This is a genomic window from Nostoc sp. (assembly GCF_036919895.1).
Taxonomy (GTDB): Bacteria; Cyanobacteriota; Cyanobacteriia; order Cyanobacteriales; family Nostocaceae; genus Nostoc.
Window position 1 is genome coordinate 1 of the sequence record NZ_JBALBW010000135.1, and the last position, 46,562, is coordinate 46,562.

The 46,562-nt window shown below is 42.1% G+C and carries 49 protein-coding genes and 1 pseudogene; 28 read left to right on the forward strand and 22 right to left on the reverse strand.

The genetic code is table 11. The features are described from left to right. Window positions 1–198 precede the first annotated feature (198 nt). Window positions 199–615, forward strand: coding sequence for a pentapeptide repeat-containing protein (locus tag V7K55_RS26335; RefSeq protein WP_334836131.1), 417 nt, complete (start codon window positions 199–201; stop codon window positions 613–615). Continuing rightward, window positions 578–1,162 (forward strand): type IV pilin-like G/H family protein, encoded by a 585-nt coding sequence (locus V7K55_RS26340; protein ID WP_334836133.1) that lies wholly within the window; start codon window positions 578–580, stop codon window positions 1,160–1,162. The genes V7K55_RS26335 and V7K55_RS26340 overlap by 38 nt, the downstream gene beginning before the upstream one ends. A 53-nt stretch (window positions 1,163–1,215) precedes the next feature. Here the strand turns inward: V7K55_RS26340 and V7K55_RS26345 are convergent, their stop codons facing one another. The 5 genes from V7K55_RS26345 to V7K55_RS26365 all read right to left on the reverse strand — a co-directional run bounded on the left by V7K55_RS26345 (window position 1,216) and on the right by V7K55_RS26365 (window position 5,498). Further along, window positions 1,216–1,458 (reverse strand): hypothetical protein, encoded by a 243-nt coding sequence (locus V7K55_RS26345; protein WP_334836135.1) that lies wholly within the window; start codon window positions 1,456–1,458, stop codon window positions 1,216–1,218. Beyond that, window positions 1,455–1,655, reverse strand: a complete 201-nt coding sequence (locus tag V7K55_RS26350; RefSeq protein ID WP_334836136.1) for a hypothetical protein — start codon at window positions 1,653–1,655, stop codon at window positions 1,455–1,457. Before V7K55_RS26350 ends, V7K55_RS26345 begins: the two co-directional genes overlap by 4 nt. Before the next feature lie 97 nt (window positions 1,656–1,752). Beyond that, window positions 1,753–2,397, reverse strand: coding sequence for a pentapeptide repeat-containing protein (locus V7K55_RS26355; protein WP_334836138.1), 645 nt, complete (start codon window positions 2,395–2,397; stop codon window positions 1,753–1,755). Next, window positions 2,394–3,791: a DICT sensory domain-containing protein gene (locus V7K55_RS26360; RefSeq protein WP_334836218.1), complete on the reverse strand. Its 1,398-nt coding sequence runs from the start codon at window positions 3,789–3,791 to the stop codon at window positions 2,394–2,396. Before V7K55_RS26360 ends, V7K55_RS26355 begins: the two co-directional genes overlap by 4 nt. A gap of 114 nt (window positions 3,792–3,905) precedes the next feature. Continuing rightward, a complete protein-coding gene (locus V7K55_RS26365) occupies window positions 3,906–5,498 on the reverse strand; it encodes a photosystem II high light acclimation radical SAM protein (protein ID WP_334836140.1) in 1,593 nt (530 codons plus the stop codon). A 574-nt stretch (window positions 5,499–6,072) separates the two neighbouring features. Here V7K55_RS26365 and V7K55_RS26370 point away from each other — a divergent pair. The 4 genes from V7K55_RS26370 (at window position 6,073) to V7K55_RS26385 (ending at window position 8,505) form a co-directional block, all read left to right on the forward strand. Beyond that, window positions 6,073–6,453: a DUF1830 domain-containing protein gene (locus V7K55_RS26370; protein ID WP_334836142.1), complete on the forward strand. Its 381-nt coding sequence runs from the start codon at window positions 6,073–6,075 to the stop codon at window positions 6,451–6,453. A gap of 141 nt (window positions 6,454–6,594) precedes the next feature. Beyond that, window positions 6,595–7,056: a DUF4079 domain-containing protein gene (locus tag V7K55_RS26375; protein ID WP_334836144.1), complete on the forward strand. Its 462-nt coding sequence runs from the start codon at window positions 6,595–6,597 to the stop codon at window positions 7,054–7,056. Between the two features lie 73 nt (window positions 7,057–7,129). Then, entirely contained in the window at window positions 7,130–7,696 is a 567-nt protein-coding gene (locus V7K55_RS26380; protein ID WP_334836146.1) for a hypothetical protein, read from the forward strand. Between the two features lie 41 nt (window positions 7,697–7,737). Continuing rightward, window positions 7,738–8,505: an ABC transporter ATP-binding protein gene (locus V7K55_RS26385; protein WP_442949119.1), complete on the forward strand. Its 768-nt coding sequence runs from the start codon at window positions 7,738–7,740 to the stop codon at window positions 8,503–8,505. A 60-nt stretch (window positions 8,506–8,565) separates the two neighbouring features. Here V7K55_RS26385 and V7K55_RS26390 read toward each other — a convergent pair whose 3' ends face one another. Continuing rightward, a complete protein-coding gene (locus V7K55_RS26390; protein ID WP_094346140.1) occupies window positions 8,566–9,339 on the reverse strand; it encodes a response regulator transcription factor in 774 nt (257 codons plus the stop codon). Window positions 9,340–9,918: 579 nt separating this feature from the next. Between V7K55_RS26390 and V7K55_RS26395 the strand changes: the two genes are divergently transcribed. Continuing rightward, a complete protein-coding gene (locus tag V7K55_RS26395) occupies window positions 9,919–10,167 on the forward strand; it encodes a DUF6761 family protein (protein ID WP_094332830.1) in 249 nt (82 codons plus the stop codon). 311 nt (window positions 10,168–10,478) lie between these two features. On the opposite strand, the gene grxD is transcribed toward V7K55_RS26395, so the two are convergent. From grxD to grxC, 6 genes are all read right to left on the reverse strand, one after another. After that, window positions 10,479–10,802, reverse strand: coding sequence for a Grx4 family monothiol glutaredoxin (grxD, locus tag V7K55_RS26400; RefSeq protein WP_334836148.1), 324 nt, complete (start codon window positions 10,800–10,802; stop codon window positions 10,479–10,481). 82 nt (window positions 10,803–10,884) lie between these two features. After that, entirely contained in the window at window positions 10,885–11,142 is a 258-nt protein-coding gene (locus tag V7K55_RS26405) for a BolA family protein (protein WP_094332828.1), read from the reverse strand. Window positions 11,143–11,380: 238 nt separating this feature from the next. Further along, window positions 11,381–11,989, reverse strand: a complete 609-nt coding sequence (locus V7K55_RS26410; protein WP_334836151.1) for a hypothetical protein — start codon at window positions 11,987–11,989, stop codon at window positions 11,381–11,383. A 551-nt stretch (window positions 11,990–12,540) separates the two neighbouring features. After that, on the reverse strand, window positions 12,541–13,299 hold the full coding sequence (locus V7K55_RS26415) for a lysophospholipid acyltransferase family protein (protein WP_334836153.1): 759 nt from the start codon (window positions 13,297–13,299) through the stop codon (window positions 12,541–12,543). Window positions 13,300–13,411: 112 nt separating this feature from the next. Beyond that, the gene (tadA, locus tag V7K55_RS26420) at window positions 13,412–13,897 is read right to left on the reverse strand and encodes a tRNA adenosine(34) deaminase TadA (RefSeq protein ID WP_334836155.1); all 486 of its coding nucleotides are present in this window, start codon (window positions 13,895–13,897) and stop codon (window positions 13,412–13,414) included. Window positions 13,898–14,092: 195 nt separating this feature from the next. Then, window positions 14,093–14,407 (reverse strand): glutaredoxin 3, encoded by a 315-nt coding sequence (gene grxC, locus V7K55_RS26425; protein WP_334836157.1) that lies wholly within the window; start codon window positions 14,405–14,407, stop codon window positions 14,093–14,095. A gap of 412 nt (window positions 14,408–14,819) precedes the next feature. Here grxC and glpX point away from each other — a divergent pair, with 412 nt between their 5' ends. The 3 genes from glpX to V7K55_RS26440 all read left to right on the forward strand — a co-directional run bounded on the left by glpX (window position 14,820) and on the right by V7K55_RS26440 (window position 18,059). Next, a complete protein-coding gene (gene glpX, locus V7K55_RS26430; protein ID WP_334836159.1) occupies window positions 14,820–15,857 on the forward strand; it encodes a class II fructose-bisphosphatase in 1,038 nt (345 codons plus the stop codon). Window positions 15,858–16,100: 243 nt separating this feature from the next. Continuing rightward, entirely contained in the window at window positions 16,101–17,387 is a 1,287-nt protein-coding gene (locus V7K55_RS26435; protein WP_334836161.1) for a glutamyl-tRNA reductase, read from the forward strand. 105 nt (window positions 17,388–17,492) lie between these two features. Next, complete coding sequence (locus V7K55_RS26440) at window positions 17,493–18,059, forward strand: DUF2087 domain-containing protein (RefSeq protein ID WP_334836163.1); 567 nt, start codon at window positions 17,493–17,495, stop codon at window positions 18,057–18,059. A gap of 182 nt (window positions 18,060–18,241) precedes the next feature. Here the strand turns inward: V7K55_RS26440 and V7K55_RS26445 are convergent, their stop codons facing one another. Together V7K55_RS26445 and V7K55_RS26450 are read right to left on the reverse strand one after the other, a co-directional pair. Further along, window positions 18,242–19,024, reverse strand: a complete 783-nt coding sequence (locus V7K55_RS26445; protein WP_334836165.1) for an ABC transporter ATP-binding protein — start codon at window positions 19,022–19,024, stop codon at window positions 18,242–18,244. Beyond that, window positions 19,014–20,147, reverse strand: coding sequence for a branched-chain amino acid ABC transporter permease (locus V7K55_RS26450; RefSeq protein ID WP_334836167.1), 1,134 nt, complete (start codon window positions 20,145–20,147; stop codon window positions 19,014–19,016). Before V7K55_RS26450 ends, V7K55_RS26445 begins: the two co-directional genes overlap by 11 nt. Before the next feature lie 312 nt (window positions 20,148–20,459). Here V7K55_RS26450 and V7K55_RS26455 point away from each other — a divergent pair, with 312 nt between their 5' ends. The 3 genes from V7K55_RS26455 (at window position 20,460) to V7K55_RS26465 (ending at window position 22,676) form a co-directional block, all read left to right on the forward strand. Continuing rightward, window positions 20,460–20,657, forward strand: a complete 198-nt coding sequence (locus tag V7K55_RS26455) for a hypothetical protein (protein ID WP_094332765.1) — start codon at window positions 20,460–20,462, stop codon at window positions 20,655–20,657. Between the two features lie 62 nt (window positions 20,658–20,719). Beyond that, complete coding sequence (locus V7K55_RS26460; protein WP_334836170.1) at window positions 20,720–20,977, forward strand: cytotoxic translational repressor of toxin-antitoxin stability system; 258 nt, start codon at window positions 20,720–20,722, stop codon at window positions 20,975–20,977. 112 nt (window positions 20,978–21,089) lie between these two features. Further along, window positions 21,090–22,676, forward strand: a complete 1,587-nt coding sequence (locus V7K55_RS26465; protein WP_334836173.1) for a glucose-6-phosphate isomerase — start codon at window positions 21,090–21,092, stop codon at window positions 22,674–22,676. A 406-nt stretch (window positions 22,677–23,082) separates the two neighbouring features. Here the strand turns inward: V7K55_RS26465 and V7K55_RS26470 are convergent, their stop codons facing one another. Further along, a complete protein-coding gene (locus V7K55_RS26470) occupies window positions 23,083–24,522 on the reverse strand; it encodes an RtcB family protein (RefSeq protein ID WP_334836175.1) in 1,440 nt (479 codons plus the stop codon). 356 nt (window positions 24,523–24,878) lie between these two features. Between V7K55_RS26470 and V7K55_RS26475 the strand changes: the two genes are divergently transcribed. From V7K55_RS26475 to V7K55_RS26485, 3 genes are all read left to right on the forward strand, one after another. Further along, on the forward strand, window positions 24,879–25,073 hold the full coding sequence (locus V7K55_RS26475) for a heavy-metal-associated domain-containing protein (protein WP_334836177.1): 195 nt from the start codon (window positions 24,879–24,881) through the stop codon (window positions 25,071–25,073). 130 nt (window positions 25,074–25,203) lie between these two features. After that, window positions 25,204–27,543, forward strand: coding sequence for a heavy metal translocating P-type ATPase (locus tag V7K55_RS26480; RefSeq protein WP_334836179.1), 2,340 nt, complete (start codon window positions 25,204–25,206; stop codon window positions 27,541–27,543). A gap of 19 nt (window positions 27,544–27,562) precedes the next feature. Further along, on the forward strand, window positions 27,563–27,790 hold the full coding sequence (locus tag V7K55_RS26485) for a hypothetical protein (protein ID WP_334836181.1): 228 nt from the start codon (window positions 27,563–27,565) through the stop codon (window positions 27,788–27,790). Between the two features lie 48 nt (window positions 27,791–27,838). On the opposite strand, the gene V7K55_RS26490 is transcribed toward V7K55_RS26485, so the two are convergent. Beyond that, window positions 27,839–28,267, reverse strand: a complete 429-nt coding sequence (locus tag V7K55_RS26490; RefSeq protein WP_334836183.1) for a heavy metal-responsive transcriptional regulator — start codon at window positions 28,265–28,267, stop codon at window positions 27,839–27,841. Between the two features lie 496 nt (window positions 28,268–28,763). Here V7K55_RS26490 and V7K55_RS26495 point away from each other — a divergent pair, with 496 nt between their 5' ends. The 4 genes from V7K55_RS26495 to V7K55_RS26510 all read left to right on the forward strand — a co-directional run bounded on the left by V7K55_RS26495 (window position 28,764) and on the right by V7K55_RS26510 (window position 33,298). After that, entirely contained in the window at window positions 28,764–29,852 is a 1,089-nt protein-coding gene (locus tag V7K55_RS26495) for an aromatic ring-hydroxylating dioxygenase subunit alpha (RefSeq protein ID WP_334836186.1), read from the forward strand. 614 nt (window positions 29,853–30,466) lie between these two features. Then, window positions 30,467–30,808 carry a photosystem II reaction center protein Psb28 gene (gene psb28, locus V7K55_RS26500; RefSeq protein WP_334836188.1) on the forward strand — a complete coding sequence of 114 codons (342 nt, stop codon included), beginning with the start codon at window positions 30,467–30,469 and terminating at the stop codon, window positions 30,806–30,808. A gap of 100 nt (window positions 30,809–30,908) precedes the next feature. Beyond that, complete coding sequence (locus V7K55_RS26505) at window positions 30,909–31,421, forward strand: MogA/MoaB family molybdenum cofactor biosynthesis protein (RefSeq protein WP_334836190.1); 513 nt, start codon at window positions 30,909–30,911, stop codon at window positions 31,419–31,421. A 125-nt stretch (window positions 31,422–31,546) separates the two neighbouring features. Continuing rightward, a complete protein-coding gene (locus V7K55_RS26510; RefSeq protein ID WP_334836192.1) occupies window positions 31,547–33,298 on the forward strand; it encodes a diguanylate cyclase in 1,752 nt (583 codons plus the stop codon). A 242-nt stretch (window positions 33,299–33,540) separates the two neighbouring features. On the opposite strand, the gene mraY is transcribed toward V7K55_RS26510, so the two are convergent. Then, entirely contained in the window at window positions 33,541–34,632 is a 1,092-nt protein-coding gene (gene mraY, locus V7K55_RS26515; RefSeq protein ID WP_334836194.1) for a phospho-N-acetylmuramoyl-pentapeptide-transferase, read from the reverse strand. Between the two features lie 79 nt (window positions 34,633–34,711). After that, the gene (locus V7K55_RS26520; protein WP_334836196.1) at window positions 34,712–34,951 is read right to left on the reverse strand and encodes a DUF3134 domain-containing protein; all 240 of its coding nucleotides are present in this window, start codon (window positions 34,949–34,951) and stop codon (window positions 34,712–34,714) included. 232 nt (window positions 34,952–35,183) lie between these two features. Between V7K55_RS26520 and V7K55_RS26525 the strand changes: the two genes are divergently transcribed. From V7K55_RS26525 to V7K55_RS26540, 4 genes are all read left to right on the forward strand, one after another. Next, entirely contained in the window at window positions 35,184–35,768 is a 585-nt protein-coding gene (locus tag V7K55_RS26525; RefSeq protein ID WP_334714518.1) for a PAP/fibrillin family protein, read from the forward strand. Between the two features lie 271 nt (window positions 35,769–36,039). After that, window positions 36,040–36,255, forward strand: a complete 216-nt coding sequence (locus tag V7K55_RS26530) for a photosystem I reaction center subunit IV (protein ID WP_012410286.1) — start codon at window positions 36,040–36,042, stop codon at window positions 36,253–36,255. 250 nt (window positions 36,256–36,505) lie between these two features. Then, window positions 36,506–37,372, forward strand: coding sequence for a DNA-formamidopyrimidine glycosylase (locus tag V7K55_RS26535; RefSeq protein WP_334836200.1), 867 nt, complete (start codon window positions 36,506–36,508; stop codon window positions 37,370–37,372). A gap of 124 nt (window positions 37,373–37,496) precedes the next feature. Further along, on the forward strand, window positions 37,497–37,712 hold the full coding sequence (locus tag V7K55_RS26540; protein WP_334836202.1) for an NAD(P)H-quinone oxidoreductase subunit O: 216 nt from the start codon (window positions 37,497–37,499) through the stop codon (window positions 37,710–37,712). Between the two features lie 591 nt (window positions 37,713–38,303). Here V7K55_RS26540 and V7K55_RS26545 read toward each other — a convergent pair. Further along, complete coding sequence (locus V7K55_RS26545) at window positions 38,304–38,636, reverse strand: translation initiation factor (RefSeq protein ID WP_334836204.1); 333 nt, start codon at window positions 38,634–38,636, stop codon at window positions 38,304–38,306. 95 nt (window positions 38,637–38,731) lie between these two features. Further along, on the reverse strand, window positions 38,732–39,223 hold the full coding sequence (locus V7K55_RS26550) for a hypothetical protein (RefSeq protein ID WP_334836206.1): 492 nt from the start codon (window positions 39,221–39,223) through the stop codon (window positions 38,732–38,734). A 340-nt stretch (window positions 39,224–39,563) separates the two neighbouring features. Here V7K55_RS26550 and V7K55_RS26555 point away from each other — a divergent pair, with 340 nt between their 5' ends. From V7K55_RS26555 to V7K55_RS26570, 4 genes are all read left to right on the forward strand, one after another. Beyond that, entirely contained in the window at window positions 39,564–40,241 is a 678-nt protein-coding gene (locus V7K55_RS26555) for a hypothetical protein (RefSeq protein ID WP_334836208.1), read from the forward strand. A 38-nt stretch (window positions 40,242–40,279) separates the two neighbouring features. Then, window positions 40,280–42,145 carry a hypothetical protein gene (locus V7K55_RS26560; RefSeq protein WP_334836210.1) on the forward strand — a complete coding sequence of 622 codons (1,866 nt, stop codon included), beginning with the start codon at window positions 40,280–40,282 and terminating at the stop codon, window positions 42,143–42,145. Between the two features lie 10 nt (window positions 42,146–42,155). Further along, window positions 42,156–43,553 (forward strand): DUF1802 family protein, encoded by a 1,398-nt coding sequence (locus V7K55_RS26565; protein ID WP_334836212.1) that lies wholly within the window; start codon window positions 42,156–42,158, stop codon window positions 43,551–43,553. 510 nt (window positions 43,554–44,063) lie between these two features. Then, window positions 44,064–44,408: an RNA recognition motif domain-containing protein gene (locus tag V7K55_RS26570; protein ID WP_334836214.1), complete on the forward strand. Its 345-nt coding sequence runs from the start codon at window positions 44,064–44,066 to the stop codon at window positions 44,406–44,408. Window positions 44,409–44,552: 144 nt separating this feature from the next. Here V7K55_RS26570 and V7K55_RS26575 read toward each other — a convergent pair whose 3' ends face one another. Beyond that, window positions 44,553–46,265, reverse strand: a complete 1,713-nt coding sequence (locus V7K55_RS26575; protein ID WP_334836216.1) for a diflavin flavoprotein — start codon at window positions 46,263–46,265, stop codon at window positions 44,553–44,555. Between the two features lie 4 nt (window positions 46,266–46,269). Continuing rightward, window positions 46,270–46,562 (reverse strand): annotated as a pseudogene (locus tag V7K55_RS26580) (hypothetical protein); the annotation flags it as partial.

Below are 46,562 nucleotides of genomic sequence, written 5' to 3' on the forward strand. Positions count from 1 at the left end.
TGCTAGCGATCGCCAAAATATGATTGAAAAACCTAGCCAGAAGCGTTGAAAACTATACCTGTTATTTTCGCTTTTCTGTCAATGCGTAAGTCCTAGAAAATCAAAATATTAATCGTATCAGCTTTATTACTTACTTTTCTTTCTGGTTGTAAAGATTGTCAGGCTAAAAAAACTTCAAATCCCGCTCATGTGAAGCAGTTGCTCACAACTAAAAAATGTCCCAAGTGTGATTTAGGTGGTGCAGATTTAACAAATGCTGATTTAGCTGGAGCAGATTTAAGAGAAGCTGAACTGACTAATGCGAAATTAGACGGAGCCAATCTAGAAGGGGCTGATTTAACTAAAGCGGAACTAAGATGGCGAGATGATGTTGGCGACAAAGGGAAAATGGGTATATCAGAAATTGGTGATGATTACTGTAATGTTACCTATGAGGCTTCATTCAAAGGAGCTAACTTGAGTAGTGCTTCTCTAGGAAGTCTTAATTTACAGAAGGTTATTTACAATTCTCATACTATTTGGCGTGGAGCTTCTTATAACGAGTTTACACAGTTTCTTAATGGATTTAATTCTCTAAATGAGCAAATGGAATTTAAAAGGCTTTCTCCTTTTTAAGAATTTATTATTTTCTAATATTATATTAATTAACTTGCTTGTCGCTGGATGTGCTGAGATATATTCACCAGGTGATGAACCACAATATGAAAAAATTGCAGAAGATAATATTATATCTATGATTCAGACTCAAAAAAACTACTTTTCAACCCATAAAACTTTCCTGAAACCACTTGATAAACCATTAAAATCAAATTCATCTTTTTTCAGAACTGAAAAATGTTATGGTTACTACAGTAAAACTATTCCTGAAATTAATGGTACATCAACTGTAAACGGTATTTATATTTATGCAAGACAGGAAGCATGTGATGGAAATTGGGGCATAGATTTGAGTTCTTATGTTGGTGGTGTTTTTGCCGTTCCTATTATTGATACTAAAGAAATAAAAGTGGTAAGTATCGTATGTAAAAGTACTGGGCCAGGATATGCACCCTTAAATTATCGACCATACTATACAAATGGTTTAGTAGATTGCCCTCCTGAAGCCAAAAAAGTATATTTAGAAACTGAATTATTTAAGAATAAAAATGATGACGCAATCTAACACCATTAAACAGCAGCGATCGCAAAGAATATTAGAACTATTTGCGATCGCACCTACGCCACATTTTTGACTGATATAATTCCCTCACCACACCACTGAATCAGTAGCCATCTGTCAGAATCTTTATCCAGTGCTGGCTTGATACGGAAATTAAAAACCTCTTGCCATATCTCTACTCCATACTGGGATACAAAATCTGCCTCCAGTTCTTTGAAATGTTCCCATTGCCGATTTCCGATAGCGGTCAAGATGGGAATGATTGTGGTGATTGAAACTTGTTCAGCGACGGTTGTCATTCTGGGTAGTCCTCAAAAATACAAATAATCGGCATAGGTGGTTTTTTGGTGTTGATGATTTTAACCAACCGTTTCCCCTTCCTTCTCGCAAGCGCAAAACAGGCTAACTCTGTTTCTGCTGCTGACCAATCCCTTGGATCTGTTACCGGGTCAAACTCCTCTTCATCTGGGTTATTTGATTGGCTTTCGTCGCTCACAAATTTCTACCTGCTTCATCTGCGAAAATTTTAACAATAGCTAAGGATATTAGCCTTTTTGGTACAATCGGAGCGATCGCTTCATATATACGACGAGCTAACTTGATTTGTGCGCCTCCACAACTGTACCCACCAAACACGCTTTATTCAAATTAACGCCGCTCAAATTTGCACCTTCTAACTCTGCACAGAGTAAATTCGCTCCCGTCAAATTCGCCCCTGCCAAATTCGCCCCTCGCAAGTCAGCTTCTTCAAGGTTTGCTTCACTCAATAATGCCCCTTGCAAATCGGCGCGACTCAAATCTGCACCTTTGAGATTTGCCCCTGTCAGGTTTGCACCGCGCAAGTCAGCACCGCGCAAATCAACGCCTTGTAAGTTCACATTCATCAAATTGGCACCACTTAAAAAAGCACCCACCAATGACACATCACTGAGTCTTGCTCCCATCAAGTTAGCACCACGCAAATTGCTACCCCGCAAGTCAGCACCCGTTAAATCTGCCTGCATCAGATTTGCTCCCATCAAGTTCGCACGCAAGTCAGTTTCTTGGAGGTTCGCACCCATCAAATTCGCTCCCTCCAAATGTCCACCTTCGAGTTTAGAACCAGTGAAATTAGTGCCAACAAGGGTAGCGCCAGCAAGATTAATTCGGCTTAAATCGAGTCGGGAGAGTTCCTCGTCTTCTAAATTTGCCCCTGGAAGTTGTTTGAGTTTTCCTAATTTAATGGCTTCAATATTCATGTAAAGTAACTACCAATCTCTTCACTGATCTTGCTGTGGCTATCCCATTGGGAATCAAGTATCCAGATGCCGGCGCTGAATTTGGGTGTCATCAAAGGTAAGTCGAGTCCCTGTTGTAAACCCATAACTAATAAAGCTAGGGTATCTACAAGTTTAGGGTCAAAGCGGGTAGATTGTTGCTGTTTGCACTCATCTAAAGCTTGAGTAAATATCTGCTCCCGGCTTTGATTTGACGATTTTCGCTCATTGAGTCGCCACTGAAAATCTGCCAATAATGCCAAAATTCTCGACTCTAGGGGAATTTCATCACCAGCTAAACCTGCTGGTTCCCCTGTGCCATTCCACCACTCGCTTTGGTGAGTAATAATTTGGGCAACTGCTCGTAGTCGTGGCATGGTTCGCAATACTTGCGCCCCTGGTACTAAGGGACAAGTTAAGGGAGAACTGGGGGCATCTTCTTGGTAGCGTGTGGATATACCACCAGTGAGAACGCTTTCAGCTTTTTGTAATGGATCTATGCGATGTAACAAAGCCGCCAAGCGCAATCTTTTAATCTGCCATGCGGGAAGATCCAAAAGCTGGCCGATCGCTTCCGCAAGTACTACCACCTCCGCAGCCGCCATTGGATTGTTGACATCTGCCATATCCATCAGTTGCGCCATTCGCAAAAAGGCTTGGATTTCGTTGGAAACCAAGTTGCGATCTAGGGTTTGTTGGTGAGACGCTGTGGGGATGGATAAATTATCTTGCCCAGTCTGGAGGTAATCTACTACACGTGAGACAACTGCACCTAAATTTTCCGATCTGGTCATTGACGGTACAATTTGCTCTTTATCGGCTGTGAGTTTTTTTGCCAGTTCTGGGTTGTATTTTTTGATGTGAGCGATCGCTATTTCTGCTGTGTCTTGCACTAACTCTGGCTCAAATGTCCATAAGCCATAGAATTTCCGCTCTAAGTCTGATGTCGGCACTCCAGCGCTACCATAATCAGCTTCCGATAATTCTTGACAAATTACCATTGCTGTGTAGTTGGGCGATAAAATAATTAAGTGCCACTCCTGCGCCACTGGATCGCCTGAATCTAATCCTACTAAGTCTACATTGGGTAGCTGGCTGGTAGGATGTTCAGCAAAGCCCGACTCAGAGGCGGCCATGATGGCAATTTGGCAGCTGCGCTGGGCGATGTCTGCATATCGTTCAGCTTCTTGTAGATACCATTTCCCCTGTTGAAAGGCTGTGATAACGAGGGGTGTACCGTCATCGGCTAAGATATGGTCTTCTAGAGCGTGGCACAGGGCAACTAGGGTATTTTTGTAGTAAACACCGAATCGAATTGGCCTGGTGGTATGGCGATGGGCTGTTTCTAGCTGTTGTAAGATTGAACCTTCTAACATGGGATTTGGTAAAAATAACCGCAGAGGCACAGAAAAGCCAGTGTGTTGGGCGGGTTTCCCGACTTAAAGCAACTGGCGCGACACAGAGAAAGAGAGGGAGAGAAATTCAGTTTTTTAGGATATACCCGCTAACTGTTTTTCTTTCGTCTCTATTGGTGCGGAAAGTGCTGCTTCTAAGTCGGCACAACCCAGCTTTTCCTCCAAGATGTTCATGACTTCGCGCCCGAAATCGTTGGGATTTTGTTGCCAAGCTTGTAAGCAGACTTCGCCGAAGAATGAACCAAGGGGTTCGGGATTCCAAAGAAGTTTTTTGGCTGTCCACGGCATCAAACTCATCGGATCGTATCCTGGTTTGAGGATGCCTTCTTTAAAAGCATATTCTTCCAAATGGGTATGGGGTTGTAGTCCAATAAAGAAGATAGCAGGTTCAACTTTATCAGCACCGAAAATCCTTTCTAGTTCGCGGTGGTAGGCGATGGTTTGGCGGATGGTTTCGGGACGTTCGTCAATGACGTTAAAGGAGTAGTTGACGGAAACTAAATCGTTGAAACCAGCTGCTTTTAAGTCACGGCAGTTTTGCAAGACGGTTCGCAGGTTATACCCCATCCGCATTTTCCGCACGAGTTCTTGAGAACCACTGGTAATCCCAATCTCAAAATAGTTCATCCCCGTTTTTGCCATCAAGTCGCACAATTCGGGTGTCAAATTGTCGGCTCTGATATATGCTGCCCAGTGGATATCTGTCATACCAGAATCGACGATTTTTTGCAATAGTTCTATGGCATCGTCGATAAATTTTCGGGCGGGGATGAATTGGGCATCTGTAAACCAGAAATTGCGAATGCCGCGATCGTATAATTGGCGCATCTCGGCAACTACTTCATCTGCTGGGTTGATGCGTACTTGTTTGCCTTCGACAACCGTATAGACGCAATAGCAGCAGTTATGAGGACAACCACGCTTAGTTTGTACACCTATATAAAAGTCTTCTTCTTGCAGGTAAAAGTTAAATTCCGGCCAGATGCTTTCGATATAGTCGTAGTTACAAGCTGTCTTTTCTATTGGGGTGGGTTGTTCGTGAATTAGCCGTTCCCGTGGTTGAGTTTCTCCTGCAACGTAACAGCGTTCATCTCGAAAATCTTTACCACCTAAAAGTTTTTCCAGCAGGGTTTCGCCTTCACCCACAGAAATAATTGTCCCATTAGGTAAACTTTTACCCAATTGTTCGTAAAATACGCTGACTGCACCGCCACCTACAACTACACGGGCATTAGAATTATATTTTTGGGCACGCTTTAAACCGCGTTTGATTAAGCCCTGATTTCGCCATAACTCAACATAGTAAGCGATGAAGATTCGTAAGCCGCCAAATCCGCCACGTAGTTTTAATAGAGGATTCTTAGCGTAGTAAAATTCAAAGGCGTTTTGCAGTGGGTTGCCACCACGCCCGCCAACTGGGGCATAAATTTGAATATCCCGCCAAGAAAATACTAGGAGTGTCGGTTTAAATTCATCGATACAGCGATCCAGAGCAGAATTGTAATCTAAAGGTGGCACTGTTCCTAAATCAAAGATGCGCTGTTCAATATTAGGAAACTGCTTGTGGACATGATCGCTCAGGTAGACAACCCCAATAGGAAAGATGGGGTTACAAGGAAGGCGAACGTAAAGAATTCGATTTTCCATCATCTGTGTTTTGACTTCCATCTTGCCAATCTTTGGAGAAAGCGAGAAAAATATCGAGTTTTAAAGTCTGTGCTTGTTTAATTTTGTTTTTATTATCGCGATCGCACTTGACATTTCATCTGATTGCTGGTATTGAAAAATTAATATTAGCAATTGCAGAAAATGATAAAATTGCTATGCATAAAAAATACATAGAATCTTATAGATAGGCTTTATGAAGATATTTTTCATATAGCTTTACCATAACATTGACTTTATTCATTAAGCGATGATCCCAACCTATTAATTCTGGAATAGATGAAACGGCAAAACTCACTTCTTCGCTAGGCGAAAAGCAAGGGGATCGTCGTCTTATCTGTCTTAAGGGAATTCAAGCTTTGATATGAGGAAAAAATATCAAAAACTTTTGTGCATAGTGTATAATTCCGAAAAAGCCACAAATAATTACAAAGTTTTTATAACTAAAAATATATCTTTAGGAAGAAATAATCTCCAAAGACTCAGTTGGTATTCACAGTTACAGCAACTGGGGATCGGTGGGTGTTAGGCTTGGCTAGTGTAATGTAAAATTGTGGCGTAAAGCTCCTCAGCAGTTATGGCTCAAATATTAGATCCTCTACCACCTGAACAATCAGGAAAAATTCTCTGCTGCTACATTAATGCCACGAGCAAAATACAGGTAGCTCGCATCTGCAATATTCCTAACTGGTACTTTGAAAGGGTTGTTTTCCCTGGACAACGTTTAGTTTTTGAAGCTCCACGAAAAGGTCAATTGGAGATTCATACAGGGATGATGGCAAGTGCGATTTTATCAGATAAAATTCCCTGCGATCGCTTGATGCTCGACGAACCTAGTACTGATGAGTTTGATACAGACTCATCATTTGGCAAAGACCCTATTAATACCAAATCATTGGTGCAGCAAATTAATACAAACACTGGAGATAGTATAAAACCCTTACAAGTCGCTCTTTAGCAGCCGTTAATTAAAAAAAACAATTTGACTCAATTTCAGGGTTGCTAAATTCGGCAGCCCTTTTTTATTTATTAGTCATTGGTCATTGGGTAACGGTGTTTTCCCAATCCCCAGTCCCCACTCTCATCTACAATCATTCTTATGAATCTGCCTTCATTTCTTTGGTTGTGGAAAATAGCCGCCTGGTCGATGGGGTTGTCCCTGCTGGCATATCTGATGTTAGCAATCACCGGCATTTCGATGTTTAGGGCGAGAACTTCGCAGCAATTTCCTTTTGTTACGTCATTTATGGGCGGAAATCAAGGGGTGCGATCGCTCCACTATTTAATGGGCATCAGCATGGTAAGTTTAGTGCTACTATTGCTAGCGATCGGCATTGTTGGCACTTTAGGACACTTTGGTTCTTTAGGTCACTCGTCACACTTGGCATCTGGATTGATAGTTGTAGCATTAGTTTTACTGTCTGCTTTCAGTGCCACGCAAATTAGTGCCAGACGACCTTGGGCTAGACCCTTACACATCGGCGTAAATATTATTCTATTTGTGGGATTTGCCTGGGTGTCGCTTACTGGTTGGATTGTAGTGCAAAAGTATTTACCCTAAAGAATTACGAATTGAAGAGTCCAGCTAAGACATAGACCTACCTTACAATGAAGAAAAGCATTGTAATTGAGCCGTGACTGTAAACTCAGCCAATATTTCAACTTCTGTTTTTCGTCTGTCTCCTTTGATTCGGATAACGTTGCTGAGTCTATACATAGCACTCACAGTTCCATTACCCTTTTTATCACAGGTAACAGCCGCACCCGTACCTCCAATATTATTGTGGATAGGGATTGGCATCGGCGTAGTTGCCTTGTATGCAGTATTGACTGAACAAGTAATAGTAGATGACCAGGGAATTCAGGTTACTTACCCCGCCTGGGTTCCTCGCTTTTTCCGTAAAGGCTGGTTTTTACCTTGGTCAGATGTGAAAGAGTTAAAACCGCGCACCACTGGTCAAGGAGGGTTAGTTTATTACTTCCTCAGCCAGGATGGGAAAGCTTATTTACTACCTATGCGTGTATCTGGATTTGCCCGTTTCGTGCAAATTGTCCAAGCAAAGACGGGTATTGATACTACAGATGTTCGCCCTTTAGCCCAGCCGTGGATGTACCTGATTTTACTAGTATTCACACTGCTGCTACTATTGGTCGATGGCTGGGCGATCGCAACAGCCTTAACTACCGCACAATTAACGTAACATTGGGCACTGGTTATTTCTCCCCTATCTCCTCACTCCCCTTGAATAAAGCAACACTTCGGCTAGAGCAAGTTAATCTGTTTACAAAGCTGAAAACCCAACTTCCAGGGAATCAGCAGGGATACCCTATATTACAGGATATTTCCTTAGAGGTATTTCAAAGCGATCGCATTGCCATTCTAGGGCCAGTAGGCGCAGGGAAAACTTCGTTATTACGTCTCCTCAACCGCCTAATTGAACCCACAAGTGGCAAAATCTATCTAGAAAATCAAGAATATCGCCAAATTCCTGTCATCCAACTACGCCAGATGCTTGTACTTGTATTGCAAGAATCAAAGCTGTTGGGGATGACAGTTCAACAAGCGTTGGCTTATCCTTTAGTTTTGCGTGGTTTACCCAAACAGACAATTCAGGAACGAATCAGTTATTGGACAGAACAACTGCACATTCCTAATGAATGGTTAGGGCGAACTGAGGTACAACTTTCTGCTGGACAACGACAACTAGTAGCGATCGCTCGTGCCTTACTCATCCAGCCTAAAATATTATTATTAGACGAGCCAACCTCTGCCCTTGATGCTGGTACAGCTTCTCATCTAATGCAAGTCTTAACCCAGTTGAGTCAAACTCATCAAACCACGATTCTGATGGTAAATCACCAACTGGAACTTGCCCAGATGTTTTGCACTAGGTTATTACACCTACAACAAGGACATTTATCCGCAAATCAAACAGTCTCTGAAATCGACTGGATTCAATTACGAGAAAGCCTAATTAAAGCAGAAACTCAAGACGATTTTGGATTTTGAACAAGTTGGGAGACAGAAGTAAAAAGTCTTTATCTTACCTTCCTAATGCCCAATTCCCAATCAAACCTGACTACTACTAAGTGTCGAACGTTGATTATTAAATCTTTCTCTAGCTAACTTTGTTGTTTGTGATTGTGAAATATTGGTATTCAAAATTTCCATGTTAAAACGGTATCCTACATTGCGGATAGTTTGAATCAAGTTCGGTTGACGAGGGTCAAGTTCCACCTTTTTCCGCAGCGATAAAACGTGAGTATCAATGGTACGAGGGTTATCGATAGCATCAGGCCAAGCACGACGCAGCAATTCCGACCTACTCAGAGGTACTCCTCCAGCTTGTGCCAAAACATACAACAAACTGAATTCTTGAGGCGTTAAATCGATAAACTCCCCTTGAAAGCGGACACGGCGCTGAACTAAATCGATTTGCAAAGTGCCATAATCCAAATAAGCTGGTGCAGTAGGTGTGCGTTTCCGACGAATCAGCGCCTCTACCCGTGCTAAAAACTCTTGCATCCCAAAAGGTTTGCTCAAATAATCATCTGCACCCGCCTTTAAACCTGCCACAATATCACCTTCACTATTGCGGGCAGATAGCATTAAGATTAGAGGCTGCTCCTGACGATGCAACCAACGACAAAATTCAATGCCATCGCCATCAGGCAAGTCTGCATCCAATACTACCAGTGTTGGTTGATGGCTTAAAAATACTTCCCTTGCTTGATAAATACTGGCAGCTTGATGCACGCGGTATTCTAGCTGTTGCAAGTGCCAACCCAACAACGACCTCAGATGGGGATTCCCCTCAATGATTTCTATACAAACCGAACCCACAGCGGCAAGACCCCTTAGCGTCTGATGACTTTCAAAGTAACAAGCCCGTCACTAAGGTTTTGTAGCCTTTGTTACTTCAATCGCTATTAGCTTTACATTTCCTCATAAGAAGCGTAGCAATATCTTTAATTTATGCCTTGCCGGAAGGCAATTAGAAATATTATTAAATTTTTATTAAATTTTTCAGCAGTGTTGTTATACTTATGAAAAATTCTTTCAGCTTAACATTCTGCTTTTACATGGTGTAATGTGGCAAATATCTAAAATTCAATCAGCTAAGAGTTAATGCAACAGCTTTTTAACCTGATGGGAGTAGATTTTTTCGCAAAAATTAGTGCCTATATCCAAGAACATAACACCAATACAATTGGGCTATGGACTATGAAAATCAGAAAAATAATTTACCAGGAAACCAGAATCAATGTTTTCTGGAATAGGATTAAAGTAGCGTGTAGCTGCTATGAGGGTACTACCCAAAGTAGATGTGTTGACTTTGAGTTGATGTCAAAGTGAAATTACACTTCACTTTTGAGCGTGAATCATTTACAATTCTCATTCCAAGAGATTAATACAGCAGTTATGCTCCAAGACACACAAACCATCCGCTATTACCAAAGACTCACCGACGCCTTCGCCGAGTTATGGAATCGCGGTTATCGCACGGATGACATGCGGATGTATTTGGATGGATATCTAGCCGCATTGCGACAAAGTAACGTCATTGAACCTTATCTGATTCATCGTCTAGAAGAGGAGGCCAGCCGCTTCTTGTACGATGGATCAAATTTTGCAGTGCCGCAACCACAGCCCCAACCCGATTACTACTAAGTACTATTTACTTGGTCATTGATAGTAACCGTTAATTACCGCAGATAATTATAGCATATTATCTGTATTGGTCAACATTTTGCCGTGGTGTGAGATTTTGGAGATATTGTATTGATTAAACGCATCCCCTCAGCCTATATTGGTTTTGCCAATGTGACTGAGGGGATTGTTGATTAGGTATTAAATTAAGCCAACATAAATAAAGTATTTTTGTCAGCAGCCTATTAAAAAACCTTGAAAGAGGAGACATTATTTCTCTCCCCTTTCAAGGAAATTAAAAGGGCATATTGCCTTGATTGCGTAAAGAGAGATTAGGAAGCTAGTGCTACTTCTACCTTTTGCTGCAATTCACCTTTTTGGTACAGTTCAATCAAAATGTCAGAACCGCCAAGAAATTCACCATTGATATAGACTTGGGGAATTGTCGGCCAGTTAGAGTATTCTTTAATTCCTTGACGAATTTCAGAGTCTGATAGAACGTCAACCGTCTCGAAAGGAATGCCCAAGGTATTGAGAATCTGCACAACGTTGTTGGAGAAACCACATTGGGGCATTAACTTGTTTCCCTTCATGAAAACTAAAATCTTGTTCTGTTCTAACAAGTTATCAATTTTTTCTTTGAGTTCTGGTGTCATGGTAATTGTGTTTCCTATGTTGCATTCGATGATGACGAGTGAGGAGCTAAAAATCAATCACTCCTAATTCCTAACTCTATGTTTACGAAGCTGGTGTTGCTTGCCAAGCTTCGGGAGTATATGTTTTTACTGCCAAAGCATGAATCGCTTCAGTTGACATAGCTTGCCCCAGCGCACCATAAACTAACTGGTGCTGTTGCACTAGTCCCTTACCTGCAAAGTGCGATGAAACTACTGTTACTTGATAGTGGTCACCGCCACCAGTCAAGTCTTGCACCTGAACTTGAGCGTCTGGCAGTTCCGCCTTGATCATTGCCTCAACCTGCTGCGGACTAATCATCGCTATTCCTGAAAAAACTTACTTTTCTATTATTAACAGATATAAGGCAAATGCCTGTTCCAACTTCACGTGTTTGGCAGGGCTAGGGATAAATATGCCTCTGAGGTGGATTTTTGAGAAGGCTGGATTGAATGGCAGATAATTTCATCCTAGCACTGGGGCGTTCCAAGGTGCTGCTCTCCTTGAGAAGGATTTGAAAGATGTGGGAGTTCAGAAAAACAGGCAACCCCAATTTAATTTATTTTTTTGGGGATGAGGAAGACGAACTACCACCTTCTCTGGGATAGGGAGAATCAACAAAACCCAACTCAAACAGCTGTTTATAGGCTTTTTTGCCTAAATCCCGTGTCGGGTTTTGACTTTTAATTATTTGAACCAACAACGGCACAGCTAATTCTGGCTGATTTTGGGCGCGATGTACCAATGCTAGCTGAAAGGTGGCTTCATCTCGCTTTTGGGCTGTTAAGAGAGCTTTTTGGCGCTGAGAATCAGAAACTCTATTGTCAATTCCCGAAAAACTAGAATTTAACTCTTGATAAAAATTAGATAACTGATTATAAACCTGACGTGCTTCTTGTAGTTTTTTAGCAGCTAAAGGATAGTTTTGAGCAGAAACGGCTTGCTCTGCCTCTTTTACTAAGCGATCGCCACCTTCAATGCTCAAAAGGCTGTTACTTTGGGTTATAGGACGCAGGTTATTGGGATCGTTGGGGTCAATGGGTTGTGGTTGGCTGGTAGTGCCTGGTGACTGTGATACCTGAGCATTCACAGGTGATAGCAGACTGAGGACTGCTATGACTGATAAAAGGGTACGGTGCATCAAGGTAACAGCGGCAGCAGTGTTCATGGGATCAATTAGTGCGACAACTATATAAGTTATGGAAACTTCGGGTATCTTAACTCTGTTTTGGTCTTGGACAAAGTAAAGACACATCCTAAGTATCTCTGATTTAGGACTGAAAATCGCTTTAGTAGAGTTCCCATTACCCTTGTATAGTAACTAACTTAAATCCTCATGATGAGCGATCGCTAGGATATACTAGGCTGACGCATTAATTTTTCTGATTGTGCTTTCTCATTGGTTTACTAGCAATCGGCTTGTAACTATCTAACTGAAGTAAGTAAGAATATTTCTTCTCAACCAATTCAGTAGTTTGCAGATAATTGTTAGCTATTTGCTCAAAAAAATGCCAATTTGGCTGGTTCTCCTGTCAATAGGGGGTAATCTATATATGTATACATTCCCAACGGTTGTAAAATAGCACTAAGTTTTTGGTGACTTATTCAAGATGGATATAGCAGTTAGCAATTAGTGTCAAACCTTAAAAACGTGTAGTTTCTTCATCATGCACGGTCAATGATTAAGGCCAGTCTTGGGACTCTTGCAGTTTGATGAGATCAAGAATTAGTAATTTCTGCAAATGCGTGATTAGTAATTTTTGTTTCTTGATGGCTTAATTGTTGCAGTGCTTTTCCTAAATCATTTGTGATGCTTTTGGCATCTTCTTTTATACAGCCACTCATATAATCGTTTACCCTGATTGGAGAGCCAATGTCAATACTCACATCTGTACCCCAACTTGGATAAGGTTGGCTGTAATTAATGCCTATAGGTATAATTTTCACTCCCAACCCAGAATGACTAGATTCAGCACTTAAAGCAAGACGAGCAATTCCCGGTTTCAACTGGTGAACTTGCCCATCACGAAAAATATTACCTTCTGGAAAAATAACCACAGTTTTTTTCTGCTGAAGTAGCTCAACTCCATGTCGAAGTGTACGAATTGACGGATGCTTAGAATTTACAGGAAATCCCCCCAAACGTTTGACAAACCAGCCTTGCAAACCTTGGCATTCGTCAATAGTCACCATAAACCGCAGGTCTTGTTCTCTCCGACAATTAGCAGTAGCGTAGGGTACGAGCAATGCATCCCAACGCGCCCGATGAGTAGGTGCGAGGATCACAGGCCCAGTTGTAGGGATATTTTTTTGTCCGGTTATTCTAATTTGTCCAAAGAATAATGGTAATAGGCAGTGACGGCCTAATAAATATGCCAGAGGACTTAACCAAGGAGAAACCTTTGAGGTAGTAACAGCCACCGGATAATTTGCTGGTGTATGCTGGCAGGGATCGGATGAAGAGTGAAATTCAATCATGACGAATGCAGCTGATTGACGGGTAAAATTTAACAAAAAGCCTGATTAGTTACACCGTAGATTCTCTTGCGTGACTTGTCTTGTGCTATATGGACAGTTTTACCTCTGTCTGTTAGTTTACCCTACGCCGCCTAGTAGCAAACCAAGCCTGTAATTGCTGACGACAAGCTGACTCTAGAATGCCTCCAATGACCTGGAGATGGTGATTAGAAGCAGTACTATCGGGTATGTTAATAACTGTACGAATTGCGCCAGTTTTTGTATCGTCTACTCCATATACAAGTTGTCCTACACGCGCTTGCAAAATAGCACCTGCACACATCGGACAAGGTTCAAGAGTTACGTAGAGAGTACATTCATTAAGATGCCAATTTTGTAAAGTTGTTGCAGCTGTCTTGAGAGCGAGAATTTCCGCGTGGGCGGTAGGGTCTTTGTCGCGCTCTTTTCTATTTTCTCCTTGTGCTAGCAATTTGCCTGTTGAATCAATAATAACAGCACCGACAGGAACTTCACCTGCATCACCGGCTGCTTTTGCTAATTTTAAGGCACAACTCATCCATTGTTGATGTATAAGATATTCCGTGTATTTAGTTTGCATATTCTTATCAATATAAAAATTTCAAAATTCAACACATTTTCTAGGGTGTTCGTCTTGTAAGCTTTTGAGCGGCTAAGACACACATTTTACAAGAAATAAAAAGCATATAGCCCGCAGACTAGAAATCTGGGGCTAAATAATTCAAAATTCTTAAATTCAGTATCACCAAGCCAACCGTTAGGGTTAATTTGATTTCTAAATAGCGGCTTGGGCTAAAAGGAGATCGAGTTGGCTTTGTGTGTCTAGCTGATAGAGGTCATCGCACCCGCCAATGTGCTGGTTATTGATAAAAATTTGTGGTACTGTGCGGCGGCCGTTAGAACGTTCTGCCATTTTTACTCTGGCTGCTTCGTCGCTGTCGATTTTATATTCAATAAAATTTACACCTTTCCACCACAGGAGCATTTTGGCACGAATGCAGTAAGGACAAGTTTGCCACGTATAAAGTTCGACGTTGGCTTTGACTCGCTCTGGATGACGATTTAATAGGGGATTAAGAAAGTCCAGCATATTTTCTTAAGCAAAATTTTAATTGTATCTCTAGCCTAGATCATTGCTTACCGCATCGGTGCTAGAACCCACTTTTGGAAACTCTCTAAATGATTCCAGTAAGACAAATATCCTGTCAGTGCCCAAATTAGAGCGGCTACTATATACCTGAAGATAGATACTGAAGAAAAGTAATATTCTAGATATATATTGCTATCCATAATTATGCTAGTTTTTAACTTTGTTAGTTTTGAACACGTTTTATACTGAAATAATATTGAGTCAAAAATCAGGATGTGCTAAATGGTACTTTTCTAACGAGTTAGCAGTAAAACTTAACTTTCTTCCACGTGTATCCGCCCTTTGGTAGACTTGAAGACTGAAATAGCCAGATAAAGCGACAGAAATTCAAGCAGTTGAGAGGGCAGACTCTGTGGAAAATACACTTGGGTTAGAGATTATTGAAGTAGTAGAGCAAGCCGCGATCGCTTCCTCGAAATGGATGGGGAAAGGCGAAAAAGACATTGCTGACCAAGTAGCAGTGGAAGCTATGCGGGAGCGGATGAATAAAATCTATATGCGGGGTCGCATTGTGATTGGGGAAGGCGAACGCGACAATGCACCGATGTTATACATCGGGGAAGAAGTTGGTATCTGTACCCAACCAAATGCCAGTAGTTTGTGTAACCCTGATGAATTAATCGAAATTGATATTGCTGTTGACCCCTGTGAAGGTACGAACTTGGTAGCTTATGGACAACCTGGTTCGATGGCTGTCTTGGCAATTTCTGAAAAGGGTGGATTATTTGCTGCTCCTGACTTTTACATGAAGAAGTTAGCAGCACCTCCCGCAGCAAAGGGCAAGGTAGACATCAACAAGTCAGCAACAGAAAACCTCAAGATTCTCTCTGAGTGTCTAGAGCGCTCTATTGAAGAACTCGTGATCGTGGTCATGAAGCGCGAACGTCACAACGATTTAATTAAAGAAATCCGTGAGGCTGGAGCAAGAGTCGCCCTAATTTCCGATGGTGATGTGGGTGCAGCCGTCAGCTGCGGTTTTGCTGGAACTAATATCCACGCTCTGATGGGTATTGGTGCGGCTCCTGAAGGTGTAATCTCAGCAGCAGCAATGCGTGCTTTAGGTGGACACTTCCAAGGTCAACTGATTTACGATCCAGCAGTCGTAAAAACTGGTCTGATTGGAGAAAGCAGAGAAGCCAACATCGATCGCTTAAAGTCTATGAATATCAATGACCCCGACAAGGTCTATGATGCTCATGAACTGGCATCTGGTCAAACTGTTCTGTTCGCTGCTTGCGGTATTACCAGTGGTAATCTGATGAATGGTGTACGTTTCTTCCACGGCGGAGCCAGAACTCAAAGCTTGGTAATTTCTAACCAGTCAAAAACGGCTCGATTTGTTGATACAATTCACATGTTTGGTGAACCCAAGACTCTCCAACTGAACTAATTTTTAGGGAATGGGGAATGGTAAAAGTAGGTGTAAAACATTTGGGAAAAATATTTTGATAAAACACAAAAATGTTCATCCAAATGCTTCATCCTTACACTAGTTAGTAGTTAGTATTTAGTGATTAGTTATTGTTTGTTGGTTGGTTGAAAAAACTATCAACCAATAAATAATAACTCCCCATTCCCTATTCTCACTCAATGCCCGATTGCCAACTACCAATTAGTAACTACGATTTAGCAAATGAATATAGCAGTGGTGGGGTTAAGTCATAAAACAGCCCCAGTAGAAGTCCGGGAAAAACTGAGCATTCCAGAACCACAAATTGAAAGTGCGATCGCTCAACTGGCCAGCTATCCTCATATTGATGAAGTTGCAATTCTCAGCACTTGTAACCGCCTAGAAATTTATATTGTCACCAGTGAAGCAGACCAAGGTATTCGGGAAATAACGCAGTTTCTTGCGGAATATAGTAAATTACCCGTGATTTCTCTACGACAACACTTATTTATGCTGCTGCATGATGATGCCGTGATGCACGTTATGCGGGTAGCAGGTGGTTTAGATAGTCTGGTACTCGGAGAAGGTCAAATTCTGGCTCAGGTGAAAACTACTCACAAACTGGGACAGCAATATAGTGGTATAAAAACCATTTTGAATCGATTATTTAAACAAGCGTTGACAGCTGGAAAGCGGGTTCGCACTGAAACTAGTATTGGTACTGGGGCTGTCTCTATCAGTTCGGCCGCTGTAGAGTTAGCGCAGATTAAAGTGGCAAATTTGGCAGCTTGCCGAGTGGTAATTTTAGGCGCTGGTAAAATGTCACGGCTGCTGGTGCAACATCTAATTTCTAAAGGTGCTGTGGAAATTAGTATTGTAAATCGCTCTCGCGATCGCGCCCTAGAATTAGCAAAGCAGTTCCCCCAACAACCGATCCAAATTCATCCACTATCAGAAATGATGGCAGTGATTGCCGATAGTGATTTGGTATTCACAAGTACTTCGGCAACAGAGCCAATACTTGACCGTGCCAAATTAGAAATGGTTTTAGAAGTTCAGCGCTCTTTAATGTTATTTGATATTTCTGTGCCGCGTAATGTTCATGCGGATGTAAATGAGTTGGAAAACGTGCAAGCGTTTAATGTCGATGATTTGAAGGCTGTAGTAGCCCAAAACTACGAAAGCCGTCGCAAGATTGCACAAGAAGCCGAGAAACTTTTAGAAGAAGAAGTGGAAGCCTTTGATATTTGGTGGCGCAGTTTAGAAACTGTTACCACCATTAGCTGTCTGCGAAATAAAGTCGAAACCATCCGCGAACAAGAGTTAGAAAAAGCTTTATCGAGATTGGGTTCGGAATTCGCTGAAAAACATCAAGAGGTGATTGAAGCATTAACACGGGGAATTGTCAATAAAATTTTACACGACCCGATGGTGCAATTGCGATCGCAGCAAGATGTTGAAGCTAGACGGCGCTGTATGCAAACTCTGCAAATGCTGTTCAACCTCGATGCAGAGGAACAGTTTAGTTAAATTAAGCAACAACCCTGACTTTTGGTGAGAAGTTGGGGTTCTGAACCAATCGGTTTGAAATTAGATATACTTCTAATTAGATGAGTATCTAATTGGAAGTTAGTTATGCAACCAGAGCAATTTGACATATTACTGCGCTTTTTCAAGGCATTAGCGGATGATAGCCGATTGAAGATTGTAGGTATCCTGGCGAATCAGGAGTGCAGCGTCGAAGAATTGGCGGCGCTACTGCAACTCAAGGAACCGACGGTATCTCATCATTTAGCGAAACTTAAAGAGCTAAATTTGGTGACAATGCGCCCCGAAGGCAATAGCCGTCTATATCAATTGGATAGCGAGGCTTTGCAAAGCATTAGCAAGGACATTTTTACACCTGAGAAAATAGCATCCTTAATTGAGGATGTGGATACTGAGGCTTGGGAAAGCAAAGTATTGAAAAATTATTTCGAGGGTGACACTCAACGCCTCAAAGAAATTCCTGCTAGTCGCAAAAAGCGTTTAGTTATTCTCAAGTGGTTAGCAAACCAGTTTGAGGTAGGAGTTAACTATCCTGAACGCCTAGTAAATGACATTCTCAAACGCTACCATCCTGACTGCGCTACACTGCGACGAGAGTTGATTGCTTCCCAGTTAATGCAGCGAGAGAATGGGGTTTATTCAAAATTAACTTGAGATTATTTAGCGAGTAGCTACCAAACTGCTTCACTAAATTTGTGTTTCTTCCTCGGTAAAGATAGGAGACCACAATTCAGTAATGGGCAATTCCCAATCGGTAAAAACGGTTTGAACTTGTTCTAAATCTTTGACTGTCATCATCGACATAGATTTTTTTCCACTCCAATTTCATCTCTGATCTATTTTCCCAAATACGCTTCTAAAACTTTGGGATTGCTTTGAATCTCTGCGGGTGTACCGTCAGCCAAATTCTGCCCCTCCGCAAGTACCCAAACGCGATCGCACAAGGACATAACAACATCCATATTATGTTCGATAATCAAAAAGGTCATCCCATCTTGGCGGTTCCAAGTGATAATGCGATCGCAAATATCATCAATCAGTTTCGGATTCACCCCGGCGGCTGGTTCATCCAACAAAATTAACTTGGGATTAGTCATCAGCGCCCGTCCCATTTCTAACAGCTTGCGTTGTCCACCAGACAAGCAACCAGCGTAATCGTGTGCTTTTTTTGCCAAGCCCACTGATTCTAATAGGTACATTGCTCGCTCTTGCAGTTGCTTTTCTTCCTTAGCCACAACGTGCGGCTGTAACTGCACCTGCCAAAAATTTTCACCCGTTTGTTTTTGCGCCGCCAGCAGCATATTTTCTAACACCGACAACCGCGAGAGAGTCCGCGCAACCTGAAAGGTGCGGATTACTCCCTGCTGGGCGATTTGATATGGTTGCAAGTTGTGAATCGGTTCACCGTCAAAAATCACTCGTCCTTTATCTGGGCGAATAAAGTTCGAGAGTAAATTAAAGAAAGTAGTTTTACCAGCACCATTGGGGCCAATCAAGCCCGTAATGCTGCCTTTAGCAACTTCGATTTGTGCCTCATTAACAGCTTTGATACCACCAAAGCTTTTAGAAAGTCCAGTGGCTACCAAAAGGGGAAGTGGCGATGACTGGTTATTTACCAAGGGTAAGTTCCTCCTTTTTCCCTAGAATACCTTGAGGTCGCCAAATCATCAGGATCATTAAAATTAGTCCGATTACCATGATCCGAAATGCACCCAAACGGGCTTCATCAAGGGGGACGATTCTGGGTAAGACTTCTCGCGTCAGCGCATCGTAAGCAAAGAAAATTACCGCGCCTAAGATTGTGCCAACATTATTCCCAGAACCACCTAGAATTACCATGATCCAAGTATCAAAGGTAATCTGGGGTTGAAAGTTATCGGGGTAAATGGCGGACAGTTGCCAAGCAAAGAAAGCACCAGCCATACCTGCGATCGCACCACCTAACATTAATGATTGTAATTTATACCAAAAGACATTTTTTCCCAGCGCCTTCGGAATTTCTTCATCTTCACGGATGGCTTTGAGAATTCTACCCCAAGGCGATCGCACCAAAATTTCTAAGCGCCAGTATACAAAAGCTAAAACCAACAGCAACACCAGCATCAAACCCGCTTTTGGATTGTAATTATACAGTCCAATTACCCCAGAAATATAGATTGCTGCTGCCAAAACTGCTAAGACAATTCCCACACCCAAGCGCGACGCAAATTCTTGCTTGCTACTTGTCCTTTTGCCTAAATCAGTAGTCCGAGATATTTGGGTGGTACGAATCCATTGCCACAATGTAAAGAAGGTTACAGCCGCTAGTAGCGTTAACAATCCAATCATCACTAATCTGACAAACAAATTCGGCTCTGTAGATAGGGGTATGGGATAACTTTGCACACCAAACGCTCCAGAAATCCAGGTATCACCCACAGGTAAATCTTGATTATTTACTACCAAACGAATTAATTCACCCGTACCAATAGTGACAATTCCTAGATAATCTTCGCGTAAGCGGAGAGTTGCAAAACCAATTATCAAACCCAACAGAGCGGCGACAATTGCCCCGGCTACTGCCGATATCAGTAGGGGTACGCCCTTTAAGCTTAACAATACCGTTGTATATGCTCCCAGGGTCATGAAAGCAATATGACCAAAGTTAATTAACCCCGTAAAGCCCCATTGTAAATTTAGTCCTAGTGCAAAGAGAGCAAAAAGTGCTGTAGAAATTGCTAAGAAAATGAGATAGTCAACCATGTTTAGGAGTTAGGAGTTGGGAGTTAATACCTATGGTGTATAAGTCTTTTAGAGTTGCCCCAGAGGTTTTGATCTCCCCAACCCCCCTTAAAAAAGGGGGGTAAGAAATCTCAAAGTTCCCCTTTTCAAGGGGGATTTAGGAGGATCGCAAGATGTTTTACATCGTGTGTAGAGATGTACACCGTAGCCTCCAGTGCTTGGCGAATAAATTTTAGCGTAGCTTGAGCATAGTGCTATATTGCCGTTAACCTTTGCTAATTTTGTGGGAATACTATTTATTGTTGGTGTTGAGTTGTAGGTAAAAATTAACGTATGAATTTGCTGCGACTGAGAATGCATCACTTAATCGAGCAGTTAGCCGATGAAGACTTGCAAGACATTTGGAACGTTCTCGAAGCTTTACATTGTGACTTTTATATGCTCAAAGCGATACAACAAGTTAAGCGATCGCAGCAACCGTGGGATATATTAACCCATGAAGAAGCGGTACGACTGTTGATGTTTTTCTGATTCAGCAGCGCTTTCTTTTCTTGTGCCAGTGGCCCCTCAAGTTTTGGTTAAGGTAACGCCTAGTGAGTCTAGAAATGCGCTATGCAAGGTCTTTTTTGCTAGACCTGAAAAATTTAGAACCTGCTGCTTACGAGCGGGTGCATGATTTTGTCTTTGTTGAGTTAGCCCAAAAGTGGCAGTTGAGCGATCTAAAAGAACTACGACAGCTTGATGGTGAAGGCATCTTTCACCGCTTCCGGCTAGATAATTATCTGATTGGTATAGAAATCAGAGGTGAAATTGTGAAATTTTTACGTGTCATCCCTATGCCAGATGTTTAAAGTGAAGAGTTAAGGGAACACTGAAAACTGTAAACTGTATAAGGCTAGGCAGGGATCGCTATAACCTTACATTAAACTGGTTTTTGAAAAACACTTTATTTGAGATTTCCCTATGGATGCTAGGGCACTTTGGCAACGATACCAAAACTGGTTATATTTCCACGAGGGATTGGGACTGTACTTAGACATAAGTCGAATGCGGTTCGATGATGCCTTTGTGGAATCGTTGCAGCCGAAGTTTGACAAGGCGTTTGCGGATATGGCTGAACTGGAGAAGGGTGCGATCGCAAATCCTGACGAGAATCGCATGGTTGGACACTACTGGCTGCGAAATCCTGATTTAGCGCCAACTCCAGAACTTACACAAGAAATTGTCCAAACCCTAGAAGAAATCGAAGCCTTTGCGGAAAAAGTCCAAACAGGTGCTATTCATCCTCCCAGAGCAAGCCGCTTCACGGATATTATCTCTATTGGCATTGGTGGTTCCGCCCTCGGCCCCCAATTCGTCGCAGAAGCCCTTGCTCCTGATTTCCCACCCCTGAAGATTCACTTTATCGATAACAACGATCCGGCAGGTATCGATCGCGTTATCAATCATCTCCGAAATAGCCTCGCCAGCACTTTGGTATTGGTGATCTCCAAATCTGGGGGAACGCCGGAACCCCGCAACGGCATGATTGAAGTTAAAAAAGCTTACGCCGGACATAATTTGGAATTTGCTCAATATGCAGTAGCAATTACCAGCGTTGATAGCAATCTCGATAAACTAGCCAAAGATGAAGGCTGGTTAGCCAGATTTCCCATGTATGATTGGGTAGGAGGACGCACCTCAGAAATGTCTGCTGTGGGGCTAGTACCAGCCGCATTACAGGGCATTGATGTTCGCGCCATCCTAGATGGTGCCAAAGAGATGGATGACGCTACCCGCGTCCCAGATGTGAAAAATAACCCAGCCGCCTTACTTGCTTTGTCTTGGTACTTTGCAGGCAATGGAAAGGGCGAAAAAGATATGGTTGTCCTACCTTACAAGGACAGCTTATTTTTATTCAGTCGCTATTTGCAACAGCTGGTGATGGAATCCTTGGGCAAGGAAAAAGACTTAGACGGTAAAGTAGTCCATCAAGGCATTGCCGTTTATGGCAACAAAGGCTCAACAGATCAACACGCTTACGTCCAACAGTTGCGTGAAGGTGTAGCAAATTTCTTTGCTACCTTCGTTGAAGTATTAGAAGATCGTCAGGGCCCATCCACTGAAATAGATCCGGGAGTTACATCAGGCGACTATCTTTCCGGTTTTCTCCAAGGAACCCGACAAGCACTTTATGAAAATCACCGCGATTCGATTACAGTCACCATTCCCCAAGTTAATCCCCGAACTGTAGGGGCATTAATTGCTTTGTATGAACGCGCTGTTGGTTTATACGCAAGCTTAGTTAACGTCAACGCCTACCATCAACCAGGGGTAGAAGCTGGCAAAAAAGCTGCCGCCTCCATTCTCGATTTGCAAACACGAGTGGTAGCAGTCCTCCAAAAAGAAAAAACTCCTCTTTCTCTTGACGAACTTGCCCAGAAAGCAGGTGCATCAGAGCAAGTTGAGGCAATTTACAAGATTTTGCGTCATATCCATGCCAATCAGCGAGGTGTGGTTTTGCAAGGCGATCTTCAGAAACCCGGTAGTTTAACCGTTTCTGCTAGCTGATAGCTCTAGTGTAAATATCCCATTTTGTCCGTAATTGTTGTATCAGCAACAATTTTTTATTGTGAAGCATCCTAGATAGAAGTTTTATCTTCCATCTAGGATGCTTAACTGTATAATTTGCAACTTAGTATAAATCCTATCCAGATGATTAGACCTCTTGCAAAAGTCCCTAACACCCCACCCCCAACCCCTCCCCGCTTGCGGGGAGGGGAGACAAAGTGTAGCTTTGGCGGGGTGGGGTTCTTTCTTATTTTTGATTTATGCAAGAGGTCTATTGCAAAAATAGCATAGACTTTATGCATTAATTGCATTAGTACGGATTTGCTATCACTTCACAGATGCGATTCTAATATCAGGGAATAAAGATGGATACCCCTGGTTAACACCAGGGGCTTTTTATTTAGAGCTACGCCTTAAACGTCAACACCGGACTGAATCGCGCCACAACGTCTACCATTTTTGCCTCCACTTGCACATCAATTACAGACTGAATCGGTTTGTAGGCGGCTGGTGCTTCTTCAATGCGGCGTTCTTCACGCAAGGTTATGCAGTCTACGCCAGTTAATCCCAGTTCTGCCTCACTTTGGGATGCACCTTTGCGGCTTAGGTCAAAGCGAGAATGAAGTCTTCCCGCCCCATGTGAAGCCGAATGACAAAATGCTGCATTGCCTCTACCCACCAGTAGATAAGAATCAGCACCCATTGAACCAGGAATAATCACTGGTTGCCCTGCATGGGCAGGACAAGCGCCCTTACGTGTTACCCATCCTTGACCGAATGGTAAGGTGATGTTGTGCGGCAAGTCGTAAACTAGAGGTGCTTCCACATCTTTGTATACTTCCCGTAAACGCAGACGTAGTAGTTCCGCTAACAGCAGACGATTCATAAAGCCATAGTTAGCAGCAGTTGCCTCGGCTTGCAAGTAACTGGCAACTAATTCGGGGTGAGAATGGTTAGAGAGAGGAAAAATCTGAGAATCAGGGTACTTCAGACCTTTTTGCCAAGTCGCCTTAGCTTTATCTCGCCACATTCCCCCAATATACTTACCCACATTTCGGGAACCAGAATGAATCATAAAAGCCAGTTGTCCCTCGCGCACTCCCCAAGCATGGGCAAGGGTGCGATTTTCAACTTTATCAACTCGCTGCACTTCTACAAAATGATTGCCCCCGCCAATGGTTGCTAATCCGCCATCGCGTACCAGTCCGGCATCGGGAACCAATTCTTCAGGCGCAAGTTTCCAGTCACCATCCATTGAACCACCTAAAAAGATGCGTTCGCACTCTTGGGCTAGTTGTTGCAAATCAGATTTGACTACACTCCCCGTAGGCTGATTTAGCATGACATCCAGCCAACCAGGAACTCCATATTGAAATAGCGATCGCATTGCCTCAGCAGTCATTGTCACATCACGCGTACCAAAGAAGTAATCCCCCTTCATTTTTTCTACGAATTGGTCGCGCTTTGCTAAGAATTCGTCGATTGTCAAATCAGCAACGTGCAGGCGCATTCCACAATTGATGTCAGAACCGACAGCGCCAGGGATAACCTGACCGATGGTTTCCACAATTGAACCAATGGCAACACCCGCATCACCTGGGTGAAAATCAGGCGTAGCACAGGCACGACAAACGCATCCGCCAGATGGGTGGCGGACACTTGCCAAATTCGCTAACTGCTTCAGCGCCTTAGCTTCTACGGGGAAGCCTTCTGGCAGAAGCACTTCCGCTACAGGTGCATCAGGAGAATTAACTAAACGGACAGAATAAGTACGATTGTTGTAACTTACATCCAAACCCTGCCGCTCTAAAGCACGCAGGAGACGCTTTAAATTTTTTGGCTGCATGAAAACTCTAAATAGAGCCTTAAAAAAGACTCTTTGTTGTGAAGAGAGTAAGAGACTTGGGTTCAGCAGCCGCGTCTCAAGTGTTGCGGAGGGTCATTTTCCCGGAATTGTGGGAAAAACAACAGTTATATAGCTTTGATAACACACACTTGCATCAGGAGACAAGTGTTTTGTAGTATTTTGTATTCTTTAGCGATTTATGCACTACATCTCTCAAGAAAATTGAACTTTAGCAAAAAACTTTTAAAATTCTCTAGACTCTCCAGCCAGCTAGAGAGTCTAGGATGAATTCAAGGCGACTCTCTTTCCAGTTATTTCTAGTTTGGCTAGGTTGTTCATTATTATCCCGTAAATCTATGACTCTCCAACTCACAGTTCCCAATATGTCTTGTTCTGTTTGTGCAAGCACCATCACTAAAGCAGTTCAGGCAGTCGATGCTAATGCCAGCATTCAGGCAGATCCCACAACCAAGCTTGTCAGTGTAGAAACTCAAGCATCAGAAACAGCAATCAAAGAAGCGTTAGCTGCTGCTGGCTATCCAGTCGGCTAAAGAAAGGGAATTGGGGACTGAGTACTAAGTAAAGGAAAGAACTATCCATTTACCCTCTAACTTTTTCCCTCTGTTTCCCAGTCCCAATTCCCAATTCCCAGTCCCCAGTCCCCAACCCCCAGTCCCCAGCATGGATACTCTCACACTCAAACTTCGAGGCATGAGTTGCGCTGGTTGCGCTAACAACATCGAAAAGGCAATTCGCTCTGTTTCTGGGGTGATTGACTGCAACGTTAACTTTGGAGCAGAACAAGCCACTATCAAGTACGATCGCTCTCTAGCAAGTTTAGAGAAAATTCAAACTGCGATCGCATCTGCGGGATACTCTTCTGACTCACTCCAAAAAGAATTGCTCTCTGAAGAAGATGATGCCGAGATTGCAAGTAGACAAGCATTACAACGCAAACTCTCCCTCAAGGTAATGGTAGGAGGTATAATCAGCATTTTCCTATTTTTGGGTTCCTTGCCCATGATGACTGGGCTGAACTTCCCCTTAATTCCCAGCTTCCTGCAAAATCCTTGGGTACAATTAGTGCTGACAACACCTGTCATCTTTTGGTGTGGTGGATCTTTTTACCGCACTGGCTGGAAATCTCTCAAGCGCCATACGGCGACGATGGACACGCTGATTGCTTTGGGTACAAGTGCAGCCTATCTATATTCTTTGTTTGTCACTGTTTTCCCGAAATTTTTTATTGCTCAGGGCTTGATACCTCATGTTTATTATGAAGTTGCCGCGATCGTCATTACCTTAATTTTGTTGGGGCGGTTGTTAGAAAATCGCGCTAGGGGAGAAACTTCTGAAGCTATCCGCAAACTGATCGGATTGCAAGCCAGAGATGCCAGAGTTATCCGTGATGGTAGAGAAATTGATGTTCCCATCGCCGAAGTCAGAATCAACGATGTGATTTTAGTGCGTCCTGGTGAAAAGATTCCGGTAGATGGCGAAGTGATTGCAGGTGCTTCGACTGTAGATGAAGCGATGGTGACTGGTGAAAGTTTGCCAGTCAAAAAGCAGCCAGGAGATGAGGTAATTGGGGCGACAATTAACGGTGCGGGTGCGTTTCAGTTTCGGGTGACACGAGTTGGAAATGATACATTTTTGGCTCAAATTGTCAAACTAGTGCAACAAGCACAAGGTTCTAAAGCACCAATTCAGCGCTTGGCAGATCGAGTGACAGGATGGTTTGTACCAGCTGTGATTGCGATCGCGATCGCTACTTTCGTCATTTGGTTTAATTTCACTGGCAACCTCACCCTAGCCACAATCACAACGGTGGGTGTACTGATTATCGCTTGTCCCTGTGCTTTGGGTTTAGCTACCCCCACATCTGTAATGGTGGGGACGGGCAAAGGTGCAGAAAATGGCATTTTGATTAAAGGTGCTGACAGCTTAGAACTAGCACACAAAATTCAAACTATCGTTCTGGATAAAACCGGGACTTTGACTCAGGGTAAACCCACAGTTACAGATTTTGTAACTGTCAACGGCACAGCTAATGGTAATGAAATCCAGCTTTTACAATTAGCAGCAACGGTAGAACGCAATTCTGAGCATCCTTTAGCTGATGCGGTTGTAAAATACGCCCAGTCTCAAGAAGTGAGTTTAATAGATGCAAAGAACTTTGCAGCTAATGCAGGTAGTGGCGTGCAAGCAGTTGTTGCAAATCAGCTTGTGCAAATTGGTACACAACGCTGGTTAACAGAACTTGGAATTAACACCATAAGTCTCCAGCAATATAAAGATGCTTGGGAAACTGCTGGTAAAACAGTCATTTTGATTGCAGTAGATGGCGAACTACAAGGAATAATGGGTATTGCCGATGCCCTCAAACCTTCATCAGCAGCAGTGGTGAAAGTCTTACAGAAGTTAGGTTTAGAAGTAGTAATGCTTACTGGAGATAATCGTAAAACTGCTGATGCGATCGCAAGACAAGTTGGCATTGAGCGAATTTTTGCCGAAGTACGTCCAGATCAGAAAGCGGCGATTATCCAATCTTTGCAAGGGGAGGAGAAGGGCAGAGGGGCAGAGGGGCAGAGGAGCAGAGGAGTAAAGGGAGAGAATTCTCGTAAATTCTCACTCAAAACTCAGCACTCAATTGTCGCAATGGTAGGTGATGGGATAAATGATGCGCCAGCGCTAGCACAGGCTGATGTGGGAATTGCTATTGGTACGGGAACAGATGTAGCGATCGCAGCTAGCGATATCACCCTAATTTCTGGAGATTTGCAAGGAATTGTCACAGCAATTCAACTTAGCCACGCCACAATCAACAATATCAAACAAAATCTCTTCTTTGCCTTTATTTACAACATCATTGGTATTCCCATTGCGGCGGGAATTTTGTTCCCGATTTTTGGTTGGTTACTCAATCCAATTATCGCCGGGGCGGCGATGGCTCTTTCTTCGCTATCTGTTGTTAGCAATGCCCTCAGATTACGTAACTTTCAACCAAAAGCTATCTCATAATTGCAGGGTGATTTAGGAAATGTTCAGTAAAAAAATGCTTTGGGGAAGCCTGACAGCTTTAGTGCTGATCGCTGGAACATCAGGTGTAGTATTCGCAGAAATGCCAGCCCATTCATCAGAGCAAACCAGCCAATTTCAACGCATTGAGCAACCTTTGGGCTTGAAAGTTGGTGTTGCGATCGCTGGTTTAGCCTTGATTGGATTGGAGTTATGGTGGTTTCTCCTCTATAAAAGTCCTGAGTCCTGATGTCATTCTATTTTTACTTTTTAACACTTAGGACGGGCTAAACCATAGCTATCCGCTAACAGGGGTGTTTTGAATAATAGGACAAATTGTATCTTCATAGCGATCGCTGGTATTTTTCCAGCCTGAAAGTAATCCCTTTATTTCAGAACGTAAAGTTAACAATTGATCGATTTGGCGATCGATGTGCAAGAGCTTGTCTTCAAGCTTTTCTTTAATTTCACCACAAGGAGCTTGTCCTTGATCGTAGACCTGAAGAATATTTCCAATCTCCTCTAGACTAAGACCAAGATTTTGTGCCCTTTTAATAAAGGCTAGACGAGTCAGCACATCCAATGAAAACTGGCGGAAGCCTCCCGATGTTCGTCTTGAGGACTTGAGTAAACCTAAACTCTCGTAATAGCGAATTGTCCTGATAGGGATTCCGCTTATATCTGTTACCTGACCAATTAAAAGCAGTTTTTCATTCTGAGTTAACACGGCAGATTTTCCCAACTCTTGCAACTATTATCACATAGAAAAATATGATTTGATTTATGAAAGGATACGTAGGCTGTGTTAGCGACAGCGTAACGCACCAAATCTTCGATAATAGTGCGTTACGAACTGCGTTCTAACACACCCTACAATACCTAATTTTGTTCAAAAATAAAATATGAGTCCTATACTTTAGTAGCTATTAAGTCATTTGAGCGTTTAGCGAAAAATTGGCATCAGTATTTTAAGTTTTTATCAAAAAAAAATTTACTAATCTTCGATTTTCTTAATATCTATTAGAAATGGATACTAGTTTACATAAGCTTATGTTAGGGGGTCATTATTTTAAGAATATTCATAGAATTTAGTTGAGATTTTGACTATTGATTTTTATCTATTTATCAGGTAGCTGTTTTTCCTGGTACTGAAAGTAACTGTTTTTTAAAAGTTTTCATGTTACTTCTAGATCAAATGCTTCACCTCAAGTGAAACTATAAAAATGAATCTCAACTCGCAGACTTTTAGCTCAACCCGTCGACCTAAAAATTTTAATAATCCAGAGCGTTTTGTTGAGGGATGGTATTGGGTAATACCCTCTCATAATCTGCGGGTGGGTGAAGTAAAACCCGTCAAGATTTTGGGTAGACAACTAGTAATTTACCGTGGTAAAGACAAAAGATTAGCTACCTTTGATGCCTACTGTCCCCACATGGGCGCTCACCTTGCTGAAGGCAAAGTTGAAGGTAATGCACTCCGTTGTTTTTTCCATCACTGGAAGTTTGATACAGAGGGGATGTGTATTGATATCCCATGTTTAGATACACCGCCTTCTCTAAAGTTACAAACTTGGCCTACTGCTGAAAAGTACGGCATGATTTGGGTTTGGACTGGAGAAATCCCACAACAACCCCTGCCTTTTATACCAGAATTGGAACAAAAAGAGTGTGATGTCGCCATCCATTCTCACTTCTTGCTGAACTGTCACCCCAATGTGGTGATGATTAATGCGATTGATGCTCAACACCTCAATACAGTTCACAAATTGCCACTAGAAATTATTTTTGAAAGAGATGAACTGAACGAGAATGCGATTATCTTCAGTAATACTACACCGATCAAAGACAATTTCTTCTTGATTAAGCTCATCCGTCTTTTCTACAAAAATGTCATAACTTACAGTATTTGCTATTGGTACGGTAGCATTGGCATTGTGACAATTGGCCCTGATTTCTTCCATGTCCACATGATGGTTGCAGTTCGCCTCTACGAAGGGGGAAAAACTGAAGGTCAAGTTCTGTTGATGACTAAAAAACGTAAAGGAATTTTTGGTTGGTTATGCAATCGAGTTGTACTATGGCTAACTAAGATTGCAGCTAAGTACTTTCTCATGGGTGACATCAAAATTCTCCAAACAATTCAGTTTGATTTGAGAACTCCCATCAAAGCAGATCAGTCAATCGTGCAGTTTATTAACCATGTTGAAAAACAACAATCCCTAATTTGGGGAACTTGGCAAGATGCGCGATTGCACGATGTGGAGAGCAAGCTCAAGCGCGAAAGATGGCAAGATAAAATGAATAATGACTAATATCATGTATATATGATCAGAATTCTGTAAAATTGCCTGGAGGTTACAAAGCCATAACTTAACAGGCTAATTATTTGATGGTCAATTAAACAGACATTGAGATAACAACTAGTAAAAGTTAAAAGTTCAACAAATTACTTTTAACTTTTAATTTATTTTTTACTGGGCTACTAGATAAATAAAAAGAAGTGGCAAAGCCACTTCCTAATTCCCAGGTAGAACCTAAGCTATGAGTATAACGACTACAAAAATTTGAAATAGTATAAATAAACACCAATTAGCTGGATATATCTGTTTTTCTTGTTTTCTAGGTTAGAAAATCCTCTTTTTCATGCGGCAAATAACTGTATATTTACATAGGTCTGATGATTGCAATGCAAACTTAATTTTATTCAGTTCATCGTCAACATGTGCCAATTTTACCTTTTTATCAAGAAGCTACCTTGTCCTGACGACTTGATAGCTAGACCAAAAAAATAAAATTTATTACTGTAAAAATAAGCAATTTCAGTATATACACTAAAAAGATGAATAACAGTAGCCTCTAGACCGTGGTGTTCTAATTGATGAGAGAATATTAAATTAACCATCACAAAAGTTTAAATTCATTGATCATGGCGAAAATCCAGTTTTCTAAAGGTCTTGACGAAGAAGTAACTCCAGAGGTGCGCTTGACGCGATCGCGCACTGGTGACAGTGGTACAGCGACATTTATTTTTACCAATCCGAAGATTTTAGATCAAGGCAGCACCGAAGACATTACGGGAATGTACTTGATTGACGAAGAAGGAGAGATAATTACCCGTGAAGTTAAGGCGAAATTTATCAACGGGAAACCGGAAGCATTAGAAGCCCTTTACGTAATGAAGTCTGCCCAAGAATGGGAGCGTTTTATGCGCTTCATGGAACGGTATGCTGAAGAAAACGATCTCGGACTCAGCAAAGCTGGAAAATAGAGCATAGGGCACAGGGCACAGGGCATAGGTAATTTTTTCATGTAGAATGCGCTATTCTCCGTGCCCAATTGTCCATTATCAAAAGTTCAAAGCTTAACCCATGACACAACAGCCCCATCCAGATTTACCTGGGATTACGGTAACTTGTGCTGTGATTACTGTCAGTGATACACGCACGCCCGAAACAGACAAAAGTGGCCAGCTAATTCAGCAGTTACTCATTGGTGCTAACTATGCTGTTGGAGCTTACACGATTATTAAAGATGAACCAACACAAATTCAAGAGCAAATAGAACATCTGGGTAAAAGTTCAAATTTGGATGCTGTAATTTTTAATGGTGGTACAGGTATTGCACCAAGAGATACCACTTATGATGCCATTGAGAAGTTATTGGAGAAAACTTTGCCAGGGTTTGGTGAGTTATTTCGTTTTTTAAGTTATCAAGAAATTGGTTCGCGGGCGATCGCTTCTCGCGCTGTTGCTGGTATTTATCAAGATAAATTAATCTTCTCGCTTCCTGGTTCCAGTAATGCTGTGCAACTGGCGATGGAAAAACTAATTGTGCCGGAACTTACTCACTTGGTAAGTCAGCTATATAAGGGATTGAGATGAGTAGCCTTTTAGGAAGCTACGTAAAATTAAGGAATAAAGTACTGAAATCATCCTTTCTACGCTTACATCTTGAGACAACCCAGAATTATAGTACAAACGGATGAAATGTTAATATCAGGTCAGCAATGGAGCCTATTTACTGGAATTGCATAATTGCTCACGGCATCACTGCATTTTCATACTTTGGCATCCCTATATTAGTAGGGATTTTCTTTGCCAAAACCAAAGCAACTATCCCTTCTAAGTTTTGGCTAGCGTTTTTATTATCAGGTGGATTCGTAATATTTTGCGGATTGCATCACCTTTTGGCGGTCTTTGAGCCAGATTCGGCAGTGTCGCTGTTGTACTTGGGCGTACTTGATGTAATGGCATTTGTCTCATTATGTGTATTACTGTGCCTAATACCAACCGCTTATCAAATTTTAGAGGCGATCGCCAAATATCAAGAAGATACGCGCGAACTTCAACGCAGCCAGCAGATGCAACGGCTATTCCTAGATCAAGGCCCCTTTGGAGCCTATATCAAAGATGAGCAATCTAGAATCCTCTACTATAACCAGGAGCTACAGTCTAGATTTTCGGTAGATTCACAAGAATGGTTGGGGAAAATTGATAGTGAATTTTTGCCAGATCCAGAAGAAGGGCGGCGGGTAATGGAAAACGATCGAGTCGTTTTGAAGACTCTACGCCCCTTGAGGCTGATTGAAGAGGTAAAAGTACCTGGTAATAATCAACCATGTTACTGGCTATCCTTTAAGTTTCCCTTTAGCGATGGCGCAACGGGCGATCGCCGCATCGGTGGGATCAGTATCGATATTACAGAATCTATAGAAGCACAGCGATCGCTCACCGATCTAAATCGGCAGCTAGAAGAAAGAACACTGAAATTAGAGGCAAAAAAACGCGAACTTATATATCTCTCAGATATGGCCGATATGCTTTATTGCTGCGACTCTGAAGATGAGGTGTATCAAGTTGTTGCTTTAACCTGTTCCAAGCTGTTTCCTAGCATGAGTGGTTGTGTCTATATAATTGCTAATTCCAAGAATTATGTTCAGATGAATAGTTCTTGGGGAGATGAAAAAAGCAGTAAAGAAATATTTTCAATATCTCAATGCTGGGCATTGCGAAGAGGGAAATTAAACCTCTTATCGCCTTGTAACTCAGGACTGATGTGCAGCCACTTAATACAGCCTGTTAATGGCGCACATTTGTGCTTCCCATTGTTTGGACAAGGCGAAGTAGTTGGGATTCTACACCTCTATGCTCTTGAAGAAATCAGTCCAGAAGATCAACAAATTACTGAGATTATTGCTAGAACATTAGGCTTTGCACTGAATAATCTATCGATAAAAAAACGTCTAGCTTATGATAATTTGCGGGATGGAATGACCCAACTATTCAATCAAAGCTATATGGAAACCATACTCGAACAAAGGCTAGCGGAGGCTGAACGGTCTGGACAACCTCTTAGTGTTATTTTCCTTGATATCGATAACTTTAAGGCATATAACTCGCGCTATGGGCATTTGACTGCCAATATTGTTATTCGGGGATTAGCAAAACTGCTATTAAAATCTATTCGCTCTTTTGATATTCCTTGTAGATGGGGTGGTGAAGAATTTGTGATTGTAACGCCTAATATGACGCTGGAAACGCTCAGGAAGCGAGTAGAAAAACTAAGGCTAGATGTTGAACAAATGCAATTGAAGGACGGCGATCGGATTCTTCAAGGCATTACCGCTTCTTTTGGAATAGCTGTCTCAGAACCAGGAATTACGGTTACGGATTTTCTGAATCGGGCAAATCAAGCGATGCTTGAGGCAAAGCGAACAGGCAAGAATCGGGTCATTGAGTATGTAAATAGGTGCAATTAAAATAATTTGTAATTCCTGAAACTGCAAATGGTGAAATAGAAAAATAGAATGTAGAGACGCTTCAGCGTAGCGGGATAAAGCCCAGTCCAGTTTCACATCTCTACAAGGTAGGTTTATAGATAATCCATTTTCCCGTATAAAAAACAACTCCCTGAAGAGGTGGGAGTAGTTTTTTGGTCTTCGACTATTTTCTCAAAACATAATTTGATTCAGAATGGAGCAATGCCTGGGTTGGGCTGCGTCTACATTAAACAGATGGTAGCTAAAATAGCCGCGATTATATAAAATACTCCAACTACTTGCAATTCTGACCAGCCAGTGAGTTCTAAATGATGGTGTAAGGGTGCCATTTTGAACAGGCGTTTGCCTTTGCCATCGGGGCCTTTCGTGGCTTTGTAATAACTTACCTGTGCCATCACCGAAAGAGTTTCTACGAAGAAGATACCACTGAGAATAAACAGAGCTACTAAGGTGTTTGTCAATAGCGCTACAGCAGCTAATGCTCCTCCCAGGGCGAGGGAACCGGTATCTCCCATGAAAACGCGGGCTGGATTACGATTATGAGCTAAGAAACCTAAACACCCACCACTTAAAGCCGCACAGAAAACCATCAATCCAGGTGCTGTGGGTGCAATTAAGGCACCTAATGCCAAAAGTGCGATCGCTACTGTTCCTGCTGCCAAGCCATCAATCCCATCTGTTAAATTAGTCGCATTACTCTCTGCAACTAGCACAAAACCTGCTAAAGGCCAAAATAGAAATCCTAATGGTAGTGTGAAGCCTACCCAAGGTAAAGCAATATCTGTAATATTAGAAGGTTGATTAAACATCAGCCATAGACAAAACACTGCTGCAAAACCTACTTGCAAAGCGAGTTTCGTTCGGGGAGATATACCTTTATTTGATTTCCGGCGGAGAATTTGCCAATCGTCGAGCCAGCCAATCAATCCGTAGCTAATTGTCAATGCCGAAACTGCAAGGACATCTGTAGCGAAGTTAGACAAGATGCAAGCAATTATCACACCTACAGGGATAAAAAATATACCCCCCATTGTGGGCGTACCTGCCTTTTTTAAATGAGCCTGGGGCCCATCTTCGCGGATTATTTGTCCAGTTTTGAGGGCTTGAAGTAAAGGTATTACCCAATAGCCCACAGCACCTGAACCCAGGGCACACAACAGCAGTGGCAGGGTTAACGACATACTTTGCCAAGGTAGCCTGTTGGCCATCAAATCTAAGAAAAATGCTGTTGTACCTAGACCAATAGCTAACAGAGAGGCTAGCACAATTCCAGAAATATTTAGTCCTTGCTCAGGAGATAATTTAGCGTCCACAGAAGTTTCCCTTCACTCCACACTTATTAAATTGAATACAAATAGCTAGGGATACTACCAAGTCCCTAGCCTGAAAAGGCTAATCCTCGGCGATTCCTATATCGTCATCATCATCATCAAGGTCGTAGCCAATTCCATCTTCTCCACCCATTAAGGAGTTTATTTCTTCTTCGCCATCTTGAAAATCCGGTTCGTGAACGTCACGTGTTATTATCCGACCCTTATTTTCTAACCAATCTAATAAAGAGGACTCTGGCTTGATGGGGATGACATGGGCTCGCTGGTTACGGAGTTCTTCACGTAATGGAGAGTTCAACATATCAAAGAAGACAAGAAAAGGTTTACGTAAGTTGACATTTAGAGTCTATCACTTGACACGGATCAATTTAGTTATCTTTTCAACCCTTTGGTTGATAAATCCGCATTCAGATAGAAATTTTTTATTTAGGCTTAAGTCAAGCGATTCTTAGTAATTTTATGGTTCTCCATATATGTGATGAATATCTTGTTTATGCTGATGGAAAGTGAGTGATTTTAGAGGTGACTAGGCGATGATGGGAAAAGCGGCTCTCATGGATGCGATCGCTGGTACTAATCGCGGTCTACTGGCGACTGAAGCCCAGAAACAGGCTATCTTAGCAGCGATCGCCAATTTAGAAAACTTTAATCCTACACCCCGTCCGGTGGAAGCTGGTAATTTGCTAGATGGCAATTGGCGATTACTATACACCAATAGCAAGGCTCTTTTAAATTTAGATCGTCTACCTTTTTGCAAACTAGGTCAAATCTATCAGTGTATCCGGGTAGAGACTACCAGTGTTTACAACATAGCTGAGATTTATGGCTTACCTTATTTGGAAGGATTAGTCAGCATTGCTGCTAAATTTGAGCCAGTTTCCGGTCAACGTGTCCAAGTAAAATTTGAGCGGTCTATTATCGGCTTACAACGTTTAATAGAATACAATTCTCCGGTAACTTTTATCCAACAAATTGAAGAAGGTAGAAAATTTCCGGCAATTGATGTTGCTATAAATAGCGATCGACAGCAAGGCTGGTTAGATATCACTTATATAGATAACGATCTGCGGATCGGCAGAGGTAACGAGGGGAGCGTGTTCATATTGAGTAAAACATAAGTTTGTGCAAAAATACTGTTTCGCAATGAAGGTAAGCTAGAATTGCTACCTTGTCAAGTAGGGTCTAATACAGTTTTAAATTTGGTATATGGTATGGGGTGGCCGAGATGAGAGAGATATGAATAACTAATATTCAATGTCCATTGACCAATGCGCCATACCAAATTCAGATAAATAACTTAACAAAGACTCTTGCCGCGACCTTCAGGTTGTAGAGTGAAATCAATTAGCCCTCTAGATTGGCGATTGATAACTAAAAGGGAAAATAATCATGGTTCAACGTGGTTCTAAAGTACGTATTCTCCGCCCTGAATCCTACTGGTTTCAGGATTTAGGAACTGTGGCTTCCATTGACCAAAGCGGCATCAAATACCCTGTAATTGTCCGTTTTGAAAAGGTCAATTACTCTGGTATCAATACCAACAACTTTGCCCAGGATGAATTAGTCGAGGTTGAAGCACCAAAGGCTAAACCAGCTAAAAAATAGCAGCAAAGCTACAAGTGGGTTATTTGATGCGATGATGAAGGGTAGTCTTAAGTCTGAAGTATGAAGTCTGAAATTTCAGTTCATTCATTCTTCATCCTAGCCTACCCTAATCTATGAGAGCCGCCCTGCGGGTATTTACGGTTTCTCTTGGGTAATAATAACTAGCCATCTACGGCTATGTAAGTTACTACCCCATCTCTTCTTTATTGAACCCCCAAGTACATCAAAATTGTCTGCTTAATCAGTTTGAATGCCTGAACTGCCTGAAGTTGAAACAGTCCGAAAGGGTCTAAATCAGTTAACCCTTAACCAAAAAATTACGGGTGGAGATGTGCTGCTCAATCGCACCATCGCCTACCCGTTTTCTGTAGGTGAGTTTGTTGATGGAATTAACCAGAATACAATAGCTACTTGGCATCGTCGTGGTAAATATCTCCTCGCCGAACTTTCTTCCCCTTTATCAACCAGTTGGCTAGGGGTTCATCTGCGAATGACCGGTCAACTACTATGGGTGCATCGAGATGAACCATTACATAAGCACACGCGGGTGAGATTATTCTTTGGGGATCGGCAGGAATTGCGTTTTGTCGATCAGCGCACCTTCGGTAAAATTTGGTGGGTTCCGCCAGGTGTTGCTGTAGAAAGTATTATGACTGGTTTGGCAAGACTGGCAGCAGATCCATTTTCACCGGAATTCACTGTTGAATATCTAGCAAGCAAACTTAAAAACCGTCGTCGTCCGATTAAGACTGCGCTACTGGATCAGTCGGTGGTGGCGGGATTAGGAAATATTTATGCCGATGAAGCCCTGTTTAAGAGTGGAATTTTACCTGAAACTTTGTGTATAGATTTACAGCTAAAGCAAATTGAGCGTTTGCGAAAAGCCATAATTCAAGTCTTAGAAACCAGTATTCAGGCTGGCGGTACAACTTTTAGTAACTTCTTAAGTGTTAAAGGTGTCAACGGCAATTATGGTGGTGTTGCCTGGGTTTATAACCGCGCTGGAGAACCCTGTCGAGTTTGTGGTACATCAATTCAACGGATCAGGTTAGCTGGGCGCTCTAGTCATTTTTGCCCACAGTGTCAAACGCTGGGGGGAGTTGGGAGACGCGATTAAGTAGGTAGGCGTAATTAAATATAAGATCAAACCTCACCCTCAATCCCTCTCCTTAGTAAGGAGAGGGAAGCCGGAGGCAGGCTAAAATGCAGATAAAACAATCTATAAATTTGAGAGGGGATTTATGGCAGTTAAAAAGGGAGATATGGTTCGCGCGATCCGCGAGAAACTGGAAAACAGTCTGGAAGCAAAAGCCAGTGATCCTCGCTTTCCTTCTTATTTGTTTGAAACCAAGGGCGAAATTCTAGATGTCAAAGGTGATTACGCCCTGATTAAGTTCGGGAAAGTGCCGACACCAAACGTTTGGTTACGTGTAGATCAACTAGAAGAGTTTAAATAATAGAAAAGAATTCAGGAGTCAGAATAGTAGTCTGTCAATAAATATAGCGGTTATCAGTTGATTAGGTACTGAACCCCACCCCCAACCCCCTCCCCGCACGCGATGAGGGGGCTATTACCTACCTCATGTGATTAGGAAGCGCTATAATTGACGAATAAATTTTCTGTAGAGACGCGATAAATCGCCGTCTCTACAACCGTCAAAATGGGTTTGACAAACTAATAGACCTCTTAATATAAATCACAAATAAGAACCCCACCCCGCCAAAGCTGTGCTTTGTCTCCCCTCCCCGCAAGCGAGGAGGGGTTTAGGGACTCGTACAACGAGAATTGTGCGAGAAGTCTATACTTCGGCTCAATCTGTGCGTCAAAATATTGAGCGATCGCAGGAAATTTTGGATAACAATAAGTGAGCAAATAATTCCTAATTTAAGATGCAAGTTCTCGGATTCTTCGGTGATGATTGTAATGGGTTAATTAAGTTTGAAATATCAACAAAAAGAAAAGGCAGGAGGATTTGAACCCACTGCCTTATTTGTTATTCCAAAATTTATCGCCCTATGAAAAGCAACACCATAAGATTAGTTTGGCGTTAGCGGCGGGAATCCTGATCTGCGGGGTCGCCGTAGGGGTCTTCGCTGGCTGGGCGAACGTTGCCAAACTCACCTTGGTCTGCGGGATCGCCGTAAGGGTCTTCGCTAGCTGGGCGAGCGTTGCCGTAAGACGCGACATCTGCGGGGTCGCCGTAGGGGTCTTGACTGGCTGGGGTAACGTTGCCATAAGATGCCGGATCTGCGGGGTCGCCGTAGGGGTCTTCGCTGGCTGGACGGACATTGCGGTCGCGCAATTTGGCATCTTCTTCAGCTTGATCGCCGTTCGATCCCAAAAGCAAATCTTTCGCCTTTCGGAAAAATTCATCTACCATAATCTGTCTCCTGATTTAAGTTCGTGTTTCCGACGTGCGCGATCGGCGTTATCCTCCGGGAAACCCGCTTTCTTATTTACACACGCTTCGCTAGTCTAGAGTGCCGGAGCTGCCTCTGAAGTTATACCAGTGAGATCGCGACCTGTGGCGCTCCGGTTATAGCCTTGGAATTGCCGATACTTTTGTGCTTCAGATTCTGGTACTCGAATTCCTTCTGATGGTGCTGTTACCCAATGAGCGCGATGTTCAGCATCACGGTAGTATACACGCCCATTCTTGGAAAGATAGTATTTACCTTGCGCTCCTTCTTGTGAAGCATTTTTATGCTGGTTGTATAGGTAATAAAGTCCCGCAGCACCTGCCAAAAGCGCAACTTTTTGCCCTGTACCCAATCCCTTCTTAGCTTCGGGTTGGTTTGTGTTGCGATCGCTTACTGTTCTACCAACACTATCATCAACAGGTGGTGGAACTGAGGCTTTTTGGGAACCGCCTCCGCAGCTACTCAGCAAGGGTACCATTAGCAATGCCGAAAGCAGCACTGCGAATAGACGCGAAACTATTTTACGTTCTTTATATATTGTATTCATCGGATTTCGTTATCACCTTTATTTGCTAAGAGCCTTGCTGTTGCAGAAACCAAGTTGGAATTCCTGTTATTTCGCCTGCGATCGGAAAAACATGTACCACTCGATTTGTAACTGCACCAGCTACAGCGTTTAAATTTTATCATCGTTGATTTTCTCAAGTCTTCCATCCTGCCTTTGACAGAAACTGCATTCATCCGAAGGAAATATATTGTTGATTTTTGATTAACCAAATTTAGCTGAAACGTCGCAATGTTCAGCAATTTCTCGGTTATTTTTTCTGGGTAAATAAATTAAAAAGATACAGTTACTATGCTGACCTTTGTCAAAAAATACACTCAATATGACATCAAAAAATACAGCCCAAATTAGCACTCGTCTTCTTTTGGCTTTGTGGGATTTGGGAGGAACGCAACAGGAAGTTAAGAAGGGTCAACTCACTAAGCGAATTGTATCGAAAAGCCAGAAGGTAGCAGATTATCAGGGTTCGTTTGAAGAATTGCAGAATCAGGGTGCGATCGCAATCTCTAAAAAGGGATATTCTCTGACATCTCCCAAAGGTTTAGAGGTATTGGGTGAGGGTTTGAGGAGTGGCGAGTTTAAGTTTGAAGGGACGATTGTCGGAACCTGGGCGGCGAATGCTTTGGTGAAGTGGATTAGTCAGATTGATGTTTCGGTAGTTAGTGCAGATGTACCAGTTAATGGGAAGAGTGCGTTAGCCAAGCTTTCCGAAGGAATCGCATCTTACGACGAGTTTAAATTAGTGGCGTTGGAAGTCTACGACAAGTTGAACTATGAGTACAACTTTAATAATTTAGTGCCAATTTATCGTATCAGAAGAGGAATTGGCGATCGCGTGAGTCGTACAGAGTTTAATGACTGGCTGCTAGAAACACAAGCCGACGACATTTTGCAACTGCAAGGAGGGAGCGTAGAAGACAGCGCACCCGACAAAATTGAAGATTCGGTAGCTACAGAATTAGATGGATTACGCTGCTACGCCACACGCCTGAAACCTTAAACCTTATTTGACTCTTCACACATTAACTTCACAACACTATGACTGTCACCACATCTACCATTGATGATCTAATTAAAAATCAAAATCCATTTGCAGGGCATATTGTCGTCAGACCGCAACAAATCTGGGGTAAGAGTTTTCCTGATGTTCCTTTGATTAACGCTCATGCGTCCAATGCAGTTTTTGATGCTGTTGATAAAGTCCGTAAAGGAAAACGTGAAACTGTAGGTATCACAATTACAGCAGAAAAAGGGTTAGGTAAAAGCCATATTATTAGTCGGATTCGCCACCGATTACAGACAGGCGATGGTAGCTTATTTATCTATATCAGTAAGTATGATAATTTGAATCAAATTAAGTCTCTGTTTCTGCAAAGTGTCGCATCTAGTCTCAGAGCTTTTGGTAGTCAAAAAGTCATGCAATGGCAGGAAATTGCAGCAGCTTTAATTAACGAAGCCAAACAGTGGGAATATACACCACAACAGTATATTAATATGTATCCAGGTTGGTTGAGTCAACACTCAACTAAAGCGATAGTTAATTTGACAGAAAGTGTTCTGAAAGTAAAGCCTGAAATAACCAATCCTTATATAGTGAAAGCAATTTTGTGGACACTTTCTCCAGTCCATATTAATTATGCAAGCTATTGGTTATCTGGTTTGGAATTAGCACAATCACAAGCTGAAGAAATGGGGTTGCCAAATCCTAAAAGCGAGGATAGAGAAGCTGAAGCATTAAGCACTGTGCGTCAAATTCTAGATATAACTAGCTATTATCGAGTTCCAGTGATTTGTTTTGACGAATTAGATATTGCAGATGCTGCTGATAATGGATTTTTAGCGGCACAAGTTATTGCAAGTTTAGTTAAGGATTTATATAACAGTCTTAAACAAGGTGTTCTACTGTTAGCAATGTATCCTCGTACCTGGGAAGACCAAATCAAGGCTTTACCAGAAGCTGAAGCAGTTATAGATAGATTAGTAAGCGATCAAGCTGACAGACAGCCTATAAAATTAAGCTTTCTTAATTCTGATGATATCGTTGCTTTAGTTAGTCAATGGTTACAAGATTTTTATAAGGAACATCAACAAACCCCGCCTCATACTCTCTATCCATTTGATGAAATAAAACTCAGAGAGCTTGGTAAAAGCAGACCTACCGTTAGGTCAGTTTTAAAATGGTGTGCAGAGAATTTTGTACCTAATGTCCCTATTATTGATAAGCCACAAATTCATCCGGTTCATTCATACTTTAATAGTGAGTTAGCAAATGTTGAAGCTTCTATTGATTCATTAATGGAAGACCAAAACAGTATTGGTGATGCTCTTTGGCTAGCTTTCAATAGCTTAATAGGAGAAACTTTAGAGGGAGTTAAAATTGAAGAGATTGAAGATATAGAAGCTAGTGCGGCAGACGAGGGATATATAAATTTCAAAATTATCGGTAATGATTGGAAAGTAAGGATTGGAGTAGCTGTAGTTCAGCAAGACGGCAGGTATATAGGTGCTGCATTGAATCGATTAATTGATTACAACAAGTTTGACCTAACTCGCGGTTGCCTAGTTCGCTCAAAGAATATTAATCCAGGTGCAGCATTAGCTAAAGAGCGTTTGAGAATACTGTTGAAAGAAAAGGGTGGAGAATGGGTGGGCTTGCAAAGCCAAGACATTAAACTTCTGTTGGCGATATTATTCGTTTACTATAACCGTGAAAGTTACGAACTAACAGAGGAACAGATATTTGAATTCATTGAGCAAAACCAACTAGCAATAAACAATCCTTTGATTCGAGAAATTATCAGCGATCCTTCTGGACAAGAACCTACTAATTTAACTGATGATGGATTACCTATTAGTATTCCTCAAAGCGTTGCTACTGCCGATTACATCGAACTAAATCTATAGCTAACTATAAATGAATCAGCAGTTTTCAATTCCAACAGCACTATGTCTACCCGTCCTTGATATTGAAGCTTTAATACAGGGGCGAACAATTGCAGCTTTACCCAAGATGTTTATTCGTCCTGGGCAAAGATTTGCACTTTATCCTGCTGATTCTTCAGCTTCAATTAAAGCTTGGGCTAAATGTGAACTTTGCCAAATTTTAGACGAGACTAAACCATTAGATATTTTGTCTAAATTAACAATATGGACACCAAAATTATTAAAGGAGATACTACAAAAACAACAATATCTTTTCCTGGCTTACTTGCGTGTCTATCAGTTACCTCAGTTACAAGAAATATCAGTAAATCCCAACATTCAGGAAAAGCTAGGAAAATTTGTTAGTTTACCTAATTCTCTAACGGTTTCCGAAACAACGCCAGTATTAAACGATCGCACTTTCGCCCAACGCAAACACCAGTTAGAAAAGCTAGAACCCCCACTACACCCTGAATTAGAAGAATTGCAGAGTGCGATCGCATCCCTAACCATTAGCCAACCAGCAGCTAAACAATTAGACGACGATATCAAAGCGTTTTTGGGTTGGAGTAGTGACAAGCTGATTATTAAGCAACCCGATGCAAATTTAGCTTGGATAAATGATATTGCAAAATTAGGCGATCGCAGTATCGAAAAAGATGAGGGTAAAAGCAACTATCAAGCTGGTACAGATTTTGAAATCATCGCACGCCGTAGCCTTGATTTTCTAGGATTCAAGGTTGAAGAAAACTACAAAGGTGGTGCAGGTGGCTTAGACTTATTTTGCTCACAACCTTATCCTCTTGTTTGCGAATGTAAAGCAGGTAAAAGCATTCCCGATCGTGCAGTAGAAGAATTAGATAGGATTGGCAAAAGGCATCTAAAAGAAAATTATCTTCAAGCTGTAAGGTTGATTATTGGCCCAGGTAAACCGACTAAAAATCTGAAAGAATCTGCTGAAATATCTAAAACCAGCATTATAAATGTAATGAGCCTACAAAAGCTAGTTGAATTGCAAGTAAAATATCCAGGTGCTATTAACTTAGTCGAATTAAAGCAATATCTACAACCTGGACAAATTGACTATAAAATTGATGAATATATTGATAAAGCTGAGAGAGAGATTAAATTGCGATCGCAGATTATCACAGTAGTGAAAGAACTGTCTGAACAAGATAACGAAAGTTCAAAAACTACACATCAGAGTTTTACTGTTACAGAAATTCGTGTTCATTACAATGCTACTCATAACCCCAGGCTAACTGATGAAGCAGTTCACGATTTACTGATAGAATTTTCTTCACCCTTAACAGGCTATTTAGGACGCAGAAAAGGCAGTGATTGGAATAGCGATCGCTTTTACTTCCTCCGCGATTTGCCTATTAACTAAAAATAGTATATGATTCCTATCTTTATTGTTTTATTAAGAATACCCGGAAAGTGACATAAGAGGGTTATCCCGGAGGATAAAAAACGAACCGCAAAGGACACAAAAGGAAGAAGATTTAAAAGGGTTTTTGCGTCAGTTCTATATATTTTTGATATTTTTGCCAAATTGGGATGCTCCCAAGGATAGTACGGCACCATTCTCCGTTCAATCAGAATTGCAGGTTATTAAGTTTGCATTCCTTAGTTTATTGGGTGGCTGTGGCTGGCGGCTATAGCTTCACCCATTTAAGAGCTACACAGTACCTAGCTCTTAAATGGCAATATAACTTTTTATAACATTTTATCAAACTTCCTCCCTAAAAGTGAATTACCATGCAATCATTAGAAGTGAAATGAGAATTAATTCGGCGACAGTGTTTGATTTTAGTATTGACAGGCTTTTTCCTTTTGGTATTACAGACTTCTCTCCGAAATCTAAATCTCTACAAACTTATGATTTTGGAGACATTTAATGTCAATTTACGTTGGTAACCTCTCCTATGAAGTTACACAAGATGCGCTGAGTGCTGTTTTTGCAGAATATGGTGCTGTAAAGCGCGTTCAGCTTCCTACTGACCGTGAAACAGGTCGTTTACGCGGCTTTGCTTTCGTGGAAATGAGTTCAGAAGATGAAGAAACCAAAGCCATTGAAGCCCTTGATGGTGCTGAATGGCTGGGTCGTGACCTTAAAGTGAATAAGGCCAAGCCCAGAGAAGACAGAGGTGGTTCCTTTGGTGGTGGTGGTGGTGGTGGTAATCGCGGCGGTGGCGGCGGCGGCTACAACCGTGGTGGTGGTGGTGGCGGTGGCCGCTACTAAGCTAAATAAGCGAAAGTCATTTAGTTGAATCTAGAAAAGGCTCAGGCAGAAATGCTTGAGCCTTTCTTATATTTGTGGTTGCTTTTGATTTATGCTACTCGAACTCCATGACCAGATCGTATCCGATTAGCTATGCAAAGTTGATTAATAATGAGTTGCCGACTTGCGATGATGGACGGCTGTGATGCCATCATTATCTAACAATTTGCCATTCTCGACGATCGCATAAACCAGCCAATGGTCGCCAGATTCGATCCGGTTCTGCACGGAACATTCCAGATATGCTAAGGCATCGCTAAGTATAGCAGAACCGTTTTCAGCAACTTCTGCGGCGACATCAGCAAATCGGTCTTGTCCTGGGCCGAAGGGTTTGAGGAAGTGCTTCATTAATCCCAAATGATTGCCTTCTTTAAGAATATTAAGGACAAATTTATTGCCTGTATGCGTCAGTGTTTCTACTGCGCGTTCTTTAGCTACGGCTATGGTTAAACCAGGCGGATTAAAGCTAGCTTGAGACACCCAAGAGGCTAACATAGCACTGGAGCGATCGCCTTCTTTGGCAGTCAGAACGCACAGAGAACCGACAATGCGCCCAACTGCTTGTTCTACAGTCGTAGCAGGTTGACTTGGCGATCGCACTTTTCTAGCTTTTTTCAATGCTTGGGCAAAGTCAGTTCCAGCTTCTTCACACAATTGTAAGGTGGCATCGTCGGGTTTGAATTTTACGCGGATGGTATCAAAACCAAACCGATAACCAGCATCTTTTAATTTACCTTCAATTAAATCAACGGCTTCCCCACTCCAGCCAAAGGAACCAAAAACACCAGTAAGTTTATTATTAGTCGCGGTGGATAACACAATTCCTAAAGCTGTTTGCACCGGTGTAGGTGCATGACCGCCGAGAGTTGGAGAACCGATGATGAAACCGCCGGCTTTTTCCACAGCCGCCCGAATTTCTTCTGGTTCGGTAAATTCGCAGTTAATCGATTCTACAGCAACGCCAGCTTTTGTAATCCCACGAGCGATCGCTTGGGCTAATGTGGCTGTATTTCCATAAGCTGATGCATAAATTAACGCCACTGTCAAGTCAGCAGATGTTTGCTGTTGACTCCATTCTCGATATGCCTTGGTCAATTCGATTAAGCCATAGCGCACTAAAGGCCCGTGTCCTGTAGCATACATTCTCACGGGAAAATCGGCTAGTTTATCCAACGCTGTTTCTACTTGACGGGCGTGGGGAGCCATGAGGCAATCAAAATAATAGCGCCGATCTTCGTTATATACTTCCCAGCCTTCATCAAATACTTGATCTCCGCAAACATGCGCCCCAAATAACTTATCTGTGTAGAGAATTTCTGTTTGCGGATCGTAGGTGCAAAGTTGATCTGCATAGCGGGGGTTAGGGGTGGGAATAAATTCTAAATTATGTCCGTTACCCAAATCTAGGGTTTCTTCGCCCCGCATCACCAGAATTTTCAAATCTGGATTTTCCAGCGCAGTCCGCAAATTTATCGCCCCTGGATTAGAACAGACAAAGGTGATTTGCGGAGCAATTTCTAATAAAGCTTTTAAAGTTGTAGCGCGGTTAGGATTTATGTGTCCCAAAATTATATAATCTAAGTCTTCCAGATGAAAACGCTGCTGCAACGCTTCTAAATAAATTTCTGTAAACGTTTCCCCTGGAGGGTCAATGATGGCAGTTTTATCGCTTTCGATTAAATAAGAATTAGCTGTTGTACCCTTAGCAAGGGCATATTCAATTTCAAATCTGAGCCTTGACCAACTGCGCGATCGCAGTATTCTTGTATCTGTCGCTATTGGATAAACTTGAACATCACGGGGTTTATTTGTTGACATAGCTTTATTGGGGATTGGGTACTGGTGATTGGGGACTGGTGATTGGGGATTGGTGATTGGTGATTGGTGATTGGGGATTGGTGATTGGGCATTGGTGATTGGGCATTGGTGATTGGGCATTGGTGATTGGGCATTGGTGATTGGGCATTGGTGATTGGGCATTGGTGATTGCTGATTGGGTATTTAGAAAACTTTTTCCCAGTTCCCAGTTCCCAGTTCCCAGTTCCCAGTTCCCAGTTCCCAGTTCCCAGTTCCCAGTTCCCAGTTCCCAGTTCCCAGTTCCCAGTTCCCAGTTCC

What these genes read in the sequence shown, in the direction of transcription:
- grxC (WP_334836157.1), bottom strand. Translation starts at nt 14,407, where the DNA reads ATGCTGGACTTTCTTAATCCCCTATTAAATCGTCATCCAGAGCGAGTC.
- V7K55_RS26510 (WP_334836192.1), top strand. Translation starts at nt 31,547, where the DNA reads ATGGAGCCTATTTACTGGAATTGCATAATTGCTCACGGCATCACTGCA.
- V7K55_RS26410 (WP_334836151.1), bottom strand. Translation starts at nt 11,989, where the DNA reads ATGAACACTGCTGCCGCTGTTACCTTGATGCACCGTACCCTTTTATCA.
- V7K55_RS26495 (WP_334836186.1), top strand. Translation starts at nt 28,764, where the DNA reads ATGAATCTCAACTCGCAGACTTTTAGCTCAACCCGTCGACCTAAAAAT.
- V7K55_RS26440 (WP_334836163.1), top strand. Translation starts at nt 17,493, where the DNA reads ATGCAACCAGAGCAATTTGACATATTACTGCGCTTTTTCAAGGCATTA.
- tadA (WP_334836155.1), bottom strand. Translation starts at nt 13,897, where the DNA reads ATGCAAACTAAATACACGGAATATCTTATACATCAACAATGGATGAGT.
- V7K55_RS26485 (WP_334836181.1), top strand. Translation starts at nt 27,563, where the DNA reads ATGTTCAGTAAAAAAATGCTTTGGGGAAGCCTGACAGCTTTAGTGCTG.
- V7K55_RS26550 (WP_334836206.1), bottom strand. Translation starts at nt 39,223, where the DNA reads ATGAATACAATATATAAAGAACGTAAAATAGTTTCGCGTCTATTCGCA.
- V7K55_RS26470 (WP_334836175.1), bottom strand. Translation starts at nt 24,522, where the DNA reads ATGCAGCCAAAAAATTTAAAGCGTCTCCTGCGTGCTTTAGAGCGGCAG.
- V7K55_RS26535 (WP_334836200.1), top strand. Translation starts at nt 36,506, where the DNA reads ATGCCTGAACTGCCTGAAGTTGAAACAGTCCGAAAGGGTCTAAATCAG.
- V7K55_RS26340 (WP_334836133.1), top strand. Translation starts at nt 578, where the DNA reads ATGAGCAAATGGAATTTAAAAGGCTTTCTCCTTTTTAAGAATTTATTA.
- V7K55_RS26540 (WP_334836202.1), top strand. Translation starts at nt 37,497, where the DNA reads ATGGCAGTTAAAAAGGGAGATATGGTTCGCGCGATCCGCGAGAAACTG.
- V7K55_RS26435 (WP_334836161.1), top strand. Translation starts at nt 16,101, where the DNA reads ATGAATATAGCAGTGGTGGGGTTAAGTCATAAAACAGCCCCAGTAGAA.
- V7K55_RS26455 (WP_094332765.1), top strand. Translation starts at nt 20,460, where the DNA reads ATGAATTTGCTGCGACTGAGAATGCATCACTTAATCGAGCAGTTAGCC.
- V7K55_RS26505 (WP_334836190.1), top strand. Translation starts at nt 30,909, where the DNA reads ATGACACAACAGCCCCATCCAGATTTACCTGGGATTACGGTAACTTGT.
- V7K55_RS26525 (WP_334714518.1), top strand. Translation starts at nt 35,184, where the DNA reads ATGATGGGAAAAGCGGCTCTCATGGATGCGATCGCTGGTACTAATCGC.
- V7K55_RS26365 (WP_334836140.1), bottom strand. Translation starts at nt 5,498, where the DNA reads ATGGAAGTCAAAACACAGATGATGGAAAATCGAATTCTTTACGTTCGC.
- V7K55_RS26555 (WP_334836208.1), top strand. Translation starts at nt 39,564, where the DNA reads ATGACATCAAAAAATACAGCCCAAATTAGCACTCGTCTTCTTTTGGCT.
- V7K55_RS26355 (WP_334836138.1), bottom strand. Translation starts at nt 2,397, where the DNA reads ATGAATATTGAAGCCATTAAATTAGGAAAACTCAAACAACTTCCAGGG.
- V7K55_RS26345 (WP_334836135.1), bottom strand. Translation starts at nt 1,458, where the DNA reads ATGACAACCGTCGCTGAACAAGTTTCAATCACCACAATCATTCCCATC.
- V7K55_RS26530 (WP_012410286.1), top strand. Translation starts at nt 36,040, where the DNA reads ATGGTTCAACGTGGTTCTAAAGTACGTATTCTCCGCCCTGAATCCTAC.
- V7K55_RS26560 (WP_334836210.1), top strand. Translation starts at nt 40,280, where the DNA reads ATGACTGTCACCACATCTACCATTGATGATCTAATTAAAAATCAAAAT.
- V7K55_RS26450 (WP_334836167.1), bottom strand. Translation starts at nt 20,147, where the DNA reads ATGGTTGACTATCTCATTTTCTTAGCAATTTCTACAGCACTTTTTGCT.
- V7K55_RS26575 (WP_334836216.1), bottom strand. Translation starts at nt 46,265, where the DNA reads ATGTCAACAAATAAACCCCGTGATGTTCAAGTTTATCCAATAGCGACA.
- psb28 (WP_334836188.1), top strand. Translation starts at nt 30,467, where the DNA reads ATGGCGAAAATCCAGTTTTCTAAAGGTCTTGACGAAGAAGTAACTCCA.
- V7K55_RS26545 (WP_334836204.1), bottom strand. Translation starts at nt 38,636, where the DNA reads ATGGTAGATGAATTTTTCCGAAAGGCGAAAGATTTGCTTTTGGGATCG.
- V7K55_RS26475 (WP_334836177.1), top strand. Translation starts at nt 24,879, where the DNA reads ATGACTCTCCAACTCACAGTTCCCAATATGTCTTGTTCTGTTTGTGCA.
- V7K55_RS26480 (WP_334836179.1), top strand. Translation starts at nt 25,204, where the DNA reads ATGGATACTCTCACACTCAAACTTCGAGGCATGAGTTGCGCTGGTTGC.
- V7K55_RS26465 (WP_334836173.1), top strand. Translation starts at nt 21,090, where the DNA reads ATGGATGCTAGGGCACTTTGGCAACGATACCAAAACTGGTTATATTTC.
- V7K55_RS26565 (WP_334836212.1), top strand. Translation starts at nt 42,156, where the DNA reads ATGAATCAGCAGTTTTCAATTCCAACAGCACTATGTCTACCCGTCCTT.
- V7K55_RS26405 (WP_094332828.1), bottom strand. Translation starts at nt 11,142, where the DNA reads ATGATTAGTCCGCAGCAGGTTGAGGCAATGATCAAGGCGGAACTGCCA.
- V7K55_RS26570 (WP_334836214.1), top strand. Translation starts at nt 44,064, where the DNA reads ATGTCAATTTACGTTGGTAACCTCTCCTATGAAGTTACACAAGATGCG.
- V7K55_RS26360 (WP_334836218.1), bottom strand. Translation starts at nt 3,791, where the DNA reads ATGTTAGAAGGTTCAATCTTACAACAGCTAGAAACAGCCCATCGCCAT.
- V7K55_RS26520 (WP_334836196.1), bottom strand. Translation starts at nt 34,951, where the DNA reads ATGTTGAACTCTCCATTACGTGAAGAACTCCGTAACCAGCGAGCCCAT.
- V7K55_RS26415 (WP_334836153.1), bottom strand. Translation starts at nt 13,299, where the DNA reads ATGATTGAATTTCACTCTTCATCCGATCCCTGCCAGCATACACCAGCA.
- V7K55_RS26395 (WP_094332830.1), top strand. Translation starts at nt 9,919, where the DNA reads ATGCTCCAAGACACACAAACCATCCGCTATTACCAAAGACTCACCGAC.
- grxD (WP_334836148.1), bottom strand. Translation starts at nt 10,802, where the DNA reads ATGACACCAGAACTCAAAGAAAAAATTGATAACTTGTTAGAACAGAAC.
- V7K55_RS26370 (WP_334836142.1), top strand. Translation starts at nt 6,073, where the DNA reads ATGGCTCAAATATTAGATCCTCTACCACCTGAACAATCAGGAAAAATT.
- V7K55_RS26375 (WP_334836144.1), top strand. Translation starts at nt 6,595, where the DNA reads ATGAATCTGCCTTCATTTCTTTGGTTGTGGAAAATAGCCGCCTGGTCG.